Source organism: Vibrio hangzhouensis, from assembly GCF_900107935.1.
Lineage (GTDB): Bacteria > Pseudomonadota > Gammaproteobacteria > Enterobacterales > Vibrionaceae > Vibrio > Vibrio hangzhouensis.
Genome location: NZ_FNVG01000024.1, coordinates 1 through 57,671 on the forward strand (window position 1 = coordinate 1; position 57,671 = coordinate 57,671).

Consider the following 57,671-nt stretch of genomic DNA (forward strand, 5'->3'; position numbering starts at 1 on the left):
CCTTTCTTTAAGTTTTAGAACAAAACGACCACTATTCCAACTACTGATCGTTTGTAATCAAATAGCTATATACTCAAGTGACCTCAAGATGTAGGACTCAGAGCTTCATCAAGGTGTTCAGTTCAAGGAAAATAGTTGAAGGAATGGCTATTCCCTTTCGAAGCTATTTGACGCAGAAATGAGCACCTTGATGAGCTCCCAAAGGGCGAGTTTACTTGGCTTATATGCTTTGTTAGCGATTTTCGATTTAGAGCCACTAGATCTTCAAATCACTGCCGCGCCTAGAAGCCAAGTAATTCTCGCTGAACAAGCATCTTGAGGTTACTTGAGTATAGTGCCCTATCAAGGCTATAGTGCAGTGAGGCGAGTATCTCAATTGGAATGGCAACGGCAATATTTACATATTCAACAGCGTCGGATATGCCATAGACATAAGCGCAGTCCAAACCAGAGTATTCGGGTTTATCAGGTAAGGTAAATGAACCATTTTCGTTTGCTTTGAGGTATCGACGTCCTTGCAGCTCGTAAACAACGTCCGCAAACAAAATCGGGCTCTGGCAAGTTGACACCAGATCCAATAAGTCCGTTTGTTGCAGGCAGCCATTTAACTCATTAAAGTTAAAGGTCTTAATCATCAGTTGATTCATCACATTCATATCGATGTCAACAATCGTCGAGGACGTATGTATGCTATCAATACTGGAGATCTCGACCTCTAGCTGACATTTTGTAGAGTAGACCAGTCTTCCGTGTTCCACTCTAGTTGAGGCGATTACACAAAAATCGGACGACAAATGACAGCTGTAACCGGTGGTGATTGGTATTGCTTTGCTGATACTGGCTTTGTTGCTCACCGAGATTTCGTGGTTTACCGCATCCATAAGTTGGGTTCTAGGAATCACCACGGTGCCATCAGGCAGCACGGAATGTGCTATGGAGTTAATAACTGCAGGCTTTAACTGAAACTGCTTCGGGACTGGGATTGCCACACCTTTATATAAGTGGCACCTCACACAAAATGAAAACTGATTCAAAATGCATCGCAAAACGATCGGCTTATCGCTAGCGGACAGGGGCTGATACGCGTAAATCCCACAACCATAATCTTTGAACACTCCAGAGCCTTGTTCGCACCACACTTGTTGCGGAATTACATCCAATATTAGTCTGTGACTCTCTACTAGATAGGCCCATGAAAACACAAACAACCCGCTTTCAAATCTGATCAGGTGTCGGGAGTACCCTGTATCTTTCATCGCAATACCCTTTTTTAATACTCAATGAGTTTGGGTGCGCAGCGGATACTTTAGTTCTTGCCTGATTTGGCCAGCCGACATTGGACGGTAGAAGAAATAGCCCTGAATATAGTCAACGTCAATGGATTTAAGAGTTTCAAGCTCAGAAGCTTTCTCTACTCCCTCTGCCACAACTTTAATGTCCAAATCATGCGACAATTGACGTAACATGTTTACGGCAAAATACTTCTGCTTAATCGCATCGATATCCGAAATAAATTTTCGATCAATCTTCAATTCATCAAAATGAAAATCACTAAAATATGAAAATGATGAATTACCAGTGCCAAAATCATCCACCGCTATTTTTACGCCTGCTGCTCGTATTCTCTCCAGTAGATTCGAGTTGTTGAAGTTATTCTCAAAGTAAGCAGTTTCAGTAATTTCTATAGTCACCTCACTATTTTCAAGAGGCGAATTGTCCACCAACTTAAACAATTCCTCCAGATGTGTGTAGTGCTTTCCAGAGTCTGCCAAAGAACAGTTAAGCGACAAATCAAGTTTGTAAGGCACTACCTGTTTAATTTCTACGAATTCAGAAATGGCTCTTTCGGCAACGATAAGGTCTAATTTGGAAATTAAGTTAAGCTCTTCTGCTAGATGAATCATCTCTTGTACCGTGTAAGAAACATCTTTAAAACTGAACCTGCACAATGCCTCCAGTTTGACGACCTGACTGGTTTTGATGTCAACAATAGGCTGAAAATGAACATCTATGCCGTTATTTCTAATCGCGTCGATAAGAAGTTGTTCCAGTCGTCTCTTGCGTATGTTCGCTTGTACCATTTTCTCATCGTAGAAATTGACGCTACTCGAACTTGAATCATGCAAGTACATGGCCTGAACAGACTGTGAGATCACCTCGTCCATATTGGCCCGATTAAAACCATGAAGTGCGACACCGATTTGTCCGTCAGCGATATCATTCACAAGGTGATCATCTAAATATTTGCGTAGCCCTTTGAAGAACTGCTTAATGCGCACATTGACGGTTCGTAACTCATTGATATCATCCTGTCTGATCGTAATCAGTACAACAAAAGTATTTCTTCCCAGATACCCAAAGCTGTCCATTTCATGAAAAGATTTGAGCGCACTGAGCACCTTATTCCTCGATTGGCGTTCGAGTTCACTGTAAAACCTTGGTTTAAAACTAAGAATTATGTGTTTGCCACCTTTTTTGGAAAGTTTACTGGCACTATGGCGAAATGCGACCTCGTCAAGAATCTCCCCTGATACCAGTTTGATGTCTTTGATATTGCTCGTGTCTTCAGCCGCTGAATGTTGCTGGCCGAAGAAACTGTATACGTACATCAGACTGTTATCAGACAATGCGAGCCTTTTAACTCTGACGGTTTCAAGATGCACTTCCGACTCTCGAGAATGAGTTATCATTGCCCCTTTCCAAACACCAAGCAGTTCGATCATCCCCTTAAATGCCTTGATGTGTTTCTCGTCGCTTTGAAACAGAGGAGTGTCTGCAATGTCTCGACCCACGATACTGACAATTGACACGTTATGCTCATAGCACAGCCGAGTGTTCGCAAACAATACCTCATGGTTTTTGCTAGTAATCATGATGCCACGCGAAGGATCGTCCAACAGATGCTCCACGACAGCCAGAGACTCGGTGTTCCGATCAACCGTTGACAGCAACTGAACACTGCCTTTTACTGAATTATCAGCTATCAGATAAATCTCAAACTTCACCACCAATAGCTGTCCCCGGGAAGTTTCAAGGGCGACTGGCAGGGCTGTAGGTAGTCCATTGAACTGCACGTCGCGCACGGACGCCAAAATTTGATTAATGTTCGCCATGGATGGCGCCATAATAAGCTGCGCATTACTTCGAAAGCCCAACAAATTTTGCCAAAATGCCCCGGATGATACCGACGAGGTCACCTCAGACAGATGTTCAGACCAAAACACCTTATCGGCTTGTTCCTTCTCGGATAGCATGCATTTCTCACTTATTTATCAAAACCGCCAACTGGTCATACTATTAAATTAGAAGGTTTTTATATGAAATCAAACCAATATTCGTAGCAATTAAAGTTGATTAACAGACAATCCATTCTAGGTTGTAGGAAACAGGCACAAGGAATATGATCGTGAGCTATCTTTATGTTGAAAACATTTATGATGAACAATACTGCATGATTCCTCCACCCAGGACCCAGCTAAGCTTGGGCGATATCCCAGAAGAGGAACTGGAGATAAGAGAAATACTGGAGTGCTGGTGCAAGACGGGTCTATCACCATATATTGACGCGCAGTTAAGTAAGCACAATTATTGGCAGCAAGTTCGCGTTTTTAGTCGATTAAGCCGCACATTAGACACGTTATTTAGATGCAGAGCCTACTATTCTGCCGCGAAAAGAATCATCTCACTTTGGGAAGTTAATTCACTGGAAAAGCAATATCTCGACTACTTGTTAACCAAACATTCAACCTGCCACAACTCAGAAATTCGACAAATACTATCAACATTTTAATTGGATATACCCAAGTGATTTTCGCTAAACCAAGCATCTCAAGGTGACTTGGGCATATATCATTCATCTTTCAAACTCATTAATAGCTCACAGTTATCAGCCATGCTATTCTTTAGTGGTAGTAAGCAGCCAGACTGATTCATGTATAAATACGTCAATGACAAATTCGATTGCGAATATAGCCAACCCCTTCCGACTCAGGACTCATACACCGAGGAGGAGTTGCCTATTGAAGAAATTGAAGTGAGAGAAATGGTTGAGGCTTGGTACCAAAGTGGCTATATGCGTGTTTTTGGGGCAAACGATGAAAGTACGTCAGGTGGTAAAATGGCCCAGTCGCTCCGAACTCGCCAGACAGAAGAGCGCCTGACTAAACTCGAAACAACCCTGACGCACGTTCTCAAACATCGATCGTATCAGGCGGCCTTCCAACGCCTGCTGACCACATTAGAACCATCTCCTGTAAAAGAGCGCCTCAACTATTTGTTGAGCAAAGTAAAAAAGCAAGCTATTCGCCACTGAGCATTAGCAGCAAAGCCAGGTTAACCTAACCAACCATCAAACTGGAGCTTGTTTTGCAATTTATTGATACCTTCTTGTTGTAACTGACGCACTCTTTCCTTTGATAGCCCAAACATATCGCCAAGGCTGTCCAGAGTCAGCACCTCCTTACCAAACAAGCCAAATCGATGAATGACGATATCGCGATACTTGTCTGGAAGTGACAGAACTAACTTTTCAAGGCTTTGATGCAGTTTTTCATTGTGACAAAGGTCATACGGTTCAGGGATCGCCTCTGAGCGACAATTTTCAAGACTTTGGTACTCTTTGTCAGCGATATCGACCGATGCACTGGACTCAATAAAACCACTCATATGGATTAAGTCGCTGACGTGTGACTGAGTTCTTGCGGTCTTGTCGGCGATTTCTTTAACTGAGGGGGAGCGTTTTAGATCATTGACAATCTCCTTAGTTTGCCTGGATAGCCGATTGATTTCTTTTATCACGTGGACAGGGAGCCGGACCGTTCTCCCCGTATTCATCAACGAGGACTCGATACTTTCCCGGATCCACCATACTGCATAGGTGCTAAATCTGAATCCTTTATCGGGCTCGAACTTATCTATCGCCTTTATCAACCCAAGGTTGCCCTCTTCGATAAGATCTAGGATGGTATGATTACTCAGCCCTCTTTTGGTGTAACTGCGTGCTATCTTGACGACCAATCTAAGGTTGGATTCAATTAGTACATCTCTGGCACTCTTATCTCCGCTTCGTGCCAACGTGGCATAGTGATATTCCTGTTCAGGCGAAAGTAAATCAATACCGACAACCTCATGAATGTACTGTGAGTAAAAATCGGTACTTTTTGTATCACTCGGATGATTAAGCCTTTCTATCCTTGCGCTCATGATCAAACTCCTATGATTTATCGCGCCCCTAGCCAACTTGTTATTATGATGTGATCTGGACCGCACAGTAAGCATAGACGCGTTTAAGTTATGCATCAAAATTTACACCGATATGATCATAGAGATTTCATTATTTTTAATTAAAAAGTTTAAATTTCCTTCCATTTCACCAGCTCCGTTTAGATGGACACCACGAAAGTAGATGGAAAGCCAAAATCTGTACTATTCTTGTAACTAACTGAAGTAGATAGAATATATAATTAGAAGTCAGCGCATTGGCGGTAAAGGGGAATGGAAATGATCAACTTTGATGTGTTACGCAGCTATATGGATGACGATGAGGACATAATTCAGGCAGTGTTCACGGCATTCTTAGAGGAACACGAAGACGGTTCAGATAAAATCCTGTCACACTATACAGCGCAGAACTGGAGTGATTTATTTCTTACCGCCCATTCTCTCAAAGGTATCCTATCTAGTTTTGGTGAATCCGATACAGTAGCCAGATTGCAATCCATTGAAAATGCGACCAGAGACGGTATCGCTCCCCACGAAGACGACGTACAACATGTGATTAAAGGACTTGCAGTAATAAACCAGCAGGTTATCGATTACCTTGCCTCGGCCAGTTAACCAAGGGCTAGCAGTACAAATAATGACCAAATATGAATTTCTAGAACGATTTCAGCTTCATCAACTTGCCGACTATCATGCGAGTTCAAAAATACGCACAGCCCATATCCGCATGGATAACCTGAGACAAGCAAGTGTTCTCATTGGTTTGGTCGAACGCAATAACCGATTGAATGTCATCTTAACCAGACGAGCTCAACACCTCAAACATCATCCGGGTCAGGTAAGCTTCCCTGGTGGAAAAGTAGAAAAAAATGACAGAACGATTATCGACACCGCTCTTAGAGAGGCAAAAGAAGAAATAGGGCTCCACTATGAACAGGTTTCCGTGATTGGTCAGCTTCCTAAACTGGTCACAGTCACAGAATTTCATGTCACACCTGTTTTGGCTTTTGTTGACAGTAATTACCAGCCTGTCATTGATGCCAATGAGGTGGATACACTCTTTGAGGTTCCGTTGGAATTCCTCGCGCGCGCAGAAAATATGTCTGCTGTTAACTTCACTGTACGTGGGGCCACTCACCGAGTCTTGTCTATTCCCTATAAAGAGCACTTCATTTGGGGCGTCACAGCACAAATTATTGAAAGTTTACAAACACAGTTACAACTAAGCTAACAATATTACAACCACAGCCAATCGTTTGCTCAAACTCTCATTAGAAAAACTAATGGCAATACTTAGTCAAACTAATCTCTGGCACGTAAAAAACGTGACCCAAATAACGAAACCATCATTAGTGTCAATATCCCAACACAAATCATGACCTAGATCTAATTTTTGCGTGAGAAAAGCATGCAAAATTGCCCCCGACTTATTTCCTGTTCCCAAAAAATGAGTATCAAACTATGACTACCACAACTACTGCGGCAGCGAGCCGCTCTACGTCCAAGTGGACCTATAAAGATTTCACCTGGGCCCTCTCACTATTTGGCACAGCGGTTGGCGCTGGCGTACTTTTCCTTCCAATTAAAGCAGGTGCTGGCGGTTTCTGGCCATTAGTTATCCTAGCCCTAATCGCAGCACCAATGACTTGGTTTGCACACAAAAGCCTGGCGCGCTTCGTTCTTTCTGCTAAGAATCCAGAAGCAGACATCACCGACACAGTAGAAGAACACTTTGGTAAAACAGGTGCGAACCTCATCACTTTTGCTTACTTCTTCGCTATCTATCCAATCGTACTAATCTACGGTGTAGGTATCACAAACACCGTTGATTCATTCCTGGTAAACCAAATGGGTATGGAATCTATTCCACGTTGGTTGCTATCAGGCTGTCTGATTGCGGCAATGACTTGTGGTGTAGTATTCGGTAAAGAACTCATGCTGAAAGCAACTTCAGCGATGGTTTACCCTCTAGTATTCATTCTATTAGCGTTGTCTCTATACCTTATCCCTGATTGGAATACATCAATGATGAGCGTGAGCCCAGACTGGGGTTCAATGCCTTCAGTTATCTGGCTAGCGATTCCTATTATCGTATTCTCTTTCAACCACAGCCCAATTATCAGCCAGTTCTCTAAAGAACAGCGTCGTGTCTACGGTGAAGATGCAGTTAAGAAGACTGACATGATCACTGGCGGTGCAGCGATGATGCTAATGGGTTTTGTCATGTTCTTCGTATTCTCTGTCGTTCTGTCTCTATCTCCAGAACAACTGGCCATCGCACAAGAGCAAAACATCTCTGTTCTTTCTTACCTGGCTAACGTTCACGAATCACCACTGATTTCTATCCTTGGTCCTGTTGTAGCGTTCGCAGCAATCACTTCAAGCTACTTTGGTCACTTCCTGGGTGCACACGAAGGTCTTGTCGGTCTAGGTAAATCTCGTTCTAAAGCGCCAGTTTCTATGATCGAGAAAGCGTCTCTACTATTCATCGTTATCACTACTTGGATTGTAGCTATTATCAACCCAAGCATCCTGGGCATGATTGAAACCATGGGTGCGCCAATGATTGCCGCTATCCTATTCTTGATGCCTGTATTCGCAATGAAAAAAGTACCCGCTATGGCGAAGTACAAAACATCAGCGCCTGTACAAATCTTTACAGCAATCTGTGGTATTGCAGCAATTACTTCTGTAATCTACGGCGCTTTTTAATTGACTTTGTCAGTTGAACATCTCGATTAAACAATAACGATAATATAAGCCTCCATGTACTTTGGGGGCTTTTCTAGAGGTAAATCAGTATGATCAGTGTTTTTGATATCTACAAAATTGGTGTTGGACCTTCAAGCTCTCACACCGTAGGCCCGATGAAAGCTGGTAAAGAATTCATCGATGACCTGCGCTCTATGGGTAAGCTAAGAGACATCACCAAGATCACTGTAGATGTTTATGGATCACTATCACTGACAGGGAAAGGTCACCACACAGATATCGCAATCATCATGGGTTTAGCTGGTAACTCACCAGAAAAAGTCGACATCGACTCAATCCCAGGATTTATTGCCCGTGTTGAAGAAACAGAGCGTCTTCCAGTTGGCATGCACTGTCACACCGTTGCATTTCCTCGTGACGGCGGCATGAACTTCCACTCCACCAATTTAGAGCTGCACGAAAACGGCATGCAGATCCACGCTTGGATCGATGACGAAAAAGCGTATTCAAAAACTTACTACTCTATCGGTGGCGGCTTTATTGTTGATGAAGAGCACTTCGGAAAAGAAGAAGTATCGGCATTAAAAGCCCCTTATGAGTTCAACTCAGCGGAAGAACTGGTAGAGCTGTGTAAAGAAAACGGCCTATCAATCAGTACATTGGTTATGGCTAATGAGCACGCTGTACACTCTGATGAAGAGACTCGTACTTACTTCGCCAATATTTGGAAAACCATGCGTGAGTGTATGGAACGCGGTATGAACACTGAAGGTATTCTGCCAGGTCCTCTGCGTGTTCCACGTCGTGCAGCAGCACTTCGTCAACAATTGATCACATCAGAAAAAACCACAACAGACCCTATGTCAGTGGTTGACTGGGTGAACATGTTCGCTTTTGCGGTAAACGAAGAGAACGCAGCAGGTGGCCGTGTTGTTACCGCTCCAACCAACGGTGCTTGTGGCATTATTCCAGCGGTGCTTGCTTACTACGACAAGTTTATCCAAACCGTAACCGAAAAAGACTACATCCGCTACTTTGCAGCCTCTGGTGCAATCGGTGGATTATACAAGCAAAATGCCTCGATCTCTGGTGCAGAAGTAGGTTGTCAGGGTGAAGTTGGTGTTGCATGTTCTATGGCGGCGGCTGGTCTTGCTGAGCTTATGGGTGGAAGCCCGGAGCAGGTATGCATGGCAGCAGAAATCGCAATGGAGCACAACCTTGGTCTAACTTGTGACCCAGTTGCAGGGCAAGTTCAGGTACCGTGTATTGAGCGTAACGGTATTGCAGCGGTTAAAGCGATTAACTCTACTCGTATGGCTCTACGTCGTGCTTCTGCACCACGTGTTTCATTGGATAAAGTTATCGAAACCATGCTAGAAACCGGTAAAGACATGAATGCCAAATACCGTGAGACTTCTCAGGGTGGTTTGGCAATCAAAGTGGTCTGCTAATAAGCAAATCCCAATAACAAAAAACCGAAGCCTGAGCTTCGGTTTTTTTATGGTCTTAGTAACGTTTAACAGCTAGCGATTTATTCGCCTTTGTAGATACAACCTGCAGTACACGTTTCTTTAATTTCTACTTTGCTTAGTAATGGAAGGCTTGGCTTCAACTGACCCCAGATCCACTTGGCAAGCACTTCGCTTGTCGGGTTCTCAAGACCTTCAATATCATTCAGATAATAGTGGTCCAAACGGTCATAGATAGGTTTAAACGCCGCTTTGATTTCTGCAAAGTCCACTACCCATCCTGTGTGCGGGTCAACTTCACCTTCTACGTAGAGACGCACTAAAAAAGAGTGTCCATGTAAGCGTCCACACTTATGACCTTCAGGAACATTTGGAAGATGATGAGCAGCTTCGAACATGAACTCTTTATACAACTCAGTTTTCATAGGATATCTCTGATAAAAAATGACAGGCAATCCTACTGAAAACCGAGCCGTATCTCAAGCTATACCGTAAAGAATACGCTGGAGAAAAAGCCAATAGTAAAGAAGGTAGAGACCGCTGCACCTACTAACAGCACGGGCATTCGAGCTTTAGGAAACCGTTCTAACAGCATCATGATCGCCAGATAGGTTGGATACAGACCAAATATGTATCTGGGCATAGCGTTAACCCCTGACGAAAGTGGTATTAACAAGTTGATCAGCATAAATAGCGCTTCAGCGTATCGTTTTCTAAACCACAGGTAGCCATTGAGAGCAAATCCCCCAAGAGATACCAAGGCCAGATAGAGTTTTGCCCCACCTTTCTCAACGCCATAAACCAGCCACTCCAGCGGGTTGCTGAATACTCGACCCCAGGCAATTTGTATGTGGCCAAATGCCAACGCATCTCCCATATGAAAATGCAAATACGCCATGTAAGTAAAAAAGGCCAGAGGTATCAACCAAATGGCAGCCAATACCGACAGTGCATTATTCCTGAGCCGGAAAAAGCTGGATGTACCGTAGGCCTGTATTCCAAAAACCAACACCGAAAATACCAGCATGATACCCAGGTTACGGGTAATTGCAGCCACCAGCCCCAACAGCCCGGCCAACCACCAGTTCTGGCGATAGCAGGCAATAAACACCCCACTAACCAGCGCGATATACAAGGGTTCAGAGTACCCCGACAAGGCGTAAACGGTATAAGGTGAAAAACACAATAACCAAATAGCCACATCCTGGATTTCATCACTAAATCGCAACTGCTTAAGCGCCAGCAAGAAAACGGCAACGCTGATAAAAAAGGTGAAATTAGAAACCAGAATCAAGGCAAAGTTCGTATCGCCTACTATCCATGACACCCACTTTCCTAAGTAAGGTGAGACGGGCATAAAGGCCCAGTTAGCGGCATTGCCTCCTTTCATGTAACTGGGTACCAAGGCATAGCCATCGTCTGCGATGCGCTGAAACCACATACAGTCAAAGCGGCAGATTTGTTGCCAGATGTCCAGCTCGGCTACGGTTTCTGGGTTATACACGTGTGTGCCGATCAATCCCACGCTGTAAAACACCACTCGACTGACCAAAACAGCAAAGAAGATCGTCAGCCACTGCTGCCTGGAAATTGTAAGATTTGGTTGTTGCATCCGGTTAACTCGCTTTTGACTGTTGTGCTTGTTCTGCTGATTGTTCGCTGGTTTGATAACGACCGTATACGCCTTCGATCAGATAAATAGGTCGCTGCTTTAGTTCTCGATACATACGGCTGATATAGCCTCCAATAATGCCCAACGAAATAAGCTGAATACCGCCCAGAAACAGAACGACGCTAATAGTTGACGCATAACCCGGAGTTTTGATTCCAAAAAACGTTGCACCGATGATAATTTTCAACATGAACAGAAAGGCCAACACGGAAATCGCGCAACCGATGAAGCCCCATATCCGCAGTGGCCACGCTGTAAAACTAAAGATACCGTCAACAGCGAAGTTCCACAGTTTCCAGTAATTGAACTTAGTCTCTCCAGCCACTCTCTCCGGTCTCTGAAAATACACACCTGTTGAACGAAATGCTGTCCAGGCCAACAGACCTTTCATAAATCGGTTACGCTCCGGCAATTGCCTGATGGCCTCGATAACCGTTCGGTCGATTAGACGAAAATCGCCTGCATTTTCGGGGATCTTTGTTTCCGACGAAATCCAGTTGAAGAATCGATAAAATCCGCCAGCAGTAAGGCGTTTTAAGAACGTATCTTTTGAACGATCGACACGCACACCATAGACGGTATCCCACTCTCCGGTCTGCCAAAGTGCCAGAAACTCCAGAATAAGCTCCGGAGGGTCTTGCAAATCCACGTCCATAATGACGCACGCATCGCCTTGAACATGATCAAGCCCCGCTGTCATGGCTGATTCCTTACCAAAGTTGCGCGCCAGGTTGACCAGAGTGACTCTTGAGTCCGAATGAATGACCGATTCGATCACCTGTCGAGTACTGTCATTGCTGCCATCATTGACAAACACAATGTCCAGTCTCTCTCTGATGCTACCCAATGCGTTATCCAATGCAGCCATAAAAGGCACAATGGACGCCTCTTCGTTAAATACGGGCACTAAAATCGACAAGATGTAATTATTGATATTTTTCATTGCGTCATCTCCGCGACAGAAATCTGCGTCACACTGAGGCTTGCCAGGGTTTCAATTTGCAAGTGCTGCAACGAGGCGTTTTGAACCAGTGTCTTTGACGGCAATATTCCTTCCAGAGTATCCATATCGAGAGGCATTAATCGAACCTTGTTGATGCCATCAAAAGACGCATATACCGGCTCCGTGATAGATTGATCGAGCGTCAATTGAATACGGATCGGATGTATGGGCGTTTTGTCGAAATTGAAGAACACTCCGCCGCGGTGAGACAACCCCCTGCCCTTGCCATCGGCCAGTGGCTCCCAACCCTGACGACTCAAGTATGGTGACTTGTCCTGCGCTCTAACGATCCCTGAAGCAGGCCATAGCAGGTCGAGGTTTCCTTTGGCCCAGTACAAGGTTTTTTTCTCAATATAGTAAGTTCGGTAAGCCGTCGAAACATTCGGGTGGGCAGCCAGGAACAATACCCACAAATAGTAAGATGAAAGACAGGCCAGCAATAAGATGACCAGGGGCCGAGCAAGTTTTCGCTGTCCGAGTAGTTGTCGGTTTTCTTTTGATTCAATAGGTTGTGCAGACATGTTCAATAACATTTGGTTACATAGAGGTTCGTTTTACGCTCCACGCCCGGTTACGCTGTCAGTATTGAGTCAGAAACTGATAAAGATTCTATGGACAGTCAATGGATGCCCTGAGTTTGCTTTGCGAGGTGAATTATTACCAAAAACAATGAAACACACTGTTTAGCGTATTGATTCTCATAAATGGGTCAACTTGCATAAAAAACCATGAGCATTGCGAGGTTTTTTGCATATTGATCTTCCTTAACTTATTGATATTAACTTACCATTCACCAAGTCAGTCATTATCATTAACAATAAAAACTATGCGACTCTCAATAACTAATAAACTCCTCATTGCACTAATCTTAGTCTTTGGAACCGTCGTCATCGCCTCGACGACCTATCAGTACAACCAGCAGCGGGATCTTATCTACTCCGTACTAGGCGAACAGCTACACGACAAAGCCAGTAATTACTTTGATAGTCTGAACATGATGATGATCACTGGGACTATGGCGCAAAAAGAAACCTTACGTCACAAAGCGCTGGCACAAGAGAACATTGAAAACGTACGAGTGCTGCGCGGCGAAGCAGTCAGTAAGCTGTACGGCAGTGGCCTCGACAATCAAACCGCACTGGATGCCATCGATCAACGAGCTCTTATGGGAGAAACCGTATTAGAACGCTTCAACGCTGAATGGGGCAATGGTCTGGTTGTTGCGCTGCCAATGCGCGCCAGCGAAAACTATCGCGGTACAAACTGTATTGCTTGTCATATGACTCAAGAAGGTGAGGTCTTGGGAGCAATACGGATTGAGTACAACCTAAGTCACGTTAACTCCATGATCAATAAGAGAACAGCCATTGCTATTGCCATCATGGCAACCATCGCCTTTCTGGGCTATCTGGCAACCATCTTTATTACCCGCCGTTTTATCGTGGGCCCGGTTCAGAAAACCTCTCAATTTATGACCCGAGTGAGTCAAAGCAAAGACTTGTCTATTCGACTGGAAAAAGGACAGAACGATGAGGTGGGTGATTTAGCGACAGACATCAACGCATTTTTGACCACCGTTTCTAACAGTCTGGAACAGGTTAAAACAACCGCTCACACAGTCAGTAACAACGCGGATAAACTCACAGCCATTGCTGAAAGCAACGAATCCACAGCCAAACGTCAACTGGACGAAACAGCATCTGTCGAAACCAGTATGCACTCTATGAAGAGTCAACAATCTTTAGTCAGCGAGGAAACGCTGCGTGCTTCGACTTTGATGCAACAAACCTGTGAATTAACAAAGCAAAGTAGCCATGAAGCGCAAACCGCTAGCAACGACATCGAATCTCTGGTTCAGGACATTTCGCAGGTATCCGTTCACATTTCTGAACTGAATGAACAGACTGAGCAGGTCTCCGCCATTTTATCGATCATCAAAGGTATTGCCGATCAAACCAACCTGCTGGCACTCAATGCGGCCATCGAAGCAGCCCGTGCTGGAGAACAGGGCCGCGGTTTTGCCGTCGTGGCGGATGAGGTACGTTCATTAGCCAGTCGAACAACTGAGGCTACCAACGACATTGAAACCATCATAGCCAAATTTAAGCAAGGAAGCAGTTTCTCTGTAGAGGCCGTAAATCAGGTGTCTGAGACTGCACACCAACGTGCAGACGAGGTGCAGGCTCTTGCAGCTAAGATGCAACATGTTGTGGAACAAATTGAGTCAACAACCAGCATCGCAGCTCAGGTTCAAAATCAGATACACCAAAATACTGTCACCAGTGACGCTGTGGGACAAAAAACCGCAATCATCACCAAGCATGCCAACGAGGCGTCAGAGTCAGCGACTCAAACCCACCAAATTAGTATGGATTTGCAGCAACTCTCCCACCAACTGGATACATTACTGAATCAATTTATGCTGAATAACCACAATAAAGGTTGAACCATGAAATTTGACAGGTAATATGTCTGCTTGAAATGAAATTTAGTAACAGCCCAATGTTGTGATGGCTTTTTAGTCAATATCATCATTGGGTTGTATTGTTACCTCCATGGAGAAGATTAATAACATGACTTACGCGCCTGTAACTGACGTACTAAGCGGTAAGCTAGCTGTAGACAGTGAAGTCACTGTACGCGGCTGGATCCGTTCACGTCGTGATTCCAAAGCTGGAATCTCTTTCCTTGCCATCTACGACGGCTCTTGTTTCGACCCGATTCAGGCCGTGGTCCCTAATAATCTTAATAATTACGAAGAAGAAGTCCTAAAACTGACAACAGGTTGTTCAGTTGAAGTGACAGGTACCATCGTAGAATCTCCAGCAAAAGGCCAAGACTTTGAGCTTGCAGCCACTAACGTTAAAGTAGTGGGCTGGGTTGAAGACGCCGATACTTACCCAATGGCTAAAACTCGCCACTCTATCGAGTATCTACGTGAAGTTGCACACCTTCGTCCACGTACCAACGTGATCGGTGCGGTTGCACGAGTTCGTAACTGTCTGTCTCAAGCGATTCACCGCTTTTATCACGAGCAAGGTTTCTTCTGGACGTCAGCGCCGCTTATCACAGCATCTGATGCTGAAGGCGCAGGTGAAATGTTCCGCGTTTCTACACTAGACCTAGAGAACCTGCCTCGCACTGAAAAAGGCGATGTCGATTTCAACGAGGACTTCTTCGGTAAAGAGACATTCCTAACCGTATCTGGTCAGCTAAACGCTGAAGCATACGCTTGTGCACTCAGCAAAGTGTACACGTTCGGTCCTACTTTCCGCGCAGAAAACTCAAACACCAGTCGCCACCTGGCGGAATTCTGGATGGTTGAGCCAGAGGTTGCATTCGCAGACCTTGAAGACGTAGCTAAGCTAGCAGAAGACATGCTGAAGTATGTATTCAAAGCAGTACTTGAAGAGCGCCGTGATGACCTTGAGTTCTTCGCTCAGCGTATCAACAAAGAAGCCATTTCTCGTCTAGAGCAATTTGTAGATGCTGATTTTGCGCAAGTTGACTATACCGACGCGATCCAAATCCTTCTAGATTCTGGCCGCGAGTTCGAATTCCCAGTTGAATGGGGTATCGACATGTCTTCTGAGCACGAGCGCTACCTGGCAGAAGAGCACTTCAAAGCACCAGTTATCGTTAAGAACTACCCGAAAGACATCAAAGCATTCTACATGCGTCTGAACGAAGATGGCAAAACGGTTGCAGCGATGGATGTTCTGGCACCAGGTATCGGTGAAATCATCGGTGGTGCACAGCGTGAAGAGCGTCTGGACATCCTGGATGACCGCATGCGTGCGATGAACATCGATCCTGAGCACATGAACTGGTATCGTGATCTACGCCGTTACGGCACAGTCCCACACGCAGGCTTTGGTCTCGGTTTCGAGCGCCTGGTCTCTTACGTGACGGGTATGGCTAACGTACGTGATGTAATTCCATTCCCACGTACCCCAAGAAGTGCCAACTTCTAATCGCCACCAATTCTGTGAAGGCCACCCTATCGGGTGGCCTTTTTTGTATGTATCTAAAAACTCGAAATTTGAACGCTAACTTTGCATTTTCTAACGCAATTTAAGGTTGGTAATTGTTTAATCTCCCACTACATTTAGAGTGTTGGCGTTACTTAATTAAGAGGTGTCACAATGGGCAAATTCACAGATAAAGATATTGAATATTATGGCGAAACCGATGGTGTCCATAAGTGGGAGACATCCAATGGTTATCCCTATTACTGGCATCCTGACTGGTTGCATGTTGCCGAAGATGAAATGGGGCTTCACCCCAAACAACCACTTGAGGTTGGCAACAGCGAGGAAGCAACCAAAGAACATGCTGCCGGAGCCATCGTAAAACATATGAATGAATGGATGAAAAGCAAACTCGACAAACATCCTGAAATCGAAGACGAAGCTGTCGAGTCAGAACATAAACTCAAAGGTCACGACGACTAAGTCAGAGCCATCTGCAACATTTCCACAAACGGCTGCCGAGCCTCTCTGGCTCGGTAGTTGCCACTAAACCCTGCCCTTATCGTCCTCATTGCCTAATCTTTTCATACACAAATAATGAATTAGCTGCCTTTTCTGTTTCAAATCAAAATAATTTTTGGTTTTCTTCTTTAATGTAGTTGTCACATATAGCCTTCAAAGGTATAAATAGGCTGTTGTCGTTTGTTAACAAACGTTTTGATTGCCCCTTCAATTAACATGGATGAAGAATATGTTTGAAAAAGTTGTTGCAGCACCCGCCGACCCAATCCTAGGTCTGACAGAAGAGTTTAAAAAAGATGCTCGCGCTGAAAAGATCAATCTAGGTGTTGGTATCTACAAAAACGAACAAGGTGAGACCCCTGTTCTGGCTACCGTAAAAAAAGCTGAAGCAGCCCTTCTGGAAACAGAAAAAACCAAATCTTACCTGACCATTGAAGGGACGGCGGAATACGGTCTGGCAGTACAAAAACTGTTGTTCGGCGCGGATTCTGACATTGTCACCCAAAAATTAGCAAAAACCGCTCAAGCACCAGGTGGTACAGGTGCACTTCGCGTTGCGGGAGAGTTCATCAAACGCCAATTGGGTGAAGTGAAGATCTGGATCAGTAATCCAACTTGGGCCAACCATAACGGCGTATTTACTGCAGCCGGCATCGAAACTGCTCAATACCGCTACTATGATGCTGAAACAAAAGACAAAGATTTTGCAGGTATGGTGGCCGATCTGGAACAGGCTACGGCAGGCGACATCGTACTATTACACGGCTGCTGTCATAACCCTACGGGCATAGATCCTACAAGTGATGAGTGGGAAGTACTGGCTAAGCTTGTCGCCGACAAAGGATTGATTCCACTGTTCGATTTCGCGTACCAGGGCTTTGCCAAAGGCGTAGAAGAAGATGCACAAGGGCTGCGCACTTTTGCTAAGTACAACAAAGAAATTTTGGTTGCGAGCTCTTTCTCTAAGAACTTTGGTCTCTACAACGAGCGTGTAGGTGCATTCACTCTCGTAGCGGCTTCAGAAGAGATCGCAACTACTGCATTTTCTCAAGTGAAAAGCATTATTCGCTCTATCTACTCGAACCCACCAGCTCACGGTTCAGCGGTTGTTACGCATATTCTAAACAACGAAGCGCTACGTGCAGAATGGGAACAGGAAGTAGCAGAAATGCGCGACCGTATTCAGGAAATGCGTGAACTCTTCGTTGCTACTCTGAAAGCAGAAGGGGTTGCGGCAGATTTCAGCTTCATCGAGCGTCAGAATGGCATGTTCTCCTTCTCTGGCTTAACCAAAGAACAGGTTAACCGTCTGAAAGAAGAGTTTGCTATCTATATCGTTGGTTCTGGTCGTATCAGCGTTGCTGGTATGACGAAATCAAACATGGGTCCTCTATGTAAAGGGATCGCTGCCGTTCTTTAAGCTCATAAGCTTAAGAATCAATATGTTAGATTTTTAAAATTGGAAATAAAAGGTCAGCTTCGGCTGACCTTTTCTGTATCTGCGTGTAATATTAAATGATCGAATGACAACTAAGGCCTCACATGGACGCAGAAATCCTCGAAATCCAGAACTTCCTAGCCTCTCACCCTCCTTTTGACGAACTACCAGAAGAAACCGTCGTCTATGCTTCACAACACGTGGAGATTGCCTACTATCGTCAGGATACCCCGATCATTCACTTTGGTGATGACATCCACGACCTCTATATGGTCAGAAGTGGCGTGGTCGAAATCTATCGGCGTAAAGGTGAACTATACAATCGTCTCGATGAGGGCGACTTATTCGGGCAAATGGGTCTTCTGACCAACAACAAAGTACGCTTCCCAGCTAAGGCTGTCGAAGACACGTTAGTTTATTGTTTGCCCGCTGAGATATTTCAGGAGTTGTACGACGGATTTGATGTCTTCGCTGACTTCGTTGAAGTGGAGGACACGGTACGTTTGCGCCAGGCGGTCTCCAGTAATACCAATGAAAACGATTTGACCACATCTAAAGTTCGGACTTTGCTCACCCGAGATGCGCCTACTATCGAGCGTTCTAGCTCGATTCAGAATGCCGCGAAGTTAATGGCCGAAGAACAGGTATCTTCCCTGCTGATCATTGATCCCGAAGTCGTGGACAACGACGAAGATGATACGTCTCCTGTTCTTGGGATCATCACTGACCGTGACTTATGTACCCGGGTACTGGCGGAAAACCTGGATCCTCAGGATGAAGTGGGCAATGTCATGTCTACCGATGTCATTTCCCTCGACCACAATGCCTACGTTTACGAAGCCATGTTAACGATGCTTCGCTACAACGTTCACCATTTACCAGTACTCAAGAACAAAAAGCCGATTGGCATTATCGAAACAACGGACATCGTCCGTTATGAGTCACAAAACTCTCTACTGCTAGTTAGCAGCATTTTCCAGCAGCAGAGCGTCGAGGAACTGAAGACATTGTCTGAACAGGTCAGAGACAGTTTCGTTCGCTTGGTGAATGAGGATGCTAATGCTCACATGGTGGGCACTGCGATGTCTGTGATAGGGCGTAGCTTTAAACAACGTATTATTGAACTGGCAGAAGAACAACTGGGTCATGCACCTATCCCATATTGTTTTCTTGCACTAGGTTCAATGGGCAGAGACGAGCAATTGATTGTCACCGATCAGGACAACGCCATCATTCTTGACGATAGCTATGTCGAGGAAAAGCATGGCCAGTACTTTGAAGCGTTCTCCAAGTTTATTTGCGATGCACTAGCAGATTGTGGCTACAGTTACTGCACCGGTGACATTATGGCGACCAATCCGGAATGGCGCATGACACGCAAAGAGTGGGAAGCATGCTTCTCCGACTGGATTGATGATCCTAATCCTAAGGCACTGCTTAACGCCTCTATTTTCTTTGATTTAGACGGTGTGTATGGAAAGCTAAAATGGGCCGAGCAGCTCAATAGCTTTATTGTCCGACGAGCCAGACGCAATAATCGATTCCTCGCTTGCCTGGCTCGTAACGCGTTAAACAGAAAGCCCCCTCTTGGTTTCTTCAAAGACTTTGTGATGGAGAAAGATGGTCGTCACAACAACTCGATTAACCTTAAACGCCGTGGTACCGCCCCACTGGTGGATTTAATTCGGGTACATGCGCTCGCTGTAGGCTCTCGCTCCACCAACTCATTTGAACGTTTGGATGATATCCACGAGGCAGGCATTTTACCGAAAGGGAGAGCGCGAGACCTTAAAGATGCTTTGGAGTTTATCTCCATGGTACGTATTGCCCATCAAGCTATCGATGTGGAACAAGGCATCGAACCGGATAACAACATTGAACCTGAAAATCTGTCGGACTTTGAACGACGCAATCTCAAAGACGCATTTCAGATCCTGAGTAATGGGCAGAACTTCCTTAAATTCCGCTATCAGGCCAACAACAGTTTCAAGTAGGAACCCATGATCAAAAAATTGCTTCAGGCTCCTTCAGTACAATGGCAGCACAAGTTTTCCGTCCTTGCAGAGCGAGCGAATGACAGCAGGCTACGGACATTCTACTCCGCCGGGCTCCCTGGCGAAGATACGCCTCTATCGGAGGTCCCGTTTGTCGCGTTGGATTTCGAGACCACCGGATTGGATCCAGACAAAGAAGGTATACTCTCCATTGGTCTGGTGCCTTTTTCTGCATCTCGAATTCGCTTAAGGGAAGCAGCGCACTGGACCATCAGACCCAAAGCTAAGTTAGAAGAAGAGTCCGTCATTATTCATGGTATCACTCACAATGATATCCTGGATGCCCCTACTCTGGATGACATTCTGGGTGAAGTATTGTCTGCGCTGGCAGGAAAAATTATTGTGGTTCACTACCGGCCGATAGAGCGGGGTTTTCTGAACAGTGCTTTACAGCGGATGATTGGCGAAGGTATTGATTTTCCGGTTGTTGATACGATGCAGATTGAGTCCGATTATCAGGCTAAGCAGACAGCGGGAATCATCAATAAGCTCAAAGGGAAACGAGCAGATTCGGTTCGACTGGGTCAGACTCGTCGACGCTATGGATTACCCGACTACCCGCCACATCATGCCCTGAATGATGCCATTGCCACAGCGGAGCTGCTTCAGGCGCAACTGGCTTATCACTTCGAAGGAAACCATACCCTCGGAGAACTTTGGTTATAAGACTTCGGAAAAATAAAACCACTCCCCTGGTTCTGGAGGAGTGGTTTTAACTTAAATGACTGGCGATTAAATTTTAAATCGGCCGATCTCTTTTTCAAGTTTTTGCGATAGATCGGATAGTTCCACCGCTTGCTGCGCTGCTTCTTGCGCTTCTTCGGCCAACTCGTCTGACACATCTCGAATGCCTTGAGTATTGCGGGTAATCTCAGAGGTTACCGATGCCTGCTCTTCTGCTGCTGTTGCTATCTGTGCTGCCATATCGCTGATTTGTTCTACCGCTGCATGAATTTGTGTCAAACTCGCCGCGGCGCAGTTTGCATCGTCCACACTGGTATCCGCCAATTTACGACTATCATCCATGATTCCTACCGCTTTAGTCGTTGTTGCCTGCAGCGTCTCAATGGTACTTTGAATTTCCTGAGTAGAAGCATGAGTACGTTGACTCAATACACGAACCTCGTCGGCCACGACCGCAAAACCACGTCCCTGCTCACCCGCTCGTGCTGCTTCAATTGCTGCATTCAACGCCAGCAAGTTGGTTTGTTCAGCAATATCCTGAATAGTAGATAAGATCGTATTGATGCTATTTCCATGTATTTCAAGCTCCTGAATGACACCCGTCGCGACTTCGACCTCCCTTGCAAGATTCTCAATCGAGCTCTGAGTCTGGGAAACTTGTCCAGCGCCATGATTGCTTGCACCCACTGCCTCTGAGGAGTTCGATGCAGTCGTATCCGCATTGTTGGCGATCTCTTGGGTGGCTGCTGCCATTTCATTGATCGCGGTCGCAACCATGTTGATTTCATCTTGCTGAGTTTGAATGCGCTGGCTGCGAACGCGGGCATGCACCGCCGTGTCTTTCGCCTGTTCACTTAGTGCCAGTGAGACATCCTTTAAATGCATAACGGTCTCATGCATATAACTGACAAAGGTATTGAAGTTTCTTGCTAGCTGACCGACTTCATCGTTACTGCGAGGCTCAAGGCGCTGAGTCAGGTCGCCTTCTCCAGATGCAATTTCTTTTAGTGCCTTTGATACTCGTGCTAAATCGGTCACCAGGAAACTCATTAGCCATGAAGCCACCAGAGCAACAAGAATGAGGATGACGACAGATGTAATGATCAACTGAGTCAGTGCCGTTTTGTGACCAGCAAGCTCCGTCGCCTTATCGAGTTCAATCGCAAACACCCAGTTCGTTCCCGGAATATTAGTGAAGAACATTAGTTTTTCGGTACCGTTAAGCGTCAACTCCAGAATTGAATTATCCGCAGCTCTTTGTTGGATACTCTGAATATTCAGTCCTTGACCTAATGTACTTACCGGCTCAAGCAACAAGCCTTTATTCGGGTGTGCGAGAAAAGTACCATTAGACAAATCGATCAACATGGCACTGGCGTTGCGACCGACATTCAGGCTAATTACATCATCGATCAGTTGATCGATAAGCACGTCTGCGCCAACAATCCCCATCAGGCTACCATGTTGTTTCACAGGTTCAGCGATAGTAACAAGTAGCGCATTGGTAATCGCGTCCTGATAAGCCTCAGTAATGATTTGTTTATTCGCGGCCTGAGCATCCTGATACCATGGACGAGTTCTCGGATCATAATCTGCGCGATTTCGCTCAGGATGGGAGCGGTACATTTCTCCAGCTGGTGTTCCAAAGAAAATGTCGTCAAAACCACCCGCTATACGTGCTTGCTGTAAATAGGGAACTTTGTCTTGCTTGTCCGCAAACCCGTTGAACGCTGAAGCGATACTCTTGCGAATATCAACCCAGCTCTTAATACCTTCTACTGCTGCGTAGGAGACGTTATGAGCCCGCGCGACGATTGCAGCATTAGTTTGTGTTGATAGCTGATTAGCGGCGAGTATGGTTAAAGCGACTGCCATCAGAACAACCGCACTTAAAGTGGCGGCGATTAACTTCTGTCGTAATGATAAGTTCATAGGTTATTATTCTACTTTTTGTGAGTTTGTTATAATTATAATTGCCAAGAGACATTAGGCTACGCGTGCATATTAACCATAATCTCCAGCAAAATCGAGCGACAATACATTGACTTAAAACAACTTTATATCGGCATTTAATTGACGCGAACAATTATTGAATCAATTTATTCATTTCTATAATTCTTGAAAATTGATTCAATACGACATAATCGACCAACTCCCATTTTTCTTTAGGACATCGACATGTATAAAGGCTACTTTCGACAATTTGCTTTTGTCGTCGTCATTACTTACCTGAAACAACCTCGTATCCTCTTGCTATCGCGGATGCCTTTTGGCCGCTACTGGCATATTTAAACCATACGACCACTAGTGAGAATTCCGATGAACAATAAGCATTGGACTCAACTTGAGCAGCTTCATCAAACGGTGAGCAACAAAAACATCCATATACGCGGTACACATAGCTACTATAGTCACGCGTATGACGAAGGTTTTGAGGCTTCCGCCGTGCGTTATATGCATGGTGACGATCATGCCAGGCGTGTCTATTAGGGAGGGCGCGGTAAACGCAGCAAATAGCGTGGTAACAAAGGATGTGTCTCCCCCACACTACAGTTGGCGGCATCCCTGTAAAAATACTCAAATCTCGCTTTGATTCAGAGACGACACAGAGATTACTCGACCTCAATATCTATCAATGGGATACAGAGAAATTTGATACGCTGAAACCATTCATTTGTGCAAAGAATATTGACGCGCTGGAAAAGGCGCACCTATGTTACGGTGCATAAAAAAAGAGCGGCTTAATGCCGCTCTTTTCATTGCTTTTTATCTAGTAACGCTCGGTCTTCATACCCATTAGCAAGCTCACGCACATCATCAGTAGGATAACGGTAAATGGCAATGCCGAAGATATTGCACCGGCCTGTAGCGCTTGAATGGCTTCACTGCCACCAATCCATAGTAACGCCACAGCGATTGCCCCTTCCAGAAACGCCCAAAAGACACGTTGAATGACCGGAGCGTCTACCTTGCCGCCAGCCGTAATGCTGTCGATAACCAGAGAACCTGAGTCAGAAGAAGTTATAAAGAATACCAAAACCAGAATAACGGCAATGATAGACAACAGCGTTCCCATTGGCAGTGCGTCAAACATTTGAAACATCGCCAGTGGAACATCCCCCAGGCCGTTTGCACCCAAAGTGCCTACCTGATTAACAACCTGATCAATGGCCATACCGCCGAAAACCGACATCCAAATCACGGTTACTGTAGTAGGTACAATCAGGACTGCGGTAATGAACTCACGAACTGTTCGACCTTTTGACACACGCGCAATAAACATGCCCACAAATGGTGACCATGAGATCCACCAAGCCCAATAGAAGACTGTCCAGCCGTGCATCCAAGCCTCATCTTCCCGGCCATGTGGATTACTCAAAGGAATGATGTTCTTAAGGTAAGCAAACAATGTATCCGGAATAGCAGCGAATGTAACCGCATAACCAATGATCGCGACCAGTATCAGCAGAAGAAAAGCCACCAGCATGTTGATGTTACTGATTACCTTAACACCACCGTCAATACCGCGTAGAACCGAAACCACAGCCAACAAGGTAACTACTGCAATCACAATAATTTGCAGTGTCATTCCCGACTCGATGCCAAATACATGATGAATACCACTCGCGGCCTGCTGAGCACCAAGCCCAAGAGAAGTGGCAAGACCAAACAAGGTCGCCAGTACCGCCAGAATATCAACGATGTGACCCGCCCAGCCCCACGCTCTATCTCCAAGAATCGGATAGAAGATAGAACGCATGGACAGTGGTAGCCCTTTGTTATAAGTGAAAAATGCCAGCGAAAGAGCGACTACGCCATAAATAGCCCATGGATGAAGTCCCCAGTGGAACATAGTTGCACCCATCGCAAGCTCTCGGGCTTGTTCTGTATTGGCTGCAACACCCAGAGGCGTTTCGTACCAACCGGTAAAATACGCAACCGGTTCAGCCACACTCCAGAACATAAGACCAATGCCCATACCCGCTGCAAATAACATCGCAAGCCAAGACATAAACGAGTAGTCTGCCACTGCATCGGTCCCACCGAGGCGGATCTTACCAAATGGCGACACGATCAAGGCTAAACAGAATACGACAAAGATGTTGCCAGACCACATAAACAACCAGTCAAACTTATTGATGATTGACCATTTGATACCATCAAGTGCCGATTTGGCGGTTTCCGCATCAACCACAATGGTAAGCGCCAGAAGAAGAGCAATGAAACCTGCGCTGATTCCGAAGACGGGGTTATGCACATCAAACCCCCATTTTTGGACATTATCTTGTCCAATCGTATAGTCAGTACTATCAATACTGTACTTATCAATACCCTTTGTCATTAATCCTCACCATGACCAATTTCGTTCTTACTCAAACTAATTTTTGCCGTTTTAAAAACCATTAAGACATAAAAATCCGACGACATAGAACGATAATCTACCTTTTTAAGCGCACTATCTTACCAAATTATAAGCGCTAATTCACATAATGTTGACTAACAGAAAGATTTTGCACCAATAAATACTGCGAGCCCTAACAATTAGAGCTCGAAGTATTTGAGATTTCAAAGGAGGATACGCAGAACGCGTCAAAGGAGAACGGCTAATTCTTGGAGATATTGCTGTCGAGCTGCAGCATTGGCGCTGCATCAAGATCATCCGCATTCATCATAAGAGAAATGCGCTGGATTGACGAAAGTAGAAGAGTTTGCTCCCAACTCTCTAAACGCTGAAATTTCTGAACAAAACTGTCTTGAAGCGGCAAAGGTGAATCTTTAAGCACCTCTTTCCCTTTTTCGGTAAGTACGGCATGCACTTTGCGTTTGTCCTTTTGGCTACGAATACGTTGCACATAATGTTGCGCTTCTAAACGATCAATGATGGTCGTCGCAGTAGCCTGACTTATATTGGTTGAGTTTGATAGCTCACGGATGGTCACATCGCCCATATCCTTGATCGCTTTCATAAGGATAAGCTGCGGACCCGTCAAGCCACATTCTTTCTTCAGTTTTTTAGAGTGTAAATCGATTGCTCGAATGATCTGGCGCAGTGCCACCAATACTTCTTCGTGTTTTTCCAAGGTCAAAACCCAAACTTTCAATGTTATCGCGCGCTCTTTATAGCAGAACCCAGCCAAGAATGCGTCGAGATTTTTGTGAAAGTCTCGAGCGATCACAGGATTATTGCTTTTTATCTACTCATTCCCCTTACTCCAACTCAACAATGGCGTGCCCTAAGCTCAAGTTTCATTAGTGTAATAATATTTAGAACACGATGCATTTGAACCTTAAATTCGACCAAATAACAACCAATCGACAGCGATAGCCTTTAGTTTAACGATAACAACTGATAGTATCGCTGCGAATTTTAGTTAGAACTCTAAGCAGTATCGAGAGGAACGATGAGTAATACTAAGGATAAGTATAGTATTGAAAACACTGACTACACAGTTGGTCAGGATAATGTCCAAAAATGGGGCTTTGATGTGCACAACCCCGTTTTTGGTGCGAGCGCAGGGTTGATTATCCTGTTTTTAGTTGCTCTTTTAGTCATGGAACCAACCACTGCCAAAGCCTCTCTTGATGGTTTGAAGTGGAAAATCATCGGTTCGTTTGACGAGCTTTTCATGTGGTCAGGCAACCTGTTCCTGATTTTCTGTATTGGACTGGTATTGTCACCATTTGGCAAAATCCGCATTGGTGGTGCTGACAGCAAACCAGAGCACTCCAACCTTTCCTGGATCGCTATGTTATTCGCAGCAGGCATGGGTATTGGCCTGATGTTTTGGGGCGTAGCAGAACCAGTCGCGTATTTTACTGGTTGGTATGAAACGCCACTTGGTGTCGAAGCCTACTCTGAAGAAGCCAAACGAGTCGCACTTGGTGCAACCATGTTCCACTGGGGTCTTCATCCTTGGGCTATGTACGCAGTTGTTGCCCTTGCCATGGCATTTTTCGCATTTAACAAAGGCTTACCTTTGTCTATGCGCTCTGTGTTCTACCCACTCTTAGGTGATAGAACCTGGGGTTGGTTTGGCCATATTATCGATGTTTTGGCGGTACTGGCGACCCTGTTCGGCCTGGCTACGTCCCTCGGCCTGGGTGCACAACAAGCAGCAAGTGGTATAGGTCATGTGTTTGGCTTCGAAACTGGACTGGGTTTACAGCTTGGTGTGATTGCTTTTGTTACCTGCCTCGCTATTTTTTCCGTCATTCGAGGCATTGAAGGCGGTGTTAAAGTCTTAAGTAATACCAACCTGTTAATCGCGTTTGCCCTACTGATCTTTGTTATTATTGCTGGTATTGCCACTTTCTTCGGCTCACTGACAGACACTCTGGTTGGATATGCGGAAACCATTCTTCCACTCAGTAATCCTTACGGACGTGAAGACGAAGCCTGGATGCACGGCTGGACTGTCTTCTACTGGGCTTGGTGGATCTCATGGTCACCATGTGTAGGTATGTTTATTGCTCGCGTTTCCAAAGGTCGCACTGTGCGCCAGTTTGTTGTGGCAGTGATTTGTATCCCTACACTTATCACACTACTATGGATGGCAGCGTTCGGTGGTATGGCTATTGATCAGGTGATCAATAAAGTGGGCGAACTGGGCCAGAATGGCTTGAGTGATATCACGCTGTCACTTTTCTATGCTTACGAGGCGATGCCAATGAGCACGATTATCTCTGTAATTTCAATCGTGCTTATCATGGTATTCTTCGTCACTTCGTCAGATTCTGCGTCATTAGTCGTTGACAGCATTACTGCGGGTGGCAAAGTCGATGCACCAGTTCCTCAGCGCATTTTCTGGGCTACGATTGAAGGAGCGATTGCTGCTGTCCTTCTTTGGGTTGGTGGCACTGAAGCGATTCAAGCATTGCAAGCGGGCACTATCTCGACCGCTCTCCCATTTACCATCATTTTGCTGGTGATGTGCGTGAGCCTACTGAAGGGAATGCGTACCGAACTGCAAGTACATCAGCTCAGCTATGCTTAGCACGCAGTCAGGTTAGCAAACAAAGACCCGCAATTGAGCGGGTCTTTTTCCATTACAGTTTCCCTTTTAACTTAAGCCGTTTTCCAGAGCGTACTTGGCAAGTTCTGCTGTAGAATGCAGGTCCAGTTTATGTTTGATGTTTTGTCGATGAGTTTCAACCGTACGATATGAAATATCCAACATTTGCGCGATTTTCTTGCTACTACAGCCCTGTGCTACTAACTTAAGCACTGACTCTTCGCGTCTGCTGAGGGGATTAGCTTTGGCAGCAACAGGGGTAATATCCTGAGAAAAAAGTGTCTGCGTTACCGACTCACAAAAATAGGTCGATCCCTGATGCACGGTCTTAATCGCCTGCACCATTTTCTCCGCAGAAATCTCTTTGAGCATATAGCCTACTGCTCCCGCTTGCATCACTTTCATAATGTACTCACGGTTGTCATGCATAGTCAGCATCAAAACCCTTACATCAGGCAGCTCCTCTTTTAAGACCTGAGTCGATTCAATCCCATTCATGATTGGCATACTCACGTCCATCAGCACCACGTCAGGTAACGTGGTTTTCACCACTTCTATGGCCTCTACCCCATTGCTTGCTGTGGCCACAACCTCAATCTCGGGTTCTCGCTCAAGGCGCGCCATAAACCCTTCTAGTACGACCTGATGGTCGTCGACAATGACAACTCGGATCTTCTCGTCCATTACACTGTCCCCTCTACCTTCAATAACACGGTAATCTCTGTTCCTTTGCCATATTCACTGATGAGCTCAAATTCACCACCAATGAACTCTACCCTTTCTCGCATATTACGCAGCCCGATTCCCCGGCTGTTCATCGCATTGCCAACATCAAAGCCAATACCGTTGTCTGAGATCATCAGCTGCAATACGTCACCAAACTGTTTAAGGAAAACGGTAACCTTTGTCGCTTGTGCGTGTTTCTCAATGTTGTTAAGAGACTCCTGAACCACACGATACAGTGTTGTAGCCACTTCTGATTTTAGCTTTGAAGCACTGGAATCTAACACCAACTCGGTGTTAGCTAACGAGTAGGTCTTAAAATCTTGCAATAGTGTGGTAATGGCGGCCTCCAGGCCGATATCGTCAAGGGCGCTGGGACGCAGATGATGCGAAATGCGGCGCACTTCCATAATGGCCTCTGATAACGAAGATTGGGACTTTTGCAAATGTCTCAGAGTACGCGCATCCACCTGCTTGATGTCCATTAATTCCAAATGGCACTTGCTCGACACCAATAGTTGGTTCACTCCATCGTGTAGCTCTCTGGCAAGGTGTTTGCGTTCATCTTCCTGAAACATGACAGTCTTATGTGCCAATTCCTTTAGATTTTTATCTGCCAGTTTGTGCTCGTGCCAGTTTACTGCCAGAGTCAGAACAATAATTACCGCCACCGTCACCGCAAAAATGGTTACGATCGAAAACATAGTGGTCTCTATGTTATTGTCGATCGCAGCCCGAAGTACCGCGACTTCTTGAGCTACATCTTCAATGTATAACCCTGTCCCAATCATCCACTCCCACTTATCTAGCCATGCAGCGTAACTGAGCTTAGTCACCGTTTCGCCCGTTGATGGCTTCTGCCACAGATATTGGTGAAACCCTCCACCAGCCTGAGCCTGAAATAACAGAGCTTCGATCAGATAATCACCATCCTGATCCTGAAGTTTGAGCAGGTTTCTACCAACGAGTTGTGGCAAGATAGGGTGAACCAGATTGGTACCGGCTTTATCATAGGCGAAGAAATAACCGTCAGTACCGTATCGAAGTCGATTGAGAGTGGCTTTGACCTGCTCCTTCGCCTCCGACTCGGACAATGAGGGATCATGATAAGAGTGTGCAATCGCATCAAATGCCATTTCAACACTGTCTTTGAGTGCCGATTCTTTTGAACGAATAAGGCTCTCACGAAAAATGCTAATTTCATTTTCCCCGAGAGCTTTTGCTTGATGAAGAGTTATCCAGCTGACACTAGCCGTCACAATAATTAACGGTATCAATGTCAGCAGAATAAGCTTTGCTTTCAGCGGCATAGAAGTCCTTTTTCTACTCTAAGCTGTAGTCACAACCTATCGTTTCCTATATCAAACAGTAACAATCTCTAATATAGAAATGAACCTCTATGCCAAGCGAACGCTGCACCGATCACATTCCATAGAATTCCGGGAACATAAGTAGTGAAGCCAGCACGACAATCTGAATGGCGATAAACGGCATCACACCTCGATAGATATCGCGCGTCGTTACACCGTTCGGTGCCACACCTTTCAGATAGAACAAACTAAAGCCAAACGGAGGCGTTAAGAATGATGTCTGTAAATTCATCGCAACCAGAATCGCAAACCACGTCATATTGATACCGAGCAATTCAGCAACCGGTGCGATCATCGGCACAATAATGAAACAGATTTCCACAAAGTCGATGAAGAAGCCAAGTATCAGAATCACCACCATCGTAATGATCAGGAAGCCCCATTTCTCACCCGGCAATTCCAGCATCCATTCCTCAACCAGCATATCACCACCAGTGTATGTGAAAGCCATTGAGAACGCTGTCGCACCAAGCAGAATCGCGAATACCATTGCCGTCACTTTCACCGTCTCTTTGGACGCATCATAGAGCATGCCCCAACTAAATTGGCGATACATAAGTGATAGAACAATCGCACCCGCACCGCCAAGAGCAGCTGATTCGGTTGGCGTAGCGATTCCAGCAAAAATAGAACCCAGTACCACCACGATTAAAGCCAGAGGAGGTATGATCGCTTTCAGTGCAGTTTTAACCTCCTCCGAACGGGAGATAGAGTCATCGCGAGGAATAGGCTGCGCACTTTCGGGATTAAGCTTGGCATAGATAAGGATATAAACCACATAAGCACCCACCAGAACAAATCCCGGCCATAGCGCTGCCTGAAATAAATCACCGACCGGCACGCCGAGTACATCACCAAGCAGAATCAAAACAATGGACGGGGGAATGATCTGGCCCAGAGTTCCGGACGCACAAATTGTGCCGCAGGCAAGGCCTTTGTCGTAGTTGTACTTAAGCATAACAGGCAACGAAATCAAACCCATCGCCACAACAGAAGCCCCTACCACACCAGTGGAAGCTGCAAGCAACGCGCCGACCAAAACCGTAGAAATCGCAATACCACCGCGTACACCGCCAAATAGCCGTCCCATGGACTCCAGCAACTGCTCTGCAAGCTTGGTTTTTTGTAAAACTAATCCCATAAATACAAACAGCGGGACAGCCATCAATACCGTATTCTCCATAATGGATTGAATTCGATAAGGCATAAACGCGAACATATCCATGCCTTCAGCCCATACACCAAATATCAGTGCAATACCTCCAAAGGTAAAAGCGACAGGGAAACCGAGAAGTAGCGCGAATAAGGCTACAAAAAACATCACAATACCGATCATGAAAATGTCCTTATTCTTTAGAGTCGGAAGATTTAGCGTACATCAGATGCGGGTTAAGCAACTTGTTCAGAGAGTGCAGTACCAGGCCACAGCCAGCGATTGCCATGAAGACAAAAGAAAGTGGAATCATGGCTTTAATAATCCAGCGATAAGGCAAACCCCCAGGGTCTCCGGACGTTTCTCCGAGCTGGAAACTCTCTTTCGCAAAGTCGATACCGAACCAGGCAACCAACAGGCAAAACGGGAATAGAAAGATGAACGTGCCTAAAAGGTCAATAATAGCTTGCGCCTTCATGGAAAGACGCTCATAGAAGACATCTACACGCACGTGTCCACCAGCTTTAATAGCGTAAGGCACACCAAGTAAAAACACAGCCGAGAACAGATGCCATTCCATCTCTTGGAACGCAATGGAAACGTCGTTGAATACATAGCGCATCACTACGTCATAAACCACGTTTGCCAGTAAAAGTAAGAATAAAATGCTAGATAACCAACCGAGAACATCGGCTACCTTGTTAAACAGTCTTTCGATGTAAATTAAACTACGCATACAACTTTTCCGCCTATCCGCCTGATTTTGTTAATAGTTATGATTAAGGGCGTATGACAATTCTGATTGGAAGCAAGTGGCGCACGAACTGCGCCACTTAAAGTGAGGGTTAGTCGTCAAACTTGTTTAGGTAAGCTTTTGACGCAATGTCAGTCCAAGAGCGAACTTGTTGTAGGTAAGCAGCTTGAGAAGCTTGGATTTCTTTCGCCATCTCATCTTTCTCAGCATGCTCCTTCAAAAGCTTGTCATTCGCGTCACGCAAGGCATCCATCACCTCTTTCGGGAAGTCTTTTACCTTCACGTTTGGGTAATCTGTCTGAATGGTTGCCCAGTTCTTACCACTTTCGTGCGTTGACTGAATGTACATGTCGTATGCGGCCGTCTTCATCGCAATTTGAAGAATCGCTTTTAGATCATCAGGTAGCTTGTTCCAGGTACGTTTGTTAACCAGGAACTGAAGCTCTGTTGCCGGCTCATGCCAACCTGTGTAGTAGTATGGTGCGATTTTATGGAAGCCCATGCGAAGGTCTAGCGAAGGACCAACCCACTCAAGCGCATCGATAGTGCGTCGCTCAAGCGAGGTATAGAGTTCACCAGATGCGATGTTCGTTGGCTTAGCTCCGACCTCTGCCAGGACCTCTCCCGCGAAGCCCGGGATACGCATTTTCAGCCCTTGTAAATCTTCAACGCTATTGATCTCTTTTTGGAACCAACCACCCATCTGAACGTCGGTATTACCGCCGGGGAAAGACATCAGATTATGTGGCGAATACACTTTTTCCATCAGCTCCATGCCACCACCGTGATAGAACCAGGCGTATTGCTCTGGTGCCGTCATACCAAAAGGCATTGTCGTAAAGTAGAGGGTGTTTGGTACTTTACCTTTCCAGTAGTATGACGCTGAGTGACCCATGTCGTACTGACCAGACTTCACCATATCAAATACACCAAAAGGAGCTTTGTGCTTGTTTGAAGAATCGATGCGAATTTGCAATCGACCATTTGACATTTCTTCGGCCATTTTTGCCATGTTTTTCGTCGCATCACCAAAAATAGGGAAATTCGGACCCCATGTTTCGGCTAATTTCAAACGATACACTTTTTCGGCAGCATTTGCGGTACCCGCAACAAACGCAAAGCATGTTGCGACGACAATCGCCGTGCTCTTAATGACACGTGATACTGATTTCTTGATTAGACTCATTATTCAGTTCCTTGAGTAGGTTCCTTTTCGAAGCCACACGCCATGTGACTCCAAGTTTCACAATCCAACTAACTATGGAGGCAATTCTGAATAACGGGTATTAGTGCGAGCACGCAGTGATGAATGAGTTAATTAACTAGACTCGACCATAGTATTACGTAGTTACACGTAGTACATGCGATGAAATTTTAATTAGCCCATTATTTTTCAAATAGATATGAATGATAGAACTCTGGCAGGAAAAGATAAATACGTAGGCATTAATTATCAGGGGCGAATTACACAATCGCTACTTTTGTGACATCAGTCGCTAACATCCACACCCAAAAACGCAACCTATCAGGCTACAGATTCAAAAAAACCCCTATACAGGGGCTTTTTTGAAATTGGGTAAAGTGAACGCTTATAGCGCTTTGTAGATCACTTTATTGCCCGTTAGCTGTTCTTTCGCAACCAAACCTTCTTCAAGAAGCTTTTTCAGTGCGCCAGTTGCCCAAGATGCTGCTTTCGCTTCCTCTTGGCCAGCTTCCAGGCCGATACCTTTCGGGTTGATGCCATCAGCATTTTTAGCAACGATGTCTAAAACTTGTTGCTGCTTAGGAGTTAGGGCTACATCAACTTTTTTTGACGCAGTTGCAGTTTCAACTACAGGTGCTTTCGCTACAACAGGCTTTTCTGTTTTTGTTGCAGCTGCTGTGTTGGCAACTACCGCTTTAATGCGCTTTTGCAATTTAGATTGCACTTTGCGCTTATGAGCAAGTCTCATCGAGTTTTCTCTCCAGTTCACTGCATCAGACAGTGGTCAAAATTTGAAGCGCGTTTTATACCAAAATTTTGATAGCTTTTGTAGGGGCTTGACACAAAGTGATGTCAAAAATGCCGACCTCTACCATTAACGGCTATTATTTAAACAATAAACTTTGTCATTATTTTGTCAGTATAAAGGAGAGTTTCATCGAAAATGGCCGTGATAATGGACACTCTGCACTTCAGTAATCATCACTACACATGGCGATCTCCCACGATAAAATTTTTCGCCGCAGTGGGTGCGCTCGTCTGCTTCTGCTTCCTGTTACTCTCACCTAGCTGGCAGCAAGCATTTGTTTTCATTTCAATCACCGCAGCCGCCATGGCCTTTGCCTATTTTATGTTATTGAAGAGTCGAGTCACCTTTACACTCACTGCAACGCATTTACAACAGCACCTTTTCAAAGGCGGCTGGGTACTCAAGTGGAACAATATTGAACGCATTGGCATCTGCACTCACCATCAGGAAGGCTGGCACAAACCACTCCCCTGGGTTGGCATTAAGATCCGTGACTATGCCCCTTATCTGAATGGTATCTGCCCACGTATCGCCACGGACATCCTGCTAGGTCAACGAGCGCTGCTTTACGTCGGTGCGCAGCAGACCAAGCCTTCTCTTACCTTTGAAGACATTGTTCTCGATTCTGAACCCTACTTAACCCAAGATGGGCGTGAATATCACGGCTTGTTGGCTATGTTGGCGAACCGTATGCGCTACCAAAGAGAATTTTTTGGATACGATGTGTTTATTGCAGTGGCCGATCTCGACCGTTCTGGTGAGGACTTCGTAGGACTTACCCGCCGCTATCTGGCAGCGGCGGACAAAGAAGATGGACGGTAAAGTCGTTGATTAGTACAGAGGCATCTCATCTGCGACAAACGGGTTAGATACACGTTCATGACCAAAGGTCGATTCCGGCCCATGACCGGGCACAAATTTCACATCATTCCCTAATGGCCATAACTTACCCTTGATCGAATTGATAAGGGTTGTGTAATCACCCTGAGGGAAGTCCGTTCGGCCAATGCCGCCTTTGAACAATACATCACCGACAAACGCTTGCTTGGCTTCCTCATTAAAAAGCACGACATGACCTGGCGTATGCCCTGGAGTATGGATCACTGTCAGGGTTTGATGACCAAATGCCACCACATCGCCCTCATCCAACCATTGGTTTGGCTCAAATGCCTCGGTCAGTGGAAAGCCAAACATCTGGCTTTGCCCTTCTAGGCCCTGGAGCCAGAAATTGTCCGCTTTATGGGGGCCCACGATTTCCGCATTCAGTGCCTCTGCCAGGGGTTCTGTGCCTCCGACATGATCAAGGTGTCCATGAGTTAGTACCAACTTTTCAACTTGCACACCCAGCTCTTTGATCAACATTTCCAGCTGTTTGACGTCACCACCCGGATCAATCACAACACCTTTCATAGTCTCGTCACACCAGACGATTGAGCAGTTTTGCGCAAATGAAGTGACAGGCACTACTTGATATTTAAGACTCATCATAAACCCTATTCGTTTTCCAGTTAGCGCGACTATGACATCCCGATACAGGAATGACAAGTTTTTACCAACTGCGCACTGGTCCAGTGTCTATATGGACAAACTGACTACGAGGATAATAACCAACCCCACCTGCCTTCAGAGACAACGCAGCTTCGCGTACATGGCTTAATTTTACCCCATCCAGGCGAAAATCGATGGCCTGTCCTAACATATGGTAGCTTTTTCGTGCAACACCTGACGACTGGTGACGTAATGACGCATTGGTCGCAGGGGAACGGTAGCCGGATATAATGAGCACTTCGGTTTGAACACCGAGTAATTTCTGGATCTCTGTAACTTGATCAAACAACTTCTTATCCATAGCATGCGTTTCATTGCGTCTGTGGTCACGACACAAAGTGTTTAATCGGGCTAGCTCTGACTGAATGTATTTTGCACCGTCAAAATAACGACTTTCCAGACTTTCTCCCGTATGCAGGTTATTCATGGCTAGCGTACGTGGTGCCGATGAAGGCATAGCGAGTATCGTTGGAGACAGTACAGACACAGTCGCGCCACACAAGGCGATTTTAAGCGCGTCTCGACGAGAAATATTTTTTTGCAGCATATAAGTTAGAGAAAGAGGGTGATCACAGCATTGCGACGCAAGATACGTGTTTCAGTATGCTTTTTCAATAACCACCCCTTCGTATATCGCATATGAAGTATGCGAATCGAGGTTACACTTTGAACCAAAAGCGTTTTTTATTTGTTCTATTTTGTGTCAGTTTTTGGAAAACTCGCCGCTTATAAGACTATCTCGCTTAGTATCGTAGTCGTAGATGTCACCGCGAAAATACGCTTTACCCTCTGACATCCAGGCAGTTTGGTAAATAATATAGACCGGAATGCGCTGTTTAAACGCCACAGATTTATTCGGCCGTTCTGTAGCCACTTCTTCAAGACTCTTGCCTTGCTGCTCTAGCAGCACTTCTGCAAATTCGTCAGCATTTTCTACCCGAATACATCCGGAACTGAATGCCCGCAAGCTTTCGTCAAACAAGTGCTTACTTGGGGTGTCATGGAGAAATATTGCCTGTGGGTTAGGCGTATTAAACTTATACTGCCCAAGGGCATTGAGCTCCCCTGCCTGCTGACGCATGCGATAGGGGAACTGCTGAGCCTTCACCGCCCGCCAGTTAATCATTGTCGGGTCGATCTTCACTTTACTGTCCCACCCTTCGATAATGTCAAAACGTTGAGAGAACAGATAAGTAGGATCTTGTTTCACTTTGGGAATGATGTCCTTAACCATAATTTTCCACGGAACATTCCACGTTGGATTCAAAATCAATGAATCCATTTGAGTCTCTAGCAAAGGCGTCTGCCTACTGGTACGTCCTACAATGACCCGGGATTCAAACCGAGCATAGCCCTCATCCCAATACTCCAGCTGAAAATTGGGCACATTAACCAGAATGATGTTTTCTCGCTGTTGCGGCCACAATCTGGAACGCTCAGAGTTCAGGGCAAGAATACGCAACTTATCTTCTGCAGTTTTATTCAGCCATTCGACGGTATTCGGACCGATAATACCATCGTCATCAAGCCCATATTGAACCTGAAACTGACGTATGGAGAAATCTAACGCTTCATCAATATAACCGTCGTCGCGGTATTCAACTGCAATACCGGCTTCAGTTAGCTTTTCCAGTAGCAATCGGTATTGTTGAGGTTCAAGTCTGTCACCCAAACGCATCAGGCCATACTGTTCATAAATCGTAGGAGGCAATTGTGCTCGGGAAAGTAAATCAATGTAGACACGTTCAAAACCCGGCTGATTGAGCATAGGTGAGGCGAAACGGGACAGATATTCTGGCACCTCTCCGCTTTCAAATGCCTTCACGAACAAATCCACTTCAGTCGCAGATGGTCGAGTAAGCGGCTCTGTTAAGCTTGTCGTAAAGAACCACGCTTTACCTGCTTTTTCGGCAGCAGCGACATAACTAATGTACAGTAAGAAAGTATCCGTTGTCAGTCTGTCATAACGCCCAGTATCGCCTTGCTGAAACGCGGCCTGAACTTGTTCCATCCGCGCTTGAAACAACGGGCTAAAACCAGCCAGAGTGACTAAATCAAGCTGAAGGTTGACCTGAGCATTTAGCTCATCGTCGTCCCAGAGTTTATTTTTCGACAATCGCGTGTATAGGTATTCCACCAATGAGGGATAAAGTAAGTCGTTATCAGCGAGAACAGCTGACACATCAACGTCTTGCTGAACCTGCGCGGCGTTTGTGATCTTCAGAACTGGCTCTATGTGTTTGACAGAATAGGATTTCAGGTCAGATGAATTTACGACTACCTGATCAGGTGCCGCGCCCCCTATCGAAGAGAACGAGAGCGTCACAAAACTCAGTAAAGATAACAGTAACCAGTTTCGCATCTACCAACCTCCCTGAAGTGGAACTTTAAGTATGGCAGAAATCAGGCGCTCCTTAGCGCCTTTTTAGCCCAAACTTTTCACTGTCTCATTTATGTGATAACACTCCAATGGTTATCCCATTGAATACCAGACATATAACGCGTCTTTTCCAGTTGACTATTTATTCGGACAACATACCCAGCCCCGGAACTGACAAAAAAATCATCGTTTTTCACCACGACACCTGAGGCATCAGGGAGCGCGTTGATTTGTAATAGCTCTGCGCTGGATTTATCCCAGATTCCGTAACAATTGCCCCTCGGCGACGTTGCCACAATATGGGTGCGACTGGCAGCAATGCTAGCAATATAATGATTAAACCGCGCCCAGTCCTCTGGTTCCCCCGCTAACTCTGTCATTGGCCTTCCTCGCTGGTGGATAGCCACAAGTGACACGTGTTCATCGGGTTCACCTCGATACTGCTGGCCGGTCAATACGATCTTGTCTCCATCATGAGCCAAATGGCGTATGCTCTTGTGGCGGTCCGCCAACATCGCCTGTTCCAATATTTCACCTGCTGCGGAAAGATAAGTGAGGCTTGGCAACATCGAATCTAGGTTTTGAGAACGTCTGCCATCGGTATGGACACCACCAACTGCCACAGCCAGCGTTCCATCAGCCATTACGATCACTTCATGAGGGCCAAGCCCAAAACCGGTAAACTCTTCCACCTTTTGATAGCCATTGGCCGTATCGTATACGCCAATAAGGCCCTGACTGGTCGCGTGAACTCCTTCGGTAGCATATAACCACTGTCCGTCAAGAGAATACACCCCATGTCCATAGAAATGTCTGTTTTTGGAAGCAAGGATTAACTTTTCCATATTACCGGATGCATAGTCGAACACCATGGCGTAACTGCCAGGGCGTCTCGCAAAAATGACAGCATGGGAAGAAACTGTGGATACCGCAACACCGTGTCCTCTATCGGGAATAGGTAAACGTGAAACGGGGCCAGAAGCACCGTCAGATATGACTACCTCATAGTCACCCTGACGTCGCAACGCCCCGCCGATCAGTGTATTGGCGGTGCCCCTGCGCACAGTCCCTGAGATGCATCCGCTAAACACTGAAGGCACCAACATCCCCAACCCGACCATTTTGGCCAGGTTACGCTTTGAATTATCAATCACCATCGGTTGCATTGAATCCTATGACCACACCTAGTTCGACCGAAGTCTCTTCACCGATCAGATATTTTAACTGTTCCAGCTTATTAAACAGCGATAATGCTGACTGATAGCCAGACTTAGTCTGTAGCATGTCAAACACGCTTTTTTCATCAGGCCAGGTGACCAGAATGCGCTCAAATTGTTGCGCAATACTTTCCGCCAACAGGTACGCACCTTGGCGTCGGAGTATGTAATCCAGACCCGTTCCCTTGGCAAAATACAAGGCTTGTAACGCCTCTACATTTGCCTCAAGGTTAATCAGAGACGTCTTAGAGCGCCATGATTCAGAGAAATACGGTCTGGGAGCGCCAATTTTAGCCAGAGGGCGAGACAGTTTTTTCATACTGTAATCGAGCTGATTCGCTAGCAACGCCAAGTACTCAGCGTGCCAGGCTGCTTCGTTCAGCTCAGTCCACGGGTTGCTTTGCCAAGCTGTAACCACTGTCTGAGAACGGCTTGCAAGTGCACCGGAAACCGCAAGTGCCAATGCGCAATTCTGCCTGTCTCCTTGACTAAAGCTTGAGGCCGTATCGAAAAGCAGCCATTCGAAAGCCCCCAACCCTTGCACGGTGACGCTCTCACGCTGTAACACTTCTACTGTCCACGTGCGCTGTTTTGATGCCGCGAGCATTTTTCGGCCGGTCGTATTCTTTTTGTCCGGCCAGAACTGGATGTTCCAGTTTTGTTCCAGCGCCGTAGCGGGTCCTCTTTCCTGCCCTTGCAACCACATCCAGCCCTGCATGCCTTGTTGCCAGGCACGCGTCACTTCTGCAATATCGGTTTCCTGTTGGCAGAACCGCACCGTCGCATCTTGTAGCTGAATCATGGCTTTGTGAAACTGCCATGCCGAGTCAAATTCAATCTCGTAGACAGATTGACTGATATGATTGCTCATCTGAGGTTGAAACCGCGATTGCTGTTCATTGGATTGGCACGCCATCAGCGAAATCGCAGTCAGGACGACCAATAAGAAAAATTTGCTGCTCACATTCACACCCTATAAAGACTTGAGAAATGCCAGTAGCGCAGTTCGCTCTGACTTTGATAACGCGAGAACTTGCTGTTTAGCAGACTCAGCTTCTCCTCCATGCCAGAGAATCGCTTCTGTCAGGTTCCTTGCCCGGCCATCATGAAGAAAATAAGTATGACCATTCACTTCTTCGGTATAACCAATGCCCCATAGTGGTGGTGTGCGCCACTCTCTACCAGATGCCGCATATTCTGGTCTGTGATCGGATAAACCTTCACCCATGTCATGCAGCAACAGGTCTGTATATGGGTGTATCGTTTGTTCTGATAGCGCAGGTCGGTCTTGGCGTAGCGAGGTTTTGATATTGGTACGGTGACAATTCTGACAACCGACTTTTGCGAACAGTTGCTCGCCTTCAATCACAGTAGGATCGTGTATATTTCGACGTTTGGGTACCGCTAGGTGTTGTGAATAAAACTCCACAAAATCTAAGATTTTGTCACTGACTTCTGGCTGGCCCCCGCTTGCTTCGTCAGTACATAACGTCTGGTTATTCGTGCAGTTTTCATCTTGGAACAGTGAACTGGTCAGTCCCAAGTCACCGTTAAACGCAGCCGCATTCTGTTGCATCAGGTTGGGTTGCCCGGCCTTCCAGCCAAAACGCCCTAGCACCATTTTTCGACTTAAAACATCCAGCACGTAGTTAGGTTTCCCCGAGACCGAAGTCTGATCATTCACCTGCTCATCCGCCATTGCCAGAATGGTGGATTCTGGTACCGATTCAAGTAAACCCAGTCCTATCATCGGTGGAGCAATCCGGGCGGACATCATGACATCAGGGTGCATGTCGCCGTAAGCCAGGTCGACAATTTCAAGCTTTGGTTTGCGCAGCACTACCGTTTCACCATCGTTAAAACGAACAACAACCTCTTGATATTGAATGCGTACCTGCCCTTCGGCCTGCATATTAGGCAGTGCAAAATCCTGTAGCTGTCCGCCATAGGTTGGTTCAGGTATGACACCTGCAATTGCATATTCTGCCTTCTGCTGCTCTGTCACCGCAGGAATACTCAAACGAACCAACATGGAGACTGCATGCTGGTCATGTTTTTCAGGTGGGTGTCCACGGCCATCTTTTATGTGGCAGTTCTGGCATCCGTTGGTATTGAACAGGGGTCCTAAACCGTCCCGTGCATCCGTAGAGGCAGGGGCCTGAACCCAGGGATTACGAAAGAAGCTATTGCCCACGCTAAAATCAAGACGTTGACTCATTGGCAGATTTGCTGCAGGCATCGAGTAAGCATTCGCGCCTTCTTTGTTTACCGTCGTTTTACCCCCGGAGAATGGGGTTGAAATTACCTCCGCCATCGCGGAGCTATTAATGAACGCCACCAGCGCGATCATCAAGATATAAATTCTGGACATACAACACTCAAAATAGATCGACAAAATGGGGGCGATTGCCCCCAGTTCCACTTTTTATGATTAGAATTCGTGGTCAGCAGTATCGGGGCTAAGGCTGTCAACACCGACGATAGTCGCCGCACGTTCGATGGAGCCTGTTTGTGCAACAAGTGCAACGATGGTGTCGTTTACGAGTAGGTTACCCCGAGGGTTATTTGCCGCTATCAGTTGGTCAAAGTACTGGTTGTCCTTTTCTGCCGAGGTTACTAGTTTGCCCACTTGAGCGCGAGCCAGGTCGAACTGCTTCTGAATTTCTTTCGCTGCTGATCTGTCTTTTTGTTCGACAAGATTCGCAATACTTGGGCCGTCGACCAAGGTCCCGTCGACACGTACATAAGTGCCGGTGTACACGTTGTATATGCCTTGCTCGTTGTAATAGTGAGAATTGTGGGTATTGTCCGAGAAACAGTCATGCTCATCTTCAGTAGAGTTTGCTTCAAGTGCAACCTTCATGCGCTCGCCGGCGAGTTCACCTAGTGATAGAGACCCCATACCAAACAACATTTTACGTAGTCCATTATTCTCATTGTCCGCCAGCAGTTGTTCACGATAATTACCTTGCTCTGCTGATGACCATTGCTTCTCCATCCACTGAAGATCCTGAATCAGTAACGAGGAAGCGGCTTTGAGGTACTCGGCACGGCGCTCACAATGGCCGTTTGTGCATCCCTCGCCTACGACATAGTCAGTATATGGACGCTCACCCGCCCCTGCTTCGGTGCCGTTTAGGTCTTGTCCCCAGAGCAAAAACTCAATCGCGTGATAACCAGATGCCACATTCGCCTCTGAGCCACCGACTTCATTCAAATTTGCCACCAATTCAGGTGTGATGATTTCAACATCAAGCGTCGTTGCACCAATGGTCAAACGCTCATTCGCGACAATATTGGCGTTCGCGCCTTCATTGCCCAGTTCATACTGATAATCAGCAGCCACATAATCAATTAACCCTTCATCCAAAGGCCAAGCATTAAGTTGCCCTTCCCAGTCATCAACGATGGCATTTCCAAAGCGAAAGACTTCGGTTTGTTGATAAGGTACGCGAGCCGCAATCCAGGCTTGTTTGACATTAGCAAGACCGAGCTCAGTAGGCTGAGCAAGAAAAGTGTTAATGGATGTATCAAGATCTTCGGCTGTTTTTAAAGCATCAGCAAACACGGCATGAGCAAGATCTGCATAGTGTTCAACGACTTGGTCTTTAGTAACTGCAGCTAACGCAGTCGACGAGGTTATAATTAGAGAGGCGGCCACTGCACCCTTTAATACGGTTGTTACATTCATGAAAGCATCCTTGTTGAGCTTAATTATTATTTTGTAGTGCGAATCATTATCATTTACACCATTGTTCGCAATAATACTCAGTTACAATTTATTTTCAACAACCAATACAAAAAAACCTCACATTCGTGAGGTTTTCATTGCATCTCTGTAACAGTTCTGAATTAGATTTTCAGATAGTGCTTGCCATGAGAAACTTTGGCTTTCAGGTAGTTCTCGTTGCCATCTTTCAGATGAGCATGAGTGTTGACGACTTCTTCAATATTGATGCCGTGCTCGCGAAGCTCACGGACCTTCTTCGGGTTGTTGGTCACCAAACGAATTGAATGGACATCAAGCGCCTTGAGCATTTGTGCGGCTTCGGTAAAATCACGTAAGTCATCGCCAAAGCCCAGATGATTGTTAGCTTCGTATGTATTCATTCCTTCAGACTGTAGCTTATAAGCATCCAACTTATTGTATAGCCCTATCCCACGACCTTCCTGTCGCAAGTAAAGGATGATACCGCCTTCTTGACCCATTCTTTGGATGGTCTCTTCTAATTGCTCGCCGCAATCACACCGTGAAGAGTGGAAAACATCTCCAGTCAAACACTCTGAGTGCATTCTTACCAGTGGCAGCGACTGGCTCTTATCAGCGGATTTAAAAATCACCGCCACATGCTCTTTATCAGTCTGAAGGCCACGAAATGAAAGCATTTCTGCGTCGATGTCGCTCTTAGAGCCGACTTTTAATTGTATTCTGGCACGTACTTCCGCCATAGTTTCTCTCACTAGATTATCTGAGGCTAGTAATGAGCTTATCTCAGCCATTGTCCTTTCTCCATAGTTGGAACTATGGGGGCTAATACCTGACTTTTCAACAATAAGATCACAGTAGATATTGTTATATTATAACAATTGGATAAATTTAGGAACAAAAAAACCCCAAGTGCAAACACTCAGGGTTGATAAGATGATTGTTGTTTAGGTGTTAGCGAACAATTACATAGCCTGTTTTTGCTTCCAAACGGCCAACTCTACCCAGATGTTCTCTAACTCCGCCAACTCTTCTTTGGTGAGTAGCGATATAGTTTGTGGGGCATCTCCCGACACGGCACCATTCGACGATTTCAGGTGTGCGTAAAAGTCTTTTTTTAACTGGCTAATCACTGCTTCCACTGCTATTCCACCTATCTACTGGGTTAAATCCTAAACAAATCCATGATACCACCCTGATCAGATCGTACAGCTTTTTCCATATTTTCTGGAACTACCATCACAAATACTGTTGGTTTTACGTCGAATTTTCTAAACTTTATCCATAACCGGACGTAGGGGGCAATTTGTTACTGAACTTTTTGTCGCACCAGGTAAAATAACGCTACTTTAAACACACAGAACAATGTCATGTTAAAAATCATCAGTAACCAAGACTTCGATACGTTCGCGCAAAATGCCAAAGAAGCTCCGCGTCAACGCAGCCATCACAACCTCCATGAACAACTGGATGCGGGGGTTCAACGTTTGTTCATTTCGACCGAACCCGATACCTATATGCGCCCTCACCGTCACAGCGAAGAACACAAATGGGAGCTGTTTCTGGTTCTAAAAGGCCAACTCGATCTTTTGATTTTTGACGATGAAGGTAAGGTGACGCAGCGCCATAGTCTGTCACCTGAAACCAATCGTGCCATTGAAATCCCACCTGGCACCTGGCACGGCTACGCATGCATGGAGTCTGGTACTGTCGGTCTGGAGATCAAAGAAGGGGCATATATTCCAACGCCACAAGAGGATTTTGCACCTTGGTCACCTGCCGAAGGGGAAGACGGTGCCAATGCATATCGTGACTGGATGAGAACAGCGAAACCAGGCTCATCGCTTTAATTCTCGTTATCCTCGGTACAATTCAAAGATTATTGTAGATAAAAGTAGCATCTAGAGCGGGAATGTTGATAATACCCGCTCTGCAAATCGACCGAGGATAGCCCTTGAAAACCCCAGCCTTCTCTACTTTAAATCTACCAGCGGCACTACTAGACACTTTAGACAGCCTTGGTTACACCAACATGACCCCTATTCAAGCGGACTCTTTACCGAAGATCCTCGCAGGTGTCGATGTTATTGGACAAGGCAAAACTGGCTCGGGCAAAACTGCGGCTTTTTCTCTTGGTCTGCTATCTAATCTGAATGTAAAACGCTTCCGGGTTCAATCCTTGGTTCTCTGTCCAACGCGTGAACTGGCCGATCAGGTCGCAAAAGAGATCCGCACACTGGCTCGTGGTATCCACAATATTAAAGTGTTAACGCTGTGTGGCGGCATGCCAATGGGACCACAGATAGGCTCACTTGAACACGGTGCCCACATTTTAGTTGGGACGCCGGGTCGTATCCTAGACCATTTAGAGAAAGGCCGTATCAACCTGGATGAGCTCAATACGCTGGTCCTGGATGAAGCAGACCGTATGCTGGAGATGGGCTTTAAAGATGCACTTGATGCCATCATTGCAGAAGCACCAATCAAAAGACAAACCCTGTTGTTTAGCGCAACATTCCCTGAACAAATTCAGGCCATCGCGTCCAGTGTGATGCAGCAGCCAGAGATCATCAAGGTCGAAAGCAAACACGACCACTCTAGCATCAAGCAATTCTTCTATCAGGTCGAAACCACGGAGCAACGTGACGATGCGCTGGAGAATTTGCTTTTAACTCACCAGCCAGAATCTGCCGTGGTTTTCTGCAACACTAAGAAAGAAGTGCAGAATGTGGCTGATGAGCTACATCATCGCGGTTTTAGTGTGATTGATATTCACGGTGATCTCGAACAGCGCGACCGCGACCAAGCGCTGGTCCAGTTTGCCAACAAAAGTGTTTCGATACTGGTTGCCACTGATGTAGCGGCGCGCGGTCTGGATGTGGATAATCTCGATGCCGTCTTCAACTACGAATTATCACGTGACCCTGAAGTTCACGTGCATCGTATTGGCCGCACTGGGCGAGCTGGCAATAAAGGCCTTGCCTTTAGCTTCTATAGTGAAAAAGAGTTCTACCGCGTTGCACGTATTGACGAGTATTTGGATATGCCTATTGAGCCGAGTGCATTACCACCAGCTTCGTCGAATCAACCCTATCAAGCGAAAATGGCAACCATCCAAATTCAGGGTGGCAAAAAGCAAAAATTGCGTCCCGGCGACATTCTTGGTGCACTGACAGGCGACAAAACCCTTGCTGGCAGTCAAATTGGTAAAATCAATATGTTCCCAATGAGCGCCTATGTGGCCGTTGAGAAAAGCATCGCCAAGAAAGCACTCAACAAAATCACCAATGGTAAAATGAAAGGGCGTCAGTTCCGCGCGAGAATCATCAAAGCGTAGAATAGATAGGCACTAGTTCCTAATTTATCGGGATTGGTGCCCAACTCAAAGACATCCGTATCGCAAATGTTGATAACGGAGAACTACCCCAAAAGTAATTGCTTAAAGTCAAATTTTAAGTTCTGCAATCAACTCATTACTCAACACTGGGTGGCGTTGTGTTCCTGTCACCAATACGATATCAACACTTGGAAGAACCGGCATATCAGACAACACCTGTATCCCCTCTCCGATGCTGGTTCGCCCCATTGCGCCCACCCCTATTCCCCGCCTTACCAGCGCTCGTTGAGCCGACGCGGTATTGCAGCACGCCACCAGTTGATATGCGACGCCACGTTTTGACAGACTGTCTGTCGCCGCAGCATGATACTTACAATCGGTCTGAAACAGCACCAGAGGTAATGGACGAATATCAAGATCAAATTCAGGGCTGGCGATCCACACTCCCTTGTCTGAGGCTAGCCAGTAGCCTTCCTCGCTGTCGGGCGCTCTGGTGACAATAGCCGCATCCAGTTTGCCTTCATCGAGCCACTCTCTTAAGGTGACACTGGGCTGACTAAACACCTGAATGGAACAGGTTGGGTCTGCTTTAGAAATCGCAGCAATTACTCCAGGTAGAATGGATTCGTTGTAATCCTCAGGGCACCCAAGCCGAAGGGAGGATTTATTCTGATAGCGCTTTATCTTTCTAAGCGCGGAGTCGTGCAAAGACAGTATCTGTTCCGCTTGCACTCTCAATGCTAACCCCGCCTCCGTGAGCACCATATTTCGTCCATCTCGCTCGAACAGGGCCGTTCCCGTTTCGCCTTCCAGCTTTTTCATCTGAGCACTGAATGCAGATTGAGTTCGATTGATTTGCCGGGCAGCGCGAGTAAAACTTCCGGTTTCCGAAAAGGCGAGAAAGCTTCGCAGTGCTTCAATATCCATGTCGTCTCCAACTCATCGATTCCATTGATGATATTCATTAATACTTTGCGTTAGTGCCCCATCAAACCATTGATTATGATGAAAATCAAATCAGGTAAGGAGACACCATGAAACTGTATATAGGAAATCAAAACTATTCGAGTTGGTCATTGCGAGCGTGGGTGATCTTTGCACAAAATGGGCTCAATGTAGAGGTGACTAAACTAACCTTGTTTACGCCGGAGTTTTATCAGACGTTAGAAACTCTAACGCCCGCAGCCAAAGTTCCTGCCCTGATAGATGAAGAGATAGCGGTTTGGGATTCTCTGGCGATTCTTGAATACGTCAACGAGCGCTATCTTGAGGGACGCTGTTGGCCAGAGACAGCGGCAGAAAAAGCCAAGGCCCGCGCCGTTGCCTGTGAGATGCATTCAGGCTTCTTCGCATTGCGAAATGAACTACCTATGAACTGTAGAGCAAATCGCAGGGTGGAACTGTCTGACGAAGCGGTGAGAGATATTCAGCGTATTGACGCCATGTGGTCAGAGCAAATGGCCATTCACGATGGTCGCTGGCTGTTTGGTGACTGGTCCATTGCCGACGCTATGTACGCACCAGTCGCGCTGCGTTTCAAAACCTATGGCATCCAATTATCCGAACGCGCGGCACAGTACCAACAAACCGTGCTATCGAGTCCCGCCATTCAGACCTGGCTAGAGCAAGCCGCTCTGGAACAAGACATCGTCAAAGAGGATGAAGCGGGCGTTGAAGTACCAACAATTAATGCCTAGCCCTTTTATCGCCAACGCTCAGTTGAACTCAGGACTGGGCGTTTTTTCCCTATCCACTTTTCAATACTAAAACCCTGCTGCAATAAGGGATTAAAAATGACGCATATCAAAACATAGACGAATTACCCCTTCGGCAGCATAGCTTTCATGGTGGCTGACCTATAACATCATTTATCGCTATTCGATAATGATGAGGAAATCACTATGCCATCTATTCAAGAGTTCATGACTCAACACCACAAGGTCTGCGATGATCTGTTGGTCGAAGCAGAAAGTGCACTGGCCAGCAAAGACTGGAGCGCGTTTGCTGAACTATGGTCTAAGTTTGAAACGGAAACCCTACATCACTTTGCAATGGAAGAGCAGGTACTTTTCCCTGAATTTGAGGCGCAGACAGGAATGACCGCAGGACCAACGATGGTTATGCGTCAGGAGCACGCTCAGATTAACGCCATGTTTGAACAAATGAAGGCAGCGATTGAGCAGCAAGATCAAGAACGAGCAATGGGATGTTCAGAAAGTATCATGATCTTTATTCAGCAACATAATATGAAAGAAGAACAGATCTTGTATCCAATGACGGACAATCACCTCAGCAATAGCGCCGAAATTGTTGAAAAAATGAGTACCCACTGAACGAGTAGGTAGCACTCAACCCGGAGACAAGAACATATGGACATGAGCAAAGTCATCACGCTCGACGTCAGTGAACTAGAGCCGCCTCATCCTATGCACCAAATAACCGCAAAGCTCTACCAGTTGACGATTGGCGAGGTATTGTTGGTGACACATCGACGTAAACCCATCCCCCTGTTTGACATGATTACAGGCCAGTTCGAGTATGCCTGTCACCAAGTCAGCGATGAGCGTTATCAGATCGTGTTCTGGCGTGCCGGTGATGAAGAGGCAGCGCTGTGGGCACAGCAACTCACCAAAGAGAACTTACCACGATGAGAATGAGTGGCCTGAACTTCGAAGCCATTCCTGAACTTTCGGCCCCAATGCGTTTCTACCTCACCGCGCCAGTGTTTGCTTTACTGGCCGCAATTCTGGTTATCAGCTTTGGTGAACAGGTTTGGCTGAGTCGCTGGATGCCGGTCACCCTTGCTGCGACTCACCTGCTCGCCCTCGGCGTTATGGCCATGGTGATGATTGGATCTCTGTTTCAGGTCATGCCGGTACTTTGTGGCGCGGCGATTCCGATTCGGGGGTGGAAGTTGCACCTGTTTCATCTGTTATTGGTAGCCGGAGTGGTGAGTTTAAGCAGTGGCTTTCTGGGCTGGGTTTCATTTTCACTGTCATTTGCTTTACTCGGACTAAGTCTGGGTTATTTTGTTTTTAGCCTGCTACGAGTACTCTTTTGGGAAGCACAAGGGCAACAAACCCGCTTACCCATCTCACTGGCAGTGTTAGCCTTAGCAGTGCTTTTGGCCCTTGGTCTGATATTGCTCAGTGGCTACCTATGGGGCGTGGCTCCTGGCATCGGAAAATCGTTGACTAATCTGCATGCCGGTATCGGCCTGTTTGGTTGGATTATGCTGCTGATCATGGCTGTCAGTTTTCAGGTAATACCTATGTTCCATGTGACGCCCAACTTCTCTAGCGGATGGCGTTACGGCTTGATAGGTTTGCTGGTTATCGGTATTGTCATTGTCAGTCTGGAGTCTTTCGGAGTGCCACTGCCTGGAGGTTGGTTAGTCTGTATTGTCGCCTCAATACTGTATTCCATCGTGACGCTAGAGCGATTAGGAAAACGTAAACGCAAACTACCCGATGTGGTGGTTAATTACTGGAAATGCGGGCTTGGGAGCTTATTGCTGGCTTGTCTGCTATTGTTTAGTTTCTTCCTCCCTTTAGACTTACTTCCCTGGCCTGTCGGTTGGCAAACAAAGCTAGAGGTATTTATCGGTCTATTGTTTGGCCTTGGCTTTGTACTGGCCATTATTCAGGGTATGCTCCTCAAAATCGTACCATTTTTGATCACGCTTCACCTACAGAGAGCGATGATGCGCAACCCCATAGCGATGATACCGCTTCCGGATCATTATCAACTAATCAGTCGCGTTCACATGAAGTGGCAATTCCACCTCTATATCGCTGTCATGCTGTCTCTGGTACTCAGTTTTATGATGCCTTCGACGACAGCCATTATGGCACTGCTGTTTGCCCTGAACTGGGCGATGATTGGATATAATATTCTGGGTGCGCTAAAGCAATATCGTATTTGTTTGGTTAATCTTCAGAGCTCTTTTGAACAGTTTAAAAAATAGTTCATCTTGCTAACTCTCTAAGTCGACTTACATTCCTCTGCACATGAGATTCTTATAGCAATGTTCGGGGCTAAGAATTTTCTGCTGCCTACTAAAACCAAACGAAAAAGCCCCACACTATCTCTATAGTATGGGGCCAGCAGCAACCAATCCGGTTATTAGCTTACCGCTTCAACACTTGTATGTTGTTTTTCTTTCGATTTCACCCATACGATCACAGCGGCTAACACAGCGATTGGAACGAGAGGATCGATTAGAGTACCACCCTTACCAAATACCAGGTTCAGAACCATGATGATCGAAGCACCAATTGCCCAGGCAACGGTAGAAGAAACGGACCAAATCTTAAGCTGGTCGGTTAGCTCCGTGATACCCAGAGTTCGGTTGATGATGTGGAAGTACGAGTCGTTTAAGTGTGAGAACCCAACTGGACCAACAGCACACGCAAGCGCGACAAAAACAGGATCCAATCCCAGAGTCTCAACCAGCGGCAGCGTCATGGTCGCAGCCACCATCATTGATGCTGTGGCCGACCCCTGAATCAGACGAAGCATTGAAGCAATCGCCAGTGGAACCAGTAGCGGTGGAATGCCGCTGCTTGCAATCGCTTCTGCCACTTGAGGACCTGCACCAGAGGCTTTAAGTACCGAACCCATAGCACCACCACAGCCCGTTACCACAAGAATCAGACCAGTTGTCGCCAGAGCATCATCCATGGATCCAACCATGTCTTTGCGTTCGATATTACGAGTCAGGCCATAAAGTGCCATCAATACACCAAAGCCAACTGCGACCACAGGATTACCCAATAGAGACAGAACAGTATGCAGTGCTGTGTCACCTTTACCAACCAAGGTGTTAGCTAGGATAAACGCAATAGGCAACAGAATCGGACCAAACGAAAGAAAATTGCTCGGTAGATCTTTGTCATCTGTGGACTGTACTTTTTCCAGGTTCGCCCAGTCAGACTGGTTGGTAATCCAACCTTCGCCATTAGGAACACGGTAGTATTCATTACCAATACGACGAATATAAATCATTGACAGAAGCATCATAGGGATCGATACCATCAGTCCCCAAAGCATGTATTCGCCCAAATCGACACCTAAGATGCCTGCGACGGCAACCGGACCAGGCGTTGGCGGTACGAGAGCATGAGTGATAAGCAGGCCAAGTGCCAACGTCACACCCAAACCTACCGCTGATTTTCCGGTATCTCGTGAAATTGCACGAACAAGTGAATGCAAAATGATGTAAGCAGAATCACAGAATACTGGGATAGCGACAATCACACCAGTGAAACCAAGGGCCAGATCCTCGCGACCTTTACCACAGATCTTAACGAAGGTCTTCGCCATGCGCACTGCTGCGCCCGAACGTTCAAAACACGCTCCCATGATCACGCCAAACGCAATGATTAAACCGATACCGCCTAATACACCACCGAAGCCTGCTTTAATCGCATTAATCAGCTCTGTCGGTGCCATCCCGGCAAAAAGCCCCATAATGATACTCGCAATAACCATCGCGAGAGCGACAGGGATTCGTGTTTTCACGATCATTAGCATCATAGCAATGATACCGATCACAATGCCTATCAGTGCTCCATCCATTTTCTTTTCCTTTTCTATCTCTATTTTGTTGTGTAGGGCTGTGCACGATGAGCACGTAAGGTTACGTCCTCTGCACTTTGCCATGCAGTGGTTCGAATTAGGAATCCACTATTTCTTATAGTTAATTGATTGAGTTACAGATATTGTTTGACCCAGTGCAACCCAGCTTCGGTCGAGGTTCTTGGGTTGTATTCACACCCAATCCAACCGGAGTAGCCAGAATCATCTAATACCTTGAACAAATGGGGGTAATTCAGTTCACCTTCTGAAGGTTCATGCCTCTCGGGTACCGACGCAATCTGAACATGGCCGGTAAATGACGCCACTTCCCTGATCAGGGTTGTCAGGTCACCGTCCATAATTTGGGCGTGATACAGGTCTAACTGCAGCTTCACGTTCGGCCTGTCTACCAGGCGAATAAGGTCAACAGCATCACGCTGATGCGCCACAAAATAGTTGGGTACATCGCGTGCGTTTAATGGCTCTATCATCAAAGCAATACCATGCTCTGCAAATTTGTCTGCGGCAAAACGGATGTTGGAAATAAACGTCTCCACATGCTGCTCTTTCGAGTAGCGCGGATCGATGATCCCTGACATCGCGTGCACTTTTGGACATTTCAACGCCTTTGCATACACAAGAGCCCTCTCTACACTGGAGCGGAATTCCTCTTCACGTCCGGGAATGGCCGCAAATCCTCTTTCCCCCGCATCCCAGTCTCCGGGAGGCAGGTTAAATAACGCCTGTTCTAATCCAAACTGCTCCAATTTGCTTGCCAGTAACTGCGGTTCAAAAGCATAGGGAAACAAGTACTCTATGGCTTGAAAACCTGCCTGATGCGCCTTTTCAAAGCGCTCCAGGAACGGTACTTCCGTAAATAACATGGTCAGATTTGCTGCGAATTTTGCCATTACTTACCTCTCCCTTTCAGATCGTTGATCTCGTCTTCAGTCAAATAGCGGACTTGTCTGTCTTTGAGCAAAAACGCCAGCTTCGCGGTCTCTTCCAGTTCTTCCGCGTTGTCGACAGCATCTTCAAAATCCTCGCCCGTGACGACCGGCCCATGGTTCGCCAGTAGAAAAGCACGATAGTCACCCGCTCGTTTTGCCAATTCTTCCGCAATCTGGGGATCACCCGGACGCAAGTATGGGATCACCGGCAACTCGCCAATCCGCATAACAAAATAAGGTGTAAAGGCTTTAATCGCGTTACGCTGATCAAGCCCTTGCAGGCACGATAAAGCGGTCAGATACGTCGAGTGAAGATGAACAATCGCATTACATTTTGGATTGTTGCGGTAAATCGCCAAATGGAAGGCCGCCTCTTTCGATGGTTTCTTTCCTGAAATATGATTCCCGTCGATATCCACGACCGACAGTTCCTCAGCCACAAGGCGACCGAATGATGAGCCAGTAGGCGTTGTTAAAAAATGTCCGTCGGGAAGTTTGAGTGACAGGTTTCCTGCCCCACCCGTCGCATAACCACGCTCGAACATAGAGCGAGCTAAAGCGACCATCTGTTTTCTCAGATCCTGCTCGTTCATTGAACTGCTTCTCATCCTTGGCCTACCTCAGGAAAAAACGACTGCGCTTTGACAAAGAAATTTTCATCACCAAAATTCCCAGATTTGAGTGCCAGAGACAGTTCACCATCGACTGACTTAACCCATGGGACGCCGGGTGCAATTTGAGGTCCGATATGAAACCCTTTAACCGCAAGGCTCTGTGTGACAACCCCTGAGGTTTCACCACCCGCCACGATGAAATTCCTTACTCCTTCCGTTTTCAATTTGATGGCCAATTCACTGAAGAAAGCTTCAACGGCATGACTGGACGCCTGAGCACCATATTTGTTTTGAATTGACTTCAATGTATCGGCATTGGCTGTTGCGTAAACGAGCGGAGCAAGATCACTTTGAAGGTGAGTCATTACCCAATCGAACACTTCGCTGACATACTCTTTATTGGCCAAACACGCTTCCACATCAATTGCAAAATGAGGGGCAACGGCTTTGTAAACGGACACTTGTTGATTGGTCATAACCGAACATGAACCCGAAAAAACCACCGCTGGCGCTTTACCCGGATAGCCAGTCTGCTTCGCATCACTTTGGTCCTCTAACTGTGAGGACCAGTTTTTCGCCAGACCCGCTGCAAGTCCTGAACCACCAGTGACCAGCTTTATCGATTTGGCTGCCTGCCCCAGAATGTCCAGGTGTTGACTGTTCAGCGCATCGACGATCGCGTAATTGATTGTCTGGCTCTTCAGTTCCTCAAAGCGACGAACAACTGACTCCGGTCCATGCTCAATCGTTTGGTAAGACACTAAACCTGATTGCCCTTTCGACTGGGCATTCATCATTCTGAGCAAACTGGAGTCGGTCATCGGCGTAACGGGGTGATTGCGCATTCCCGACTCACAAAGTAACTCTTCAAACACAAACAAGTGACCGTTATAAACCGTGCGACCATTGACGGGTAATGCCGGACACACTAGCGTGAAACTTTCACCTAGCTCAGCCAGAAGCGCGTCCGTAACCGGACCAATATTGCCCTCTGAGGTACTATCGAACGTAGAGCAATACTTGAAATAATACTGCTGACACCCTTTCGATTTCAGCCAGTTGAGCGCGGCCACCGATTGGTGAACCGCTTCCTGCACAGGACAGGAACGGGATTTCAGGCTAATGACCACCGCATCGGCGTCCACTTCCATTGATTCATCCGGAATACCGTTCAACTGAACGGTACGCATTCCATTTTCGACGAGAAAGCCAGCAATATCAGTGGCCCCTGTGAAATCATCAGCGATAACACCTAGCAACATCGTTATTTCTCCGCCTTATCTACACCTGGTAACTTAATACCATCGAAAATTTTGATGACGGCACTGTCATCTTCCTTGCCAAAACCTGCATTACTCGCACTGACGAACATATTCAGAGCGGCACTTGAGAGAGGCAGTGGGAATTTCAGCTCTTTGGCAGTATCTGAAACCAAATTTAGATCCTTAACAAAAATGTCAACCATAGACTTTGGCGTATAGTCTCCATCGACCACATGTTTCATCCGGTTCTCAAACATCCAGGAGTTACCCGCCGCATTCGTCACCACGTCGTACATCAAATCCAATGGAATGTCGGCTCTCGCAGCCAGTGCCATCGCTTCCGCACCCGCAGCGATATGAACACCAGCCAGCAATTGATGGATGATTTTCACTGTGGCACCCAAACCTATCGCCTCACCAATGTTGTAGACCTTAGAGGCTGTGGCCTTCAAAACAGGGTCTAGCAAGGCAAACGTTTCTTGGGCACCTGACGCCATAACGGTCATTTCACCTGCTTCTGCTTTTACAGCACCGCCTGACACCGGAGCATCAAGCATGAGCAATTCGTGCTCGGCCAATTTCGAGGCAATCTGCTTTGCGTCTTCCGCAGAAATTGTCGCTGATACTATGACGGGCGTATTGGGTTTTAGTGCCGCTGCAAGTCCCGTATCAAACAGAACCGTATTGACCTGCTGAGCGTTCACGACCAGCACCAACACCGAATCTAAATTTCTTGCATAGTCAACTGGATTGCCAGATACGGCGGTTGCACCGTAGGCTCCCAACTCTTCCAGTGCATTACGATTCAAGTCAAAACCATATACTTGCAGGCCAGCGCGGACACATGATTTGGCCGCACCCATCCCCATCGAACCTAATCCGATAACGCCAACAGATTGAATTTCCTTCATAATTGCAGAGCCTTCTTGGTAATATTCAATTTAAAGTTTTGTTAAATCTTGTTCATGTTTGTGATTATATGTGAAGCAATAAATTTCAACCTAGCTCCAAATCACACTTTTAACATTAATTCACAATAATTATCAGAATACCTCTTTTGAGGGGGACTGAGAGGGCAAAGTGAGTTGCCAAAGGGCAATAATAGATAAATAGCCAACATGATTTCACAGATATTCACAAGCAAGGGGAATACTGTTAGGATAACTGGACGTAACGTATTGAAGGAAAAGTCATGATCCCAGCTGAACGACAACGAACTATTTTGTCACTGTTGTCACACCAAGAAGTGATAAGTATCTCTGAACTGGTCGAACACTTAAACGTTTCGCATATGACGATTCGCCGCGATATCATGAAGCTTGAATCATCTGGTAAGGTCATCTCCGTATCCGGCGGCGTTCAACTGGCACAGGCCATTCATAGTGAGCTCTCTCATGATGCTAAAGTGGAACAGCAAGCCAGTGAAAAAGCACTGATTGGAAAGATAGCCGCTTCGCTTATCGAGCCTGATGCAACTGTCTATCTGGATGCGGGCACGACTTCTCTCGAAATAGCACATCAAATTGCCTCCCGAGATGACTTGTTGGTCATTACCAATGACTTTTCGGTAGCCGGTTACCTGATGAACTATGGTCAATGTGAAATCTATCATACGGGCGGCAAAATCGATCGCGAAAACCACTCCAGTGTTGGCGGGAAAGTGGCGGAGTTTCTTTCTGGAATGAATATTGATGTTGCATTTGTCTCTACCTCATCCTGGAACCTGAAGGGACTTTCCACGCCTAATGAAGGAAAAGTCGCGGTAAAACAAGCTATCGCAAAAGCGGCACAAACCAGTTATTTGATTTCTGACTCCACAAAATATGGTCGTATCGCCAGTTTCCACGCACTTGATCTCGATAAACTCGACGGCATCATCACAGATCCTCATTTACCTGATTGGGTTGAGCAGGAAATTACCGATAAGGGACTCAACGTTTATACCAGATTACATCGGATGAGCTCGTGATCAACCTTGTTCCCTAAGGCGGAGTGGTTCATTTGTCCCCAGTTATCCCCGATTGCCGTTTAGCGCCTTTTTCATCACCCGAAACCACAGTGGTGGCAGCAATGCTAACAGAACCAGAGACGCATATCCGAATGGCAACTTAGGTGCCGACGTCTGGTCTTCAAGCAGATAGAAAGGCTTATTAGCATGCATATGATGGTCACTGTGCCTGGGCAACTGAAACAAGATATAGCCGGATAATAAATGATTGCTGTCCCAGGAGTGTTGGTATCCCACAGGTTCGTAATGTCGCTCATTGCGCACCTTGCGGGTCAGGCCGTAGTGCTCAATGTAGTTGACCATCTCCAGCATACACATGGCAACAAAGCCCTGAAGGATAAAATAAATAAGCCCCCACAATCCAAGCAAATAAGTTGCGCACACCATCCATAGCAGGGTCAATGCCTGCCAGAGGTAATACTCGTAGCCAAAATACTGGAGTTTGGAACGGAACTTTTTTTGCAGTTTTAGAGCTTTTCTCTGATTTCCCCATAGGGCAGGCAAGACAAAGGCATAAAATGATACTCCGGTTGGGGCGGACGATGGGTCGTTTTTTGTGGCAACGTCCTTGTGGTGACCAAAAACGTGTTCGATTTTAAATCCACCATAACCGCTCAGCGACAACAGCACTCCAGCAATGGTTTTTGGAAAATGATGACGCTTGTGCAGCAATTCGTGAGCGGCATTAATACCAAATGTACCGTTGATTACGCCCATACTAACAACAGTGGTCAACGCCGCGAAATAATCCCCATGTTGCCAAAGCGACAAGCTATACCATGCCCCCCAAATCAGCACCAAGACCAACAGTGGCAATACCAAAATCGGTAGAGTACGGAGAACACCAGGGGAATCGGGATAATCTGGAGGCAGTTCGCCACCTCGTGTCAGTTCATCGACAACAGGTAGCACCACAAACAAAACAATCAGCGTGCTCAATGCGGTTGGCCAGGGAGAGCGCCAGATTGCATTCACAGCCAATGGTACCACCATGACAAGAAGTGGTAACAAAGCCAACAGCCACTTTTTCGTCCATTTAAGTTGTTCCATTTCATCCCCTTTACACTTGTTGTTTGAGTGTAGCTGATGAAATCTCACATGGTGTGTGAACCTTGCACACCACGGATGGCTGCCCTATCCCGCTATTATTGTGCCCGATATATCTCGGTGTCTGGATAAAACGCGTACCAGGCAAACCAGAATAGCAGCGTAGAAGGCACAACTTGTTGATCTTCGTCCGTGATCCAGGCTGACTGATTTTCTGCATCCCAGTGGACGGTGTATTGAGTGTTCTCAATG

General features: G+C 46.3%; 52 protein-coding genes and 3 pseudogenes (1 of these 55 running past the window's edge). 21 read left to right on the forward strand and 34 right to left on the reverse strand.

The window, feature by feature from the left end; translation table 11 throughout:
- Positions 1-281: 281 nt before the first annotated feature.
- Together C4S60_RS23585 and C4S60_RS18805 are read right to left on the reverse strand one after the other, a co-directional pair.
- Positions 282-989: a hypothetical protein gene (locus C4S60_RS23585; protein WP_160111385.1), complete on the reverse strand. Its 708-nt coding sequence runs from the start codon at positions 987-989 to the stop codon at positions 282-284.
- A gap of 288 nt (positions 990-1,277) precedes the next feature.
- On the reverse strand, positions 1,278-3,254 hold the full coding sequence (locus C4S60_RS18805; RefSeq protein ID WP_103881882.1) for an EAL domain-containing protein: 1,977 nt from the start codon (positions 3,252-3,254) through the stop codon (positions 1,278-1,280).
- A gap of 677 nt (positions 3,255-3,931) precedes the next feature.
- Here C4S60_RS18805 and C4S60_RS18815 point away from each other — a divergent pair.
- On the forward strand, positions 3,932-4,312 hold the full coding sequence (locus C4S60_RS18815; RefSeq protein WP_103881884.1) for a hypothetical protein: 381 nt from the start codon (positions 3,932-3,934) through the stop codon (positions 4,310-4,312).
- Positions 4,313-4,332: 20 nt separating this feature from the next.
- Here C4S60_RS18815 and C4S60_RS18820 read toward each other — a convergent pair whose 3' ends face one another.
- Positions 4,333-5,202, reverse strand: coding sequence for a sigma-70 family RNA polymerase sigma factor (locus C4S60_RS18820; protein ID WP_103881885.1), 870 nt, complete (start codon positions 5,200-5,202; stop codon positions 4,333-4,335).
- A gap of 297 nt (positions 5,203-5,499) precedes the next feature.
- Here C4S60_RS18820 and C4S60_RS18825 point away from each other — a divergent pair, with 297 nt between their 5' ends.
- The 4 genes from C4S60_RS18825 (at position 5,500) to C4S60_RS18840 (ending at position 9,383) form a co-directional block, all read left to right on the forward strand.
- Positions 5,500-5,835, forward strand: coding sequence for an Hpt domain-containing protein (locus C4S60_RS18825; RefSeq protein ID WP_103881886.1), 336 nt, complete (start codon positions 5,500-5,502; stop codon positions 5,833-5,835).
- 22 nt (positions 5,836-5,857) lie between these two features.
- Positions 5,858-6,451 (forward strand): CoA pyrophosphatase, encoded by a 594-nt coding sequence (locus C4S60_RS18830; protein ID WP_103881887.1) that lies wholly within the window; start codon positions 5,858-5,860, stop codon positions 6,449-6,451.
- Between the two features lie 230 nt (positions 6,452-6,681).
- A complete protein-coding gene (locus C4S60_RS18835; protein WP_103881888.1) occupies positions 6,682-7,932 on the forward strand; it encodes an aromatic amino acid transport family protein in 1,251 nt (416 codons plus the stop codon).
- An 89-nt stretch (positions 7,933-8,021) separates the two neighbouring features.
- Positions 8,022-9,383, forward strand: a complete 1,362-nt coding sequence (locus tag C4S60_RS18840; protein WP_103881889.1) for an L-serine ammonia-lyase — start codon at positions 8,022-8,024, stop codon at positions 9,381-9,383.
- An 80-nt stretch (positions 9,384-9,463) separates the two neighbouring features.
- On the opposite strand, the gene queD is transcribed toward C4S60_RS18840, so the two are convergent.
- The 4 genes from queD to C4S60_RS18860 are packed head-to-tail and all read right to left on the reverse strand — an operon-like array spanning position 9,464 to position 12,597.
- Positions 9,464-9,826: a 6-carboxytetrahydropterin synthase QueD gene (queD, locus tag C4S60_RS18845; protein ID WP_103881890.1), complete on the reverse strand. Its 363-nt coding sequence runs from the start codon at positions 9,824-9,826 to the stop codon at positions 9,464-9,466.
- Positions 9,827-9,885: 59 nt separating this feature from the next.
- On the reverse strand, positions 9,886-11,013 hold the full coding sequence (locus C4S60_RS18850; RefSeq protein ID WP_103881891.1) for a hypothetical protein: 1,128 nt from the start codon (positions 11,011-11,013) through the stop codon (positions 9,886-9,888).
- Positions 11,014-11,017: 4 nt separating this feature from the next.
- On the reverse strand, positions 11,018-12,016 hold the full coding sequence (locus tag C4S60_RS18855) for a glycosyltransferase family 2 protein (protein WP_103881892.1): 999 nt from the start codon (positions 12,014-12,016) through the stop codon (positions 11,018-11,020).
- Entirely contained in the window at positions 12,013-12,597 is a 585-nt protein-coding gene (locus C4S60_RS18860; RefSeq protein WP_146060882.1) for a hypothetical protein, read from the reverse strand. The genes C4S60_RS18855 and C4S60_RS18860 overlap by 4 nt, the downstream gene beginning before the upstream one ends.
- Positions 12,598-12,902: 305 nt before the next feature.
- On the opposite strand from C4S60_RS18860, the gene C4S60_RS18865 reads away from it, so the two are divergent.
- The 6 genes from C4S60_RS18865 to C4S60_RS18890 all read left to right on the forward strand — a co-directional run bounded on the left by C4S60_RS18865 (position 12,903) and on the right by C4S60_RS18890 (position 20,727).
- Positions 12,903-14,522 (forward strand): methyl-accepting chemotaxis protein, encoded by a 1,620-nt coding sequence (locus tag C4S60_RS18865; RefSeq protein ID WP_103881894.1) that lies wholly within the window; start codon positions 12,903-12,905, stop codon positions 14,520-14,522.
- Positions 14,523-14,649: 127 nt separating this feature from the next.
- Complete coding sequence (asnS, locus tag C4S60_RS18870; protein WP_103881895.1) at positions 14,650-16,050, forward strand: asparagine--tRNA ligase; 1,401 nt, start codon at positions 14,650-14,652, stop codon at positions 16,048-16,050.
- Positions 16,051-16,221: 171 nt separating this feature from the next.
- A complete protein-coding gene (locus C4S60_RS18875; RefSeq protein ID WP_103881896.1) occupies positions 16,222-16,530 on the forward strand; it encodes a hypothetical protein in 309 nt (102 codons plus the stop codon).
- 268 nt (positions 16,531-16,798) lie between these two features.
- Positions 16,799-17,989, forward strand: a complete 1,191-nt coding sequence (locus C4S60_RS18880; protein ID WP_103881897.1) for an amino acid aminotransferase — start codon at positions 16,799-16,801, stop codon at positions 17,987-17,989.
- Positions 17,990-18,111: 122 nt separating this feature from the next.
- Positions 18,112-20,001, forward strand: coding sequence for a putative nucleotidyltransferase substrate binding domain-containing protein (locus C4S60_RS18885; protein ID WP_103881898.1), 1,890 nt, complete (start codon positions 18,112-18,114; stop codon positions 19,999-20,001).
- Between the two features lie 9 nt (positions 20,002-20,010).
- Positions 20,011-20,727, forward strand: a complete 717-nt coding sequence (locus C4S60_RS18890; protein WP_167391002.1) for a 3'-5' exonuclease — start codon at positions 20,011-20,013, stop codon at positions 20,725-20,727.
- A 66-nt stretch (positions 20,728-20,793) separates the two neighbouring features.
- On the opposite strand, the pseudogene C4S60_RS23975 reads toward C4S60_RS18890, so the two are convergent.
- Both C4S60_RS23975 and C4S60_RS23980 read right to left on the reverse strand, forming a co-directional pair.
- Positions 20,794-21,963, reverse strand: a pseudogene (locus C4S60_RS23975) (methyl-accepting chemotaxis protein); the annotation flags it as partial.
- Positions 21,964-22,677, reverse strand: a pseudogene (locus tag C4S60_RS23980) (PDC sensor domain-containing protein); the annotation flags it as partial. It lies immediately after the preceding pseudogene.
- Between the two features lie 387 nt (positions 22,678-23,064).
- Between C4S60_RS23980 and C4S60_RS18900 the strand changes: the two are divergent.
- Positions 23,065-23,474 (forward strand): annotated as a pseudogene (locus C4S60_RS18900) (LbetaH domain-containing protein).
- Between the two features lie 41 nt (positions 23,475-23,515).
- Here C4S60_RS18900 and C4S60_RS18905 read toward each other — a convergent pair.
- Positions 23,516-25,087 (reverse strand): BCCT family transporter, encoded by a 1,572-nt coding sequence (locus C4S60_RS18905; protein WP_103881901.1) that lies wholly within the window; start codon positions 25,085-25,087, stop codon positions 23,516-23,518.
- 262 nt (positions 25,088-25,349) lie between these two features.
- Positions 25,350-25,826, reverse strand: coding sequence for a MarR family winged helix-turn-helix transcriptional regulator (locus C4S60_RS18910; RefSeq protein WP_103881938.1), 477 nt, complete (start codon positions 25,824-25,826; stop codon positions 25,350-25,352).
- A gap of 321 nt (positions 25,827-26,147) precedes the next feature.
- Between C4S60_RS18910 and C4S60_RS18915 the strand changes: the two genes are divergently transcribed.
- Entirely contained in the window at positions 26,148-27,740 is a 1,593-nt protein-coding gene (locus C4S60_RS18915) for a BCCT family transporter (protein ID WP_103881902.1), read from the forward strand.
- A 66-nt stretch (positions 27,741-27,806) separates the two neighbouring features.
- Here the strand turns inward: C4S60_RS18915 and C4S60_RS18920 are convergent, their stop codons facing one another.
- The 6 genes from C4S60_RS18920 to C4S60_RS18945 form a co-directional block, all read right to left on the reverse strand.
- On the reverse strand, positions 27,807-28,442 hold the full coding sequence (locus tag C4S60_RS18920; protein WP_103881903.1) for a response regulator transcription factor: 636 nt from the start codon (positions 28,440-28,442) through the stop codon (positions 27,807-27,809).
- Positions 28,442-29,791, reverse strand: a complete 1,350-nt coding sequence (locus tag C4S60_RS18925) for a cache domain-containing protein (protein ID WP_103881904.1) — start codon at positions 29,789-29,791, stop codon at positions 28,442-28,444. The genes C4S60_RS18920 and C4S60_RS18925 overlap by 1 nt, the downstream gene beginning before the upstream one ends.
- 112 nt (positions 29,792-29,903) lie before the next feature.
- Positions 29,904-31,187 (reverse strand): TRAP transporter large permease, encoded by a 1,284-nt coding sequence (locus C4S60_RS18930; protein WP_103881905.1) that lies wholly within the window; start codon positions 31,185-31,187, stop codon positions 29,904-29,906.
- 10 nt (positions 31,188-31,197) lie between these two features.
- Positions 31,198-31,740: a TRAP transporter small permease subunit gene (locus C4S60_RS18935; protein WP_103881906.1), complete on the reverse strand. Its 543-nt coding sequence runs from the start codon at positions 31,738-31,740 to the stop codon at positions 31,198-31,200.
- A 109-nt stretch (positions 31,741-31,849) separates the two neighbouring features.
- Positions 31,850-32,944: a TRAP transporter substrate-binding protein gene (locus C4S60_RS18940; protein WP_103881907.1), complete on the reverse strand. Its 1,095-nt coding sequence runs from the start codon at positions 32,942-32,944 to the stop codon at positions 31,850-31,852.
- Between the two features lie 403 nt (positions 32,945-33,347).
- On the reverse strand, positions 33,348-33,710 hold the full coding sequence (locus tag C4S60_RS18945; protein ID WP_103881908.1) for a MarR family transcriptional regulator: 363 nt from the start codon (positions 33,708-33,710) through the stop codon (positions 33,348-33,350).
- A 207-nt stretch (positions 33,711-33,917) separates the two neighbouring features.
- On the opposite strand from C4S60_RS18945, the gene C4S60_RS18950 reads away from it, so the two are divergent.
- Positions 33,918-34,592 carry a DUF2982 domain-containing protein gene (locus tag C4S60_RS18950; protein ID WP_103881939.1) on the forward strand — a complete coding sequence of 225 codons (675 nt, stop codon included), beginning with the start codon at positions 33,918-33,920 and terminating at the stop codon, positions 34,590-34,592.
- Positions 34,593-34,601: 9 nt separating this feature from the next.
- Here C4S60_RS18950 and C4S60_RS18955 read toward each other — a convergent pair whose 3' ends face one another.
- From C4S60_RS18955 to C4S60_RS23680, 9 genes are all read right to left on the reverse strand, one after another.
- Positions 34,602-35,255, reverse strand: coding sequence for an MBL fold metallo-hydrolase (locus C4S60_RS18955; RefSeq protein WP_103881940.1), 654 nt, complete (start codon positions 35,253-35,255; stop codon positions 34,602-34,604).
- 64 nt (positions 35,256-35,319) lie between these two features.
- Complete coding sequence (mepK, locus tag C4S60_RS18960) at positions 35,320-35,865, reverse strand: peptidoglycan L,D-endopeptidase MepK (RefSeq protein WP_103881909.1); 546 nt, start codon at positions 35,863-35,865, stop codon at positions 35,320-35,322.
- Between the two features lie 156 nt (positions 35,866-36,021).
- Entirely contained in the window at positions 36,022-37,680 is a 1,659-nt protein-coding gene (locus tag C4S60_RS18965; RefSeq protein WP_103881910.1) for a L,D-transpeptidase family protein, read from the reverse strand.
- Positions 37,681-37,769: 89 nt separating this feature from the next.
- Positions 37,770-38,855 (reverse strand): DUF1513 domain-containing protein, encoded by a 1,086-nt coding sequence (locus tag C4S60_RS18970; protein ID WP_103881941.1) that lies wholly within the window; start codon positions 38,853-38,855, stop codon positions 37,770-37,772.
- Positions 38,845-39,879 carry an imelysin family protein gene (locus C4S60_RS18975; RefSeq protein ID WP_167391000.1) on the reverse strand — a complete coding sequence of 345 codons (1,035 nt, stop codon included), beginning with the start codon at positions 39,877-39,879 and terminating at the stop codon, positions 38,845-38,847. Before C4S60_RS18975 ends, C4S60_RS18970 begins: the two co-directional genes overlap by 11 nt.
- A gap of 9 nt (positions 39,880-39,888) precedes the next feature.
- On the reverse strand, positions 39,889-41,286 hold the full coding sequence (locus C4S60_RS18980; RefSeq protein WP_103881911.1) for a di-heme oxidoreductase family protein: 1,398 nt from the start codon (positions 41,284-41,286) through the stop codon (positions 39,889-39,891).
- A 60-nt stretch (positions 41,287-41,346) separates the two neighbouring features.
- On the reverse strand, positions 41,347-42,606 hold the full coding sequence (locus C4S60_RS18985; RefSeq protein ID WP_103881912.1) for an imelysin family protein: 1,260 nt from the start codon (positions 42,604-42,606) through the stop codon (positions 41,347-41,349).
- 161 nt (positions 42,607-42,767) lie between these two features.
- On the reverse strand, positions 42,768-43,415 hold the full coding sequence (locus tag C4S60_RS18990) for a GTP cyclohydrolase II (RefSeq protein ID WP_103881913.1): 648 nt from the start codon (positions 43,413-43,415) through the stop codon (positions 42,768-42,770).
- 171 nt (positions 43,416-43,586) lie between these two features.
- Positions 43,587-43,763, reverse strand: a complete 177-nt coding sequence (locus C4S60_RS23680; RefSeq protein WP_167391001.1) for a hypothetical protein — start codon at positions 43,761-43,763, stop codon at positions 43,587-43,589.
- Positions 43,764-43,991: 228 nt separating this feature from the next.
- On the opposite strand from C4S60_RS23680, the gene C4S60_RS18995 reads away from it, so the two are divergent.
- Together C4S60_RS18995 and dbpA are read left to right on the forward strand one after the other, a co-directional pair.
- Positions 43,992-44,471: a WbuC family cupin fold metalloprotein gene (locus C4S60_RS18995; RefSeq protein ID WP_103881914.1), complete on the forward strand. Its 480-nt coding sequence runs from the start codon at positions 43,992-43,994 to the stop codon at positions 44,469-44,471.
- Positions 44,472-44,575: 104 nt separating this feature from the next.
- A complete protein-coding gene (gene dbpA / locus C4S60_RS19000) occupies positions 44,576-45,958 on the forward strand; it encodes an ATP-dependent RNA helicase DbpA (protein WP_103881915.1) in 1,383 nt (460 codons plus the stop codon).
- Positions 45,959-46,066: 108 nt separating this feature from the next.
- On the opposite strand, the gene C4S60_RS19005 is transcribed toward dbpA, so the two are convergent.
- Positions 46,067-46,885, reverse strand: coding sequence for a LysR family transcriptional regulator (locus tag C4S60_RS19005; protein ID WP_103881916.1), 819 nt, complete (start codon positions 46,883-46,885; stop codon positions 46,067-46,069).
- 107 nt (positions 46,886-46,992) lie between these two features.
- On the opposite strand from C4S60_RS19005, the gene C4S60_RS19010 reads away from it, so the two are divergent.
- The 4 genes from C4S60_RS19010 (at position 46,993) to C4S60_RS19025 (ending at position 49,925) form a co-directional block, all read left to right on the forward strand.
- Positions 46,993-47,655 carry a glutathione S-transferase family protein gene (locus C4S60_RS19010; RefSeq protein WP_103881917.1) on the forward strand — a complete coding sequence of 221 codons (663 nt, stop codon included), beginning with the start codon at positions 46,993-46,995 and terminating at the stop codon, positions 47,653-47,655.
- Between the two features lie 204 nt (positions 47,656-47,859).
- A complete protein-coding gene (locus tag C4S60_RS19015) occupies positions 47,860-48,291 on the forward strand; it encodes a hemerythrin domain-containing protein (protein WP_103881918.1) in 432 nt (143 codons plus the stop codon).
- 36 nt (positions 48,292-48,327) lie between these two features.
- Positions 48,328-48,609 carry a DUF2249 domain-containing protein gene (locus tag C4S60_RS19020; protein WP_103881919.1) on the forward strand — a complete coding sequence of 94 codons (282 nt, stop codon included), beginning with the start codon at positions 48,328-48,330 and terminating at the stop codon, positions 48,607-48,609.
- Entirely contained in the window at positions 48,570-49,925 is a 1,356-nt protein-coding gene (locus C4S60_RS19025) for a hypothetical protein (protein WP_160111386.1), read from the forward strand. Before C4S60_RS19020 ends, C4S60_RS19025 begins: the two co-directional genes overlap by 40 nt.
- A gap of 158 nt (positions 49,926-50,083) precedes the next feature.
- Here the strand turns inward: C4S60_RS19025 and C4S60_RS19030 are convergent, their stop codons facing one another.
- The 5 genes from C4S60_RS19030 to ltnD form a co-directional block, all read right to left on the reverse strand.
- The gene (locus C4S60_RS19030; RefSeq protein WP_103881921.1) at positions 50,084-51,538 is read right to left on the reverse strand and encodes a GntP family permease; all 1,455 of its coding nucleotides are present in this window, start codon (positions 51,536-51,538) and stop codon (positions 50,084-50,086) included.
- A 134-nt stretch (positions 51,539-51,672) separates the two neighbouring features.
- Positions 51,673-52,449 (reverse strand): 2-oxo-tetronate isomerase, encoded by a 777-nt coding sequence (otnI, locus tag C4S60_RS19035; protein ID WP_103881922.1) that lies wholly within the window; start codon positions 52,447-52,449, stop codon positions 51,673-51,675.
- Positions 52,449-53,081 (reverse strand): 3-oxo-tetronate 4-phosphate decarboxylase, encoded by a 633-nt coding sequence (gene otnC, locus C4S60_RS19040; RefSeq protein WP_103881923.1) that lies wholly within the window; start codon positions 53,079-53,081, stop codon positions 52,449-52,451. The genes otnI and otnC overlap by 1 nt, the downstream gene beginning before the upstream one ends.
- An 11-nt stretch (positions 53,082-53,092) precedes the next feature.
- Positions 53,093-54,364, reverse strand: coding sequence for a 3-oxo-tetronate kinase (gene otnK, locus C4S60_RS19045; protein ID WP_103881924.1), 1,272 nt, complete (start codon positions 54,362-54,364; stop codon positions 53,093-53,095).
- Between the two features lie 2 nt (positions 54,365-54,366).
- Positions 54,367-55,275 carry an L-threonate dehydrogenase gene (ltnD, locus tag C4S60_RS19050; RefSeq protein ID WP_103881925.1) on the reverse strand — a complete coding sequence of 303 codons (909 nt, stop codon included), beginning with the start codon at positions 55,273-55,275 and terminating at the stop codon, positions 54,367-54,369.
- A 281-nt stretch (positions 55,276-55,556) separates the two neighbouring features.
- Between ltnD and C4S60_RS19055 the strand changes: the two genes are divergently transcribed.
- Entirely contained in the window at positions 55,557-56,333 is a 777-nt protein-coding gene (locus C4S60_RS19055; RefSeq protein ID WP_103881926.1) for a DeoR/GlpR family DNA-binding transcription regulator, read from the forward strand.
- A gap of 42 nt (positions 56,334-56,375) precedes the next feature.
- Here the strand turns inward: C4S60_RS19055 and C4S60_RS19060 are convergent, their stop codons facing one another.
- Complete coding sequence (locus tag C4S60_RS19060; protein WP_103881927.1) at positions 56,376-57,422, reverse strand: alkane 1-monooxygenase; 1,047 nt, start codon at positions 57,420-57,422, stop codon at positions 56,376-56,378.
- Positions 57,423-57,517: 95 nt separating this feature from the next.
- Positions 57,518-57,671, reverse strand: the 3' portion of a protein-coding gene (locus tag C4S60_RS19065; RefSeq protein ID WP_103881928.1) for a DUF3179 domain-containing protein. 794 nt of this gene lie beyond the right edge of the window; the window shows 154 of its 948 coding nt (coding positions 795-948); the start codon falls outside the window, past its right edge; it ends in the stop codon at positions 57,518-57,520.

What these genes read in the sequence shown, in the direction of transcription:
- C4S60_RS18805 (WP_103881882.1), bottom strand. Translation starts at nt 3,254, where the DNA reads ATGCTATCCGAGAAGGAACAAGCCGATAAGGTGTTTTGGTCTGAACAT.
- C4S60_RS18815 (WP_103881884.1), top strand. Translation starts at nt 3,932, where the DNA reads ATGTATAAATACGTCAATGACAAATTCGATTGCGAATATAGCCAACCC.
- C4S60_RS18820 (WP_103881885.1), bottom strand. Translation starts at nt 5,202, where the DNA reads ATGAGCGCAAGGATAGAAAGGCTTAATCATCCGAGTGATACAAAAAGT.
- C4S60_RS18825 (WP_103881886.1), top strand. Translation starts at nt 5,500, where the DNA reads ATGATCAACTTTGATGTGTTACGCAGCTATATGGATGACGATGAGGAC.
- C4S60_RS18830 (WP_103881887.1), top strand. Translation starts at nt 5,858, where the DNA reads ATGACCAAATATGAATTTCTAGAACGATTTCAGCTTCATCAACTTGCC.
- C4S60_RS18835 (WP_103881888.1), top strand. Translation starts at nt 6,682, where the DNA reads ATGACTACCACAACTACTGCGGCAGCGAGCCGCTCTACGTCCAAGTGG.
- C4S60_RS18840 (WP_103881889.1), top strand. Translation starts at nt 8,022, where the DNA reads ATGATCAGTGTTTTTGATATCTACAAAATTGGTGTTGGACCTTCAAGC.
- queD (WP_103881890.1), bottom strand. Translation starts at nt 9,826, where the DNA reads ATGAAAACTGAGTTGTATAAAGAGTTCATGTTCGAAGCTGCTCATCAT.
- C4S60_RS18850 (WP_103881891.1), bottom strand. Translation starts at nt 11,013, where the DNA reads ATGCAACAACCAAATCTTACAATTTCCAGGCAGCAGTGGCTGACGATC.
- C4S60_RS18855 (WP_103881892.1), bottom strand. Translation starts at nt 12,016, where the DNA reads ATGAAAAATATCAATAATTACATCTTGTCGATTTTAGTGCCCGTATTT.
- C4S60_RS18860 (WP_146060882.1), bottom strand. Translation starts at nt 12,597, where the DNA reads ATGTCTGCACAACCTATTGAATCAAAAGAAAACCGACAACTACTCGGA.
- C4S60_RS18865 (WP_103881894.1), top strand. Translation starts at nt 12,903, where the DNA reads ATGCGACTCTCAATAACTAATAAACTCCTCATTGCACTAATCTTAGTC.
- asnS (WP_103881895.1), top strand. Translation starts at nt 14,650, where the DNA reads ATGACTTACGCGCCTGTAACTGACGTACTAAGCGGTAAGCTAGCTGTA.
- C4S60_RS18875 (WP_103881896.1), top strand. Translation starts at nt 16,222, where the DNA reads ATGGGCAAATTCACAGATAAAGATATTGAATATTATGGCGAAACCGAT.
- C4S60_RS18880 (WP_103881897.1), top strand. Translation starts at nt 16,799, where the DNA reads ATGTTTGAAAAAGTTGTTGCAGCACCCGCCGACCCAATCCTAGGTCTG.
- C4S60_RS18885 (WP_103881898.1), top strand. Translation starts at nt 18,112, where the DNA reads ATGGACGCAGAAATCCTCGAAATCCAGAACTTCCTAGCCTCTCACCCT.
- C4S60_RS18905 (WP_103881901.1), bottom strand. Translation starts at nt 25,087, where the DNA reads ATGACAAAGGGTATTGATAAGTACAGTATTGATAGTACTGACTATACG.
- C4S60_RS18915 (WP_103881902.1), top strand. Translation starts at nt 26,148, where the DNA reads ATGAGTAATACTAAGGATAAGTATAGTATTGAAAACACTGACTACACA.
- C4S60_RS18920 (WP_103881903.1), bottom strand. Translation starts at nt 28,442, where the DNA reads ATGGACGAGAAGATCCGAGTTGTCATTGTCGACGACCATCAGGTCGTA.
- C4S60_RS18925 (WP_103881904.1), bottom strand. Translation starts at nt 29,791, where the DNA reads ATGCCGCTGAAAGCAAAGCTTATTCTGCTGACATTGATACCGTTAATT.
- C4S60_RS18930 (WP_103881905.1), bottom strand. Translation starts at nt 31,187, where the DNA reads ATGATCGGTATTGTGATGTTTTTTGTAGCCTTATTCGCGCTACTTCTC.
- C4S60_RS18935 (WP_103881906.1), bottom strand. Translation starts at nt 31,740, where the DNA reads ATGCGTAGTTTAATTTACATCGAAAGACTGTTTAACAAGGTAGCCGAT.
- C4S60_RS18940 (WP_103881907.1), bottom strand. Translation starts at nt 32,944, where the DNA reads ATGAGTCTAATCAAGAAATCAGTATCACGTGTCATTAAGAGCACGGCG.
- C4S60_RS18945 (WP_103881908.1), bottom strand. Translation starts at nt 33,710, where the DNA reads ATGAGACTTGCTCATAAGCGCAAAGTGCAATCTAAATTGCAAAAGCGC.
- C4S60_RS18950 (WP_103881939.1), top strand. Translation starts at nt 33,918, where the DNA reads ATGGACACTCTGCACTTCAGTAATCATCACTACACATGGCGATCTCCC.
- C4S60_RS18955 (WP_103881940.1), bottom strand. Translation starts at nt 35,255, where the DNA reads ATGAGTCTTAAATATCAAGTAGTGCCTGTCACTTCATTTGCGCAAAAC.
- mepK (WP_103881909.1), bottom strand. Translation starts at nt 35,865, where the DNA reads ATGCTGCAAAAAAATATTTCTCGTCGAGACGCGCTTAAAATCGCCTTG.
- C4S60_RS18965 (WP_103881910.1), bottom strand. Translation starts at nt 37,680, where the DNA reads ATGCGAAACTGGTTACTGTTATCTTTACTGAGTTTTGTGACGCTCTCG.
- C4S60_RS18970 (WP_103881941.1), bottom strand. Translation starts at nt 38,855, where the DNA reads ATGGTGATTGATAATTCAAAGCGTAACCTGGCCAAAATGGTCGGGTTG.
- C4S60_RS18980 (WP_103881911.1), bottom strand. Translation starts at nt 41,286, where the DNA reads ATGTCCAGAATTTATATCTTGATGATCGCGCTGGTGGCGTTCATTAAT.
- C4S60_RS18985 (WP_103881912.1), bottom strand. Translation starts at nt 42,606, where the DNA reads ATGAATGTAACAACCGTATTAAAGGGTGCAGTGGCCGCCTCTCTAATT.
- C4S60_RS18990 (WP_103881913.1), bottom strand. Translation starts at nt 43,415, where the DNA reads ATGGCTGAGATAAGCTCATTACTAGCCTCAGATAATCTAGTGAGAGAA.
- C4S60_RS18995 (WP_103881914.1), top strand. Translation starts at nt 43,992, where the DNA reads ATGTTAAAAATCATCAGTAACCAAGACTTCGATACGTTCGCGCAAAAT.
- C4S60_RS19005 (WP_103881916.1), bottom strand. Translation starts at nt 46,885, where the DNA reads ATGGATATTGAAGCACTGCGAAGCTTTCTCGCCTTTTCGGAAACCGGA.
- C4S60_RS19010 (WP_103881917.1), top strand. Translation starts at nt 46,993, where the DNA reads ATGAAACTGTATATAGGAAATCAAAACTATTCGAGTTGGTCATTGCGA.
- C4S60_RS19015 (WP_103881918.1), top strand. Translation starts at nt 47,860, where the DNA reads ATGCCATCTATTCAAGAGTTCATGACTCAACACCACAAGGTCTGCGAT.
- C4S60_RS19020 (WP_103881919.1), top strand. Translation starts at nt 48,328, where the DNA reads ATGGACATGAGCAAAGTCATCACGCTCGACGTCAGTGAACTAGAGCCG.
- C4S60_RS19030 (WP_103881921.1), bottom strand. Translation starts at nt 51,538, where the DNA reads ATGGATGGAGCACTGATAGGCATTGTGATCGGTATCATTGCTATGATG.
- otnI (WP_103881922.1), bottom strand. Translation starts at nt 52,449, where the DNA reads ATGGCAAAATTCGCAGCAAATCTGACCATGTTATTTACGGAAGTACCG.
- otnC (WP_103881923.1), bottom strand. Translation starts at nt 53,081, where the DNA reads ATGAACGAGCAGGATCTGAGAAAACAGATGGTCGCTTTAGCTCGCTCT.
- otnK (WP_103881924.1), bottom strand. Translation starts at nt 54,364, where the DNA reads ATGTTGCTAGGTGTTATCGCTGATGATTTCACAGGGGCCACTGATATT.
- ltnD (WP_103881925.1), bottom strand. Translation starts at nt 55,275, where the DNA reads ATGAAGGAAATTCAATCTGTTGGCGTTATCGGATTAGGTTCGATGGGG.
- C4S60_RS19055 (WP_103881926.1), top strand. Translation starts at nt 55,557, where the DNA reads ATGATCCCAGCTGAACGACAACGAACTATTTTGTCACTGTTGTCACAC.
- C4S60_RS19060 (WP_103881927.1), bottom strand. Translation starts at nt 57,422, where the DNA reads ATGGAACAACTTAAATGGACGAAAAAGTGGCTGTTGGCTTTGTTACCA.